The sequence below is a fragment of the Novosphingobium sp. AAP93 genome, assembly GCF_001296055.1.
Classification (GTDB): Bacteria; Pseudomonadota; Alphaproteobacteria; order Sphingomonadales; family Sphingomonadaceae; genus Novosphingobium.
The window spans coordinates 1-57473 of sequence record NZ_LJHZ01000096.1; the positions used below are offsets into that span (position 1 = coordinate 1).

At 65.2% G+C, this 57473-nt stretch carries 52 protein-coding genes (1 of these 52 running past the window's edge); 18 read left to right on the forward strand and 34 right to left on the reverse strand.

Features of this window, described 5'->3' with window-relative positions; all coding sequences use genetic code 11:
* Positions 1–74 precede the first annotated feature (74 nt).
* The 9 genes from IP83_RS14255 to IP83_RS14295 all read right to left on the reverse strand — a co-directional run bounded on the left by IP83_RS14255 (position 75) and on the right by IP83_RS14295 (position 8253).
* Positions 75–845, reverse strand: a complete 771-nt coding sequence (locus tag IP83_RS14255; protein WP_054122897.1) for a helix-turn-helix transcriptional regulator — start codon at positions 843–845, stop codon at positions 75–77.
* 123 nt (positions 846–968) lie between these two features.
* The gene (locus IP83_RS14260) at positions 969–2177 is read right to left on the reverse strand and encodes an acyl-CoA dehydrogenase family protein (protein ID WP_054122898.1); all 1209 of its coding nucleotides are present in this window, start codon (positions 2175–2177) and stop codon (positions 969–971) included.
* 11 nt (positions 2178–2188) lie between these two features.
* Positions 2189–2929: a ThuA domain-containing protein gene (locus IP83_RS14265; protein WP_054122899.1), complete on the reverse strand. Its 741-nt coding sequence runs from the start codon at positions 2927–2929 to the stop codon at positions 2189–2191.
* A gap of 27 nt (positions 2930–2956) precedes the next feature.
* The gene (locus IP83_RS14270) at positions 2957–3988 is read right to left on the reverse strand and encodes an acyl-CoA dehydrogenase family protein (protein ID WP_054122900.1); all 1032 of its coding nucleotides are present in this window, start codon (positions 3986–3988) and stop codon (positions 2957–2959) included.
* On the reverse strand, positions 3985–5220 hold the full coding sequence (locus IP83_RS14275; protein WP_054122901.1) for a cytochrome P450: 1236 nt from the start codon (positions 5218–5220) through the stop codon (positions 3985–3987). Before IP83_RS14275 ends, IP83_RS14270 begins: the two co-directional genes overlap by 4 nt.
* Before the next feature lie 108 nt (positions 5221–5328).
* The gene (locus tag IP83_RS14280; RefSeq protein WP_054122902.1) at positions 5329–6069 is read right to left on the reverse strand and encodes an SDR family NAD(P)-dependent oxidoreductase; all 741 of its coding nucleotides are present in this window, start codon (positions 6067–6069) and stop codon (positions 5329–5331) included.
* Positions 6069–6434 carry a limonene-1,2-epoxide hydrolase family protein gene (locus IP83_RS14285; RefSeq protein ID WP_054122903.1) on the reverse strand — a complete coding sequence of 122 codons (366 nt, stop codon included), beginning with the start codon at positions 6432–6434 and terminating at the stop codon, positions 6069–6071. Before IP83_RS14285 ends, IP83_RS14280 begins: the two co-directional genes overlap by 1 nt.
* A gap of 12 nt (positions 6435–6446) precedes the next feature.
* Positions 6447–7229, reverse strand: coding sequence for a ThuA domain-containing protein (locus IP83_RS14290; RefSeq protein ID WP_054122904.1), 783 nt, complete (start codon positions 7227–7229; stop codon positions 6447–6449).
* A gap of 4 nt (positions 7230–7233) precedes the next feature.
* Complete coding sequence (locus IP83_RS14295) at positions 7234–8253, reverse strand: NADP-dependent oxidoreductase (protein WP_054122905.1); 1020 nt, start codon at positions 8251–8253, stop codon at positions 7234–7236.
* 323 nt (positions 8254–8576) lie between these two features.
* Here IP83_RS14295 and IP83_RS14300 point away from each other — a divergent pair, with 323 nt between their 5' ends.
* Together IP83_RS14300 and IP83_RS14305 are read left to right on the forward strand one after the other, a co-directional pair.
* Positions 8577–10025: a carotenoid oxygenase family protein gene (locus IP83_RS14300; protein WP_054122906.1), complete on the forward strand. Its 1449-nt coding sequence runs from the start codon at positions 8577–8579 to the stop codon at positions 10023–10025.
* A gap of 12 nt (positions 10026–10037) precedes the next feature.
* A complete protein-coding gene (locus IP83_RS14305; protein ID WP_054122907.1) occupies positions 10038–11651 on the forward strand; it encodes an AMP-binding protein in 1614 nt (537 codons plus the stop codon).
* Between the two features lie 125 nt (positions 11652–11776).
* On the opposite strand, the gene IP83_RS14310 is transcribed toward IP83_RS14305, so the two are convergent.
* From IP83_RS14310 to IP83_RS14320, 3 genes are read right to left on the reverse strand one after another with little or no spacing between them, the layout of a single operon-like run.
* A complete protein-coding gene (locus IP83_RS14310; RefSeq protein WP_054122908.1) occupies positions 11777–12583 on the reverse strand; it encodes an SDR family NAD(P)-dependent oxidoreductase in 807 nt (268 codons plus the stop codon).
* Positions 12584–12589: 6 nt separating this feature from the next.
* On the reverse strand, positions 12590–12940 hold the full coding sequence (locus IP83_RS14315; RefSeq protein ID WP_054122909.1) for a putative quinol monooxygenase: 351 nt from the start codon (positions 12938–12940) through the stop codon (positions 12590–12592).
* Positions 12940–13344: a nuclear transport factor 2 family protein gene (locus IP83_RS14320; protein ID WP_054122910.1), complete on the reverse strand. Its 405-nt coding sequence runs from the start codon at positions 13342–13344 to the stop codon at positions 12940–12942. Before IP83_RS14320 ends, IP83_RS14315 begins: the two co-directional genes overlap by 1 nt.
* Positions 13345–13491: 147 nt before the next feature.
* On the opposite strand from IP83_RS14320, the gene IP83_RS14325 reads away from it, so the two are divergent.
* The 8 genes from IP83_RS14325 to IP83_RS14360 all read left to right on the forward strand — a co-directional run bounded on the left by IP83_RS14325 (position 13492) and on the right by IP83_RS14360 (position 21003).
* Entirely contained in the window at positions 13492–14253 is a 762-nt protein-coding gene (locus IP83_RS14325; protein ID WP_054122911.1) for an SDR family NAD(P)-dependent oxidoreductase, read from the forward strand.
* A gap of 16 nt (positions 14254–14269) precedes the next feature.
* On the forward strand, positions 14270–14695 hold the full coding sequence (locus IP83_RS14330) for a nuclear transport factor 2 family protein (RefSeq protein ID WP_054122912.1): 426 nt from the start codon (positions 14270–14272) through the stop codon (positions 14693–14695).
* Between the two features lie 152 nt (positions 14696–14847).
* Complete coding sequence (locus IP83_RS14335) at positions 14848–15639, forward strand: SDR family oxidoreductase (protein WP_054122913.1); 792 nt, start codon at positions 14848–14850, stop codon at positions 15637–15639.
* Between the two features lie 143 nt (positions 15640–15782).
* A complete protein-coding gene (locus IP83_RS14340; protein ID WP_054123011.1) occupies positions 15783–16757 on the forward strand; it encodes a thiamine pyrophosphate-dependent dehydrogenase E1 component subunit alpha in 975 nt (324 codons plus the stop codon).
* 19 nt (positions 16758–16776) lie between these two features.
* Entirely contained in the window at positions 16777–17790 is a 1014-nt protein-coding gene (locus tag IP83_RS14345) for an alpha-ketoacid dehydrogenase subunit beta (protein WP_054122914.1), read from the forward strand.
* A gap of 10 nt (positions 17791–17800) precedes the next feature.
* The gene (locus IP83_RS14350; RefSeq protein ID WP_054122915.1) at positions 17801–19243 is read left to right on the forward strand and encodes a 2-oxo acid dehydrogenase subunit E2; all 1443 of its coding nucleotides are present in this window, start codon (positions 17801–17803) and stop codon (positions 19241–19243) included.
* On the forward strand, positions 19243–19776 hold the full coding sequence (locus tag IP83_RS14355) for a VOC family protein (protein WP_054122916.1): 534 nt from the start codon (positions 19243–19245) through the stop codon (positions 19774–19776). The genes IP83_RS14350 and IP83_RS14355 overlap by 1 nt, the downstream gene beginning before the upstream one ends.
* A gap of 216 nt (positions 19777–19992) precedes the next feature.
* A complete protein-coding gene (locus tag IP83_RS14360) occupies positions 19993–21003 on the forward strand; it encodes an NADP-dependent oxidoreductase (RefSeq protein WP_054122917.1) in 1011 nt (336 codons plus the stop codon).
* Between the two features lie 139 nt (positions 21004–21142).
* Here IP83_RS14360 and IP83_RS14365 read toward each other — a convergent pair whose 3' ends face one another.
* The 13 genes from IP83_RS14365 to IP83_RS14425 all read right to left on the reverse strand — a co-directional run bounded on the left by IP83_RS14365 (position 21143) and on the right by IP83_RS14425 (position 35466).
* Positions 21143–22486 (reverse strand): SRPBCC family protein, encoded by a 1344-nt coding sequence (locus IP83_RS14365; RefSeq protein ID WP_054122918.1) that lies wholly within the window; start codon positions 22484–22486, stop codon positions 21143–21145.
* 15 nt (positions 22487–22501) lie between these two features.
* A complete protein-coding gene (locus IP83_RS14370) occupies positions 22502–23026 on the reverse strand; it encodes a nuclear transport factor 2 family protein (protein ID WP_054122919.1) in 525 nt (174 codons plus the stop codon).
* A gap of 4 nt (positions 23027–23030) precedes the next feature.
* Positions 23031–23540: a nuclear transport factor 2 family protein gene (locus IP83_RS14375; protein ID WP_082364716.1), complete on the reverse strand. Its 510-nt coding sequence runs from the start codon at positions 23538–23540 to the stop codon at positions 23031–23033.
* Positions 23537–24055: a nuclear transport factor 2 family protein gene (locus IP83_RS14380; RefSeq protein ID WP_054122921.1), complete on the reverse strand. Its 519-nt coding sequence runs from the start codon at positions 24053–24055 to the stop codon at positions 23537–23539. Before IP83_RS14380 ends, IP83_RS14375 begins: the two co-directional genes overlap by 4 nt.
* Positions 24055–25437, reverse strand: coding sequence for an SRPBCC family protein (locus IP83_RS14385; protein WP_054122922.1), 1383 nt, complete (start codon positions 25435–25437; stop codon positions 24055–24057). Before IP83_RS14385 ends, IP83_RS14380 begins: the two co-directional genes overlap by 1 nt.
* A 36-nt stretch (positions 25438–25473) precedes the next feature.
* Positions 25474–27978 carry a TonB-dependent receptor gene (locus IP83_RS14390; RefSeq protein WP_082364732.1) on the reverse strand — a complete coding sequence of 835 codons (2505 nt, stop codon included), beginning with the start codon at positions 27976–27978 and terminating at the stop codon, positions 25474–25476.
* A gap of 244 nt (positions 27979–28222) precedes the next feature.
* A complete protein-coding gene (locus IP83_RS14395; protein WP_054122923.1) occupies positions 28223–28903 on the reverse strand; it encodes an SDR family oxidoreductase in 681 nt (226 codons plus the stop codon).
* Positions 28904–28921: 18 nt separating this feature from the next.
* Positions 28922–29920, reverse strand: coding sequence for an NADP-dependent oxidoreductase (locus IP83_RS14400; RefSeq protein ID WP_054122924.1), 999 nt, complete (start codon positions 29918–29920; stop codon positions 28922–28924).
* Positions 29921–30013: 93 nt separating this feature from the next.
* Complete coding sequence (locus tag IP83_RS14405) at positions 30014–30964, reverse strand: SDR family oxidoreductase (protein WP_054122925.1); 951 nt, start codon at positions 30962–30964, stop codon at positions 30014–30016.
* 10 nt (positions 30965–30974) lie between these two features.
* Entirely contained in the window at positions 30975–32591 is a 1617-nt protein-coding gene (locus IP83_RS14410; RefSeq protein ID WP_054122926.1) for an FAD-dependent oxidoreductase, read from the reverse strand.
* A gap of 1 nt (position 32592) precedes the next feature.
* A complete protein-coding gene (locus IP83_RS14415; RefSeq protein WP_054122927.1) occupies positions 32593–33366 on the reverse strand; it encodes an SDR family NAD(P)-dependent oxidoreductase in 774 nt (257 codons plus the stop codon).
* The gene (locus IP83_RS14420) at positions 33363–34667 is read right to left on the reverse strand and encodes an aromatic ring-hydroxylating dioxygenase subunit alpha (protein WP_231625059.1); all 1305 of its coding nucleotides are present in this window, start codon (positions 34665–34667) and stop codon (positions 33363–33365) included. Before IP83_RS14420 ends, IP83_RS14415 begins: the two co-directional genes overlap by 4 nt.
* 28 nt (positions 34668–34695) lie before the next feature.
* Entirely contained in the window at positions 34696–35466 is a 771-nt protein-coding gene (locus tag IP83_RS14425) for an SDR family oxidoreductase (protein WP_054122928.1), read from the reverse strand.
* Between the two features lie 103 nt (positions 35467–35569).
* Here IP83_RS14425 and IP83_RS14430 point away from each other — a divergent pair, with 103 nt between their 5' ends.
* From IP83_RS14430 to IP83_RS14440, 3 genes are all read left to right on the forward strand, one after another.
* A complete protein-coding gene (locus IP83_RS14430) occupies positions 35570–36037 on the forward strand; it encodes a nuclear transport factor 2 family protein (protein ID WP_082364717.1) in 468 nt (155 codons plus the stop codon).
* Between the two features lie 155 nt (positions 36038–36192).
* Positions 36193–36933, forward strand: a complete 741-nt coding sequence (locus IP83_RS14435; RefSeq protein WP_054122930.1) for a glucose 1-dehydrogenase — start codon at positions 36193–36195, stop codon at positions 36931–36933.
* Positions 36933–37724, forward strand: coding sequence for a sugar phosphate isomerase/epimerase (locus IP83_RS14440; protein WP_054122931.1), 792 nt, complete (start codon positions 36933–36935; stop codon positions 37722–37724). Before IP83_RS14435 ends, IP83_RS14440 begins: the two co-directional genes overlap by 1 nt.
* Positions 37725–37839: 115 nt before the next feature.
* Here IP83_RS14440 and IP83_RS14445 read toward each other — a convergent pair whose 3' ends face one another.
* The 5 genes from IP83_RS14445 to IP83_RS14465 form a co-directional block, all read right to left on the reverse strand.
* Positions 37840–39438: a S10 family peptidase gene (locus IP83_RS14445; RefSeq protein WP_054122932.1), complete on the reverse strand. Its 1599-nt coding sequence runs from the start codon at positions 39436–39438 to the stop codon at positions 37840–37842.
* A gap of 190 nt (positions 39439–39628) precedes the next feature.
* The gene (locus IP83_RS14450; protein WP_054122933.1) at positions 39629–40561 is read right to left on the reverse strand and encodes an SDR family oxidoreductase; all 933 of its coding nucleotides are present in this window, start codon (positions 40559–40561) and stop codon (positions 39629–39631) included.
* A 189-nt stretch (positions 40562–40750) separates the two neighbouring features.
* Positions 40751–41521, reverse strand: a complete 771-nt coding sequence (locus IP83_RS14455) for an SDR family NAD(P)-dependent oxidoreductase (protein WP_054122934.1) — start codon at positions 41519–41521, stop codon at positions 40751–40753.
* Positions 41522–41524: 3 nt separating this feature from the next.
* Positions 41525–42673, reverse strand: coding sequence for a thiolase family protein (locus IP83_RS14460; RefSeq protein WP_054122935.1), 1149 nt, complete (start codon positions 42671–42673; stop codon positions 41525–41527).
* The gene (locus tag IP83_RS14465; RefSeq protein ID WP_054122936.1) at positions 42670–43062 is read right to left on the reverse strand and encodes a Zn-ribbon domain-containing OB-fold protein; all 393 of its coding nucleotides are present in this window, start codon (positions 43060–43062) and stop codon (positions 42670–42672) included. Before IP83_RS14465 ends, IP83_RS14460 begins: the two co-directional genes overlap by 4 nt.
* A gap of 147 nt (positions 43063–43209) precedes the next feature.
* On the opposite strand from IP83_RS14465, the gene IP83_RS14470 reads away from it, so the two are divergent.
* From IP83_RS14470 to IP83_RS14480, 3 genes are all read left to right on the forward strand, one after another.
* Complete coding sequence (locus tag IP83_RS14470) at positions 43210–44499, forward strand: MFS transporter (RefSeq protein ID WP_054122937.1); 1290 nt, start codon at positions 43210–43212, stop codon at positions 44497–44499.
* A gap of 32 nt (positions 44500–44531) precedes the next feature.
* A complete protein-coding gene (locus IP83_RS14475) occupies positions 44532–46106 on the forward strand; it encodes an SRPBCC family protein (RefSeq protein ID WP_054122938.1) in 1575 nt (524 codons plus the stop codon).
* 210 nt (positions 46107–46316) lie between these two features.
* Positions 46317–48914, forward strand: coding sequence for a TonB-dependent receptor (locus tag IP83_RS14480; RefSeq protein ID WP_197274384.1), 2598 nt, complete (start codon positions 46317–46319; stop codon positions 48912–48914).
* Positions 48915–49356: 442 nt separating this feature from the next.
* Here the strand turns inward: IP83_RS14480 and IP83_RS14485 are convergent, their stop codons facing one another.
* The gene (locus IP83_RS14485) at positions 49357–51510 is read right to left on the reverse strand and encodes a molybdopterin-dependent oxidoreductase (protein WP_231625060.1); all 2154 of its coding nucleotides are present in this window, start codon (positions 51508–51510) and stop codon (positions 49357–49359) included.
* Between the two features lie 154 nt (positions 51511–51664).
* On the opposite strand from IP83_RS14485, the gene IP83_RS14490 reads away from it, so the two are divergent.
* Positions 51665–52675, forward strand: coding sequence for an NADP-dependent oxidoreductase (locus IP83_RS14490; protein WP_054123015.1), 1011 nt, complete (start codon positions 51665–51667; stop codon positions 52673–52675).
* Positions 52676–52693: 18 nt separating this feature from the next.
* On the opposite strand, the gene IP83_RS14495 is transcribed toward IP83_RS14490, so the two are convergent.
* The 3 genes from IP83_RS14495 to IP83_RS14505 form a co-directional block, all read right to left on the reverse strand.
* On the reverse strand, positions 52694–54121 hold the full coding sequence (locus IP83_RS14495; RefSeq protein WP_054122940.1) for an SRPBCC family protein: 1428 nt from the start codon (positions 54119–54121) through the stop codon (positions 52694–52696).
* Between the two features lie 139 nt (positions 54122–54260).
* On the reverse strand, positions 54261–54683 hold the full coding sequence (locus tag IP83_RS14500) for a GFA family protein (protein WP_054122941.1): 423 nt from the start codon (positions 54681–54683) through the stop codon (positions 54261–54263).
* Positions 54684–54740: 57 nt separating this feature from the next.
* Positions 54741–56498, reverse strand: coding sequence for a class I adenylate-forming enzyme family protein (locus IP83_RS14505; RefSeq protein ID WP_054122942.1), 1758 nt, complete (start codon positions 56496–56498; stop codon positions 54741–54743).
* A 230-nt stretch (positions 56499–56728) separates the two neighbouring features.
* Between IP83_RS14505 and IP83_RS14510 the strand changes: the two genes are divergently transcribed.
* Positions 56729–57473 carry the 5' portion of an acyl-CoA thioesterase II gene (locus IP83_RS14510; RefSeq protein WP_231625061.1) on the forward strand. 89 nt of this gene lie beyond the right edge of the window, so only the first 745 of its 834 coding nucleotides appear in the window; it begins with the start codon at positions 56729–56731; its stop codon lies off the right edge, out of view.

Below are 57473 nucleotides of genomic sequence, written 5' to 3' on the forward strand. Positions count from 1 at the left end.
CGAGCGAAGTCGAGACACCTTGCGCTTGGTGTCTCGACTTCGCTCGACACGAACGGTCAGGGTAAAGGATCAGCCTAAGCAGCTGCCCCCAGATAGCCCAGTTGCCCGGCCTTGAAGACGGCCTGGCTGCGGTTCACCGCGTTCAGCTTCTCGCCCGCGCGCTGGATGTGGTAGCGCACCGTGGCGTGGCTCAGCGCGAGGATCAGGCTGATTTCCTTGTCGGTCTTGCCGATCGCGGCCCAGCGCAGGCATTCGACTTCGCGCTTGGACAGGCGGCAGTCGCTCGGGATCCACTGCTGCGTGCGCATCGTGCTGACGTAGCTGGCGACGAAGCGGCGGGTCAGCGCGCCGAGGAAATCGCCATGCTCGGCAAACACGTCCGACAGGTCATCGAGCGTCTTGTCGACCGGCACGAAGCTCGTCGCGGCGATCTGCCCGAACGAGAGGTGCGAGGGGATCACGATCATCGCCCGCGCCTTGCTGAACTTGTGGAACTCCGAGAAGTTGAGGTCCTCAAGGTAGTTGTTGCGGCTGACGGTGAAGGCGCCGTGGGCGTTGCACCAGAAGGGCTCGCTCTCATATCGCGTGGCGCGCGGGAACGGCGAGGACAGCGCCAGGGTGCCATTCTCCCACCAGCGCTCGCCGTCGGCGGTCCAGCCGAAGATGTCCGCGTTGATGATCTTCCCGTCGGCATCGAGCATCTGCTCCTTCGACGAAATGTCGGGGCAGACGGCAATGCGCAGATCAAGCTGCAAGGCCACATCGCGGATCGCGATTGCGGCGGGCCGCACGTCTTCAACGGCCCGAATCGTCACCTGCTCGAAGGTGGAGTTCGCCCAGTCCATGCTGCATCCTCTCGCCGGTGCCGGTTCGTCCGGCATCCACTGCGATTCGCATGCTAACCTACTGCGTGCCGTAGCGGAAGCCCCATCCGAAACGGTTCGGATATGGGGCTTCCGGGCAACAGGTCAGAGCCCGAGGACCTGTTTGGCGATGATGGTCTTCTGCACTTCGTCCGAACCGCCGAAGATCGTGTAGGCGCGGCCGTTGAGATAGGCAGGCATCGCAAGCTGCGCCGCACGGCTGCCGACGAACTCAGGCGCCTCGTTGCCATAGAGCGGGCGCGTCACCGGCAGCTGCAAGCCATCGTAGCCGAACAGATCCACCGCCAGCTCGTCGATCTGCTGACGCAGGTTGGAGCTTGTCAGCTTGACCAGCGAGGTCTGCGGCCCGGCCGGGCGGCCCTTGGCGAGTTCGGCGAGAATGCGCAGCTCGGTCACTTCGAACGCCTGCGCTTCCAGACGGAGGCGGGCGAGCCGCTGCGAGATGTTGGGATCATGGATCATGCTGCCGTTGGTGCCCGAGGCTTCTTCGCGCGCCCAGCGTTCGATCCGGTCGAGCTTGGCGAGCAGCGCGGGCGCCGCGCAGGAGCCGCCGCGCTCGTTCTCCAGCAGGAACTTGGCGATCGTCCAGCCCTGCCCTTCCTCGCCGATCAGGTTGTCGGCAGGGGTTTCGGCATTGTCAAAGAAGGTTGCGTTGACTTCGTGGTCGTTCGCCATCGTGACGATGGGCGAGACGCTGACGCCAGGCTGCTCCATCGGGATCAGCAGGAAGCTGATGCCGCGCTGCTTCTGCACGCTGGGATCGGTGCGCACGAGCGCGAAGATCCAGTTGGCGTGGTGCGCGTGGGTCGTCCAGATCTTGGAGCCATTGACGATGTACTTGTCGCCCACCCGCTCGGCGCGGGTCTTCACCGCGGCAAGGTCGGACCCTGCGCCCGGCTCGGAATAACCCTGGCACCAGTAATCCTCGCCCGAAATGATGCGCGGCAGGAAACGTGCCTTCTGCTCGGGCGTGCCGAAGTGGCAGATGACGGGGCCGACAAGGCGCAGACCGAGGATCGGCAGCGAAGGCGCGCCGGCAATCGCGCATTCCTTCTCGAAGATGTACTTCTGCGTCGGCGTCCAGCCGGGGCCGCCGTCTTCGACCGGCCACGACGTCGCCAGCCAGCCCTTCTCGGCGAGGATCGCCTGCCATTCGCGGGTAATGTCGGGCTCGGTAAACACGCTCGGCGTATTCGCCGCACCCTCGCGCAGACGGGCGTTGAGCTTGTCGTCGAGGAACGCATGCACTTCCTTCTGGAAGGCGAGGTCCTCGGGGGAGAAATCCATATCCATAGCCGACGTCCTTAGGCAATCTCACTCATGGCCCAGCGAATGCCGCGGCGCAGCGTTTCATAATAAACCGGATAGTTCCAGCCGCAGCGTTCGGGATGTGTCCAGAAGGGCAGCAATTCAATAACATCGAAGTGGCTGCGGCAGTGGCCGAGCGTGTTGTAGAGCACCCCGCCCTTGCCGTGATCGCGCAGGTACAGCACCGGCACGACGACATTGTCGTAGTTCGCCTCGATGAACCCCGTCGCCTCGCCATCGAAGCGCGTCTGCATCAGCACCTTGATCGGCGCCTTCTGCTTCATGATATAAAGCTCGTCGATCACGTCGAAATCTTCGAGGCCCTGCGTCAGCGGGTGAGTCTTGTCGGCCACCTCGACACGGAACGGCCCGATCGGAGGATGCGCCTTGAACTGGGTGCCGAGCACTTCCATCACATCGTCGCGCTCTTCCGGACAATCGACCCCGCCTTCGACGAACTTGAGGATCGAATTGGTGCCGTGGAGCGCCAGCCAGCGCCCGCCGCGGTCAAGGAATTCCTTGATCTTCAGCAGCTCTTCGGGCGTCGGCAGCACGGTGCAGGTGTAAGTCACCAGGAACTGGCACTGGTCCAGCCGGTCGGTGTTGGAGAAATCCATCGCGACCGTGGTGCGGATCTCGGGGTGCTCGGCCAGCAGCTTGAGCACTTCGAGCCGGGCAAAGTCGATATCGTGGTATTTGCCTGCGGCCACGAAGTGGGCGTCGATCCGCTTGGTCATTCCATAAACTCCACAGTCCCGCCGCCCTCAGGCCGCGCGGGCATAATCCAGAATATCGCTGGCGGGATCGCCGAACAGCTTGGACAGCAGCACGATCCGCTTGAGGCCGTGGCCCACGCCCAGTTCGTCGCTCATGCCCATGCCGCCGTGCAGCTGTACCGCCTGATGCGCGACCCAGATCGCATTTTCCGCCACATGCGCCTTGATTGCCGCCATCGGCGCCCCCGGCTGAAGCAGCGCGCGCAGCACCGCCGATTGTACGCTTTCGACGCGGGCATAAGCATCGACCATGCGGTGCTGGAGCACCTGGAACCGCCCGATCGGCTGGCCGAACTGCTCGCGCGTCTTGATGTATTCCAGCGTGTCGGCAAACAGCCGCTGGGCAAGACCGACCATCTCGGCCGCCGCCATAAGCCGCGCCTCGTCGATCACCGCGTGGAGATCGGCGGCAAGCGGGCCTTCCGCCGCCGCATTGTGGAAGGTGACGATGGCCGCCACGCCGCCATCGGCCACCGGATAAGGCCGCACTTCGACTTCCGGCGCCTTGGCATCGACGACATGGAGCGCGGTCTTGCCGTCCTCTTCCGCCGTCACCACGAACAAGTCCGCCGCGCCGCCGCCGAGCACGAATTGCTTGGTGCCCGAAAGCTTGCCGCCTTTCGCCTTGACGCCGCTCGCTTCCAGCACGAACCGGCGGCCCGGCTCGGCAAAGGCGAACGCGGCGATCTTCTCCCCCGAAATCACGCTCTCAAGGTGTGCCGACCCCGCCAGCAGCCGTGCCGGGAGGAACCCGCATTCGAGCCACGGCTCCACCGCCTGCGCATGTCCCAGCGCCTGCGCAACAACAGCCAGATCGCCGTGCGAGCCGCCCATGCCGCCGTCTTCTTCGCCCGCAGCGAGTCCGATCAGCCCCAGCTCCGCCAGTTCCTGCCAGCGCGCCCGGTCGATGCCGCCCGGCAGGGCACGCGCCGCGCGGCGGGCCGCCACGTCCTGCCCCTGGCAGAAGCGCTCGACCGCCGCCTTGAACAGCTCCTGGTTCTCGTCGAGATCGAAGTTCACGCCGCAGCCTTCTTGAAGGTGATGGGGACAGAGATGAACCCGCGCAGCAGCAGGTTGGGCGAGACGCGCAGCTCCGCCCCGTCCTTGATGCGGATATCATCGAGCCGGCGCAGCAGTTCCGTGAAGGCCACGGTCATTTCCTTGCGGCTCAGCATGTTACCCACGCACATGTGGATGCCCTTGCCGAAGGCGAGGTGCGTGCGGGCATTGGTGCGCTCGACATCGAACTTGTCCGGGTCGGGATACTTAGCCGGATCGCGGTTTGCCGCGGCATAGCGCAGCATGACCATTTCGCCCTGCTTGTAGGAGCGCCCGCCGAGCTCGGTATCCTTGGTCACCAGCCGCCACATGCCGGCGGTCGGCGTGTCGAGCCGCAGGACTTCCTCGATCATGTTGCCCACCAGCGCAGGATTGGCGCGGACCTTGGCCTGCTGATCGGGGTTCTGTGCGAGGTGGACGATGCCGCCTGCCAACGCATGGGTGGTCGTCTCGTTGCCCGCCACCATCAGCTGCTGCGCAATCGAGAGGATTTCCGCGTCATTGAGCGGGGTTTCACCATCGAGCCGCGCATTGACGACATCGGACAGCAGATCGTCGGTCGGTTGCTCGCGCCGCGCGTCGATCTTCACCTTCAGCTTGCGCTGGAAGTCGACGATCTCGTGCGCGCACTCGATCTCGCGCTCGCGCGGGATCATGTGGCCGAGTCGGTCGGCAAAGGCATCGGACCAGCGCTTCACGTCGGCACGCTCGGCTTCGGAAAAGCCCAGCTGCTCGCAGATCACCTGCACCGGCAGGCCGACGCTGAACTCCGTCACGAAGTCGCATTCACCCTTGTCGATGAAGCCGTCGATCAGCTTGGTCACCTTGTCGCGGATGCCTGCTTCCAGCGCGTTCACGCGGGGCATCGAGAAGGCGAGGTTGACCAGCTTGCGGAAGCGGGTGTGGACCGGCGGATCGGCGGTCAGCAGCGTGTTCATCTGCGGCCAGCCTTCGGCGAGGATCGCGCTCACTTCCGGGTCCTCGGCCAGCGCGCCCGAAAGCACCCCGCTGAAGTCGTTCGAGAAGTCTTCCGGGCGGCCGGCCGCTTCCGAGCACATCTCGTAGCTCATCACGATCTTCATGCCCGTCTCGGGCAGCTCGATCACCGGCGCATTGGCGTGGGCCCACTGGTACAGCGGAAACGGGTTCTGCATCACCTCGGGATCGAGCAGGCTCTTGGTCATCTCATTCATGGCGATCCCCGAAATTTGCCCCAGTCTGTTCGACTTGGATGTGGCACCGTCAAATACCCACTGCCACGCGCGAAAATGCTAGGTGGACTTGCCTTGCAGGGCATGTGTTCACGAGTGGACCATGACCCCGCCGTCGACCATGATGCCTTGGCCCGTGATGAAGCGCGCATCATCGGTCGCGAGGAACACCATCACGTCCGCCACGTCCTCCGGCTGGCCGACACGGCCGAGCGCGGAGCGGCCCGCGTAGTAGTCCTTGGCCCCCGGTACGTCCTCAAACAGGCTGCGCGTCATGCCCGTCGCGATGGCGCCCGGCTGAACGCAGTTCACGGTAATCCCTTGCGGCCCCAGCTCCATCGCCAGCGCGCGCGTCAGGCCCAGCACCGCGTGCTTCGAGGTCGTGTAGGCCACCAGCCCGGCATCGCCGAAGCTCGACATGATCGAGCCGACATTGACCACGCGCCCGCGCCCGGAGGCGGCAAGCTGCGGCACCAGCGCGCGAGTCAGCTTCATCACCGCCGTCACGTTGATGCCAAGCGCGGAATTCCATGCCTCCTCGGTCATTTCCGCAAAGGGACCATTGGGACAGACACCGGCATTGTTGATCAGGATATCGCAGCCGCCGAGCAGGCTCTCCGCCGCCCCGGCAATCGCGGCGACGGCATCGGTATCGCTGACATCGGTCACCAAGGTGTGCGTCCCGACGATGCCCTCGCCCACCCGGTCCACGCCGAGCACCAGCGCCCCTTCCGCCATGAGCCGCGCCGCTGCTGCCGCGCCCATGCCCGAAGCCGCGCCGGTAACCACCGCTCGCCGCCCGGTCAGATCCTTGCCGCGAGCAATCGTCATCAGGCAAACTCCCGCTGGAATTCGGCCATGTCGAAATAGTCGCGCCACTTGGCGACCTTGCCGTCTTCGTTGATCTCGAACGTCCCCGAGACGCGGATCGCCCGCCAGCGCCCGCCGACAAGGAACTTGTCGGTCCGCTCGGTGAGCACGACATTGCCATTGGCCGCAATGTGATGCGTGATCCACTCCGTGCCCTCGATGGGCGGGAACTGCGCCATAAGCGCCTGCACGCCGGCAAGGCCGACGGCGGGCTCCATCGGGATGTTATGCCAGACGATGTCCTCGGCCATCATGGCAAAGGCGGCGGGGGCGTCGCCCCGGTTCCATGCAGCGATGAAGGCTTCGACCACTTCCTGCGGGCTCATGCGGCTCTCCTGCTAGCGCGAGGTCCATTCCAGCGCATTGGCGATGATCTGGCGGACGACCGGGTTGGCATACGTGTGCGGGCCATCGCCGAACTGGCAGTAGATGACTTGCGCTGCATGCACCTGTTTGATCCACGCCACCAGGTTGCTGCCCGGCGGATGCGGCCAGTCCGAATTGTCAAACATGCGGCCCGCGACAGCATGGGCGGCGGAGTAGAAGTTCTCGGCCACATAGTCATGCCGCGCCCGGATCAGCGGCCTGACGTCGTCCTCGAAAACTTCGCAAAGATAAAGCTCGTCGTTCACTTCAAACGTGCGCGGGATATCGTCCAGCACCGGATGATCGGAGACGAGTTCCGCGGTGTAATCCACGTCATGCCGATAGCCGGAATCGAGCTTCGCCTCCCCGCGCACCATTCCGGGCTGGTAGAGGAAGCGCCCGCCGACCCATTCGCTCCACTGCGGCCATTCGGCCCAGCCCGCGATGGCGTGGTGCATCATCACGGCCCCATGACCGCTCAGGAAGCGCGATTCCAGGGCCGCCTTGAACGCGTCCGAGGGCGCCGCCGTCTTCACAGTCCCATCGGCGAAAGTGTAGCCGGGCATATCGTAGAACAGCACGGCATCGGCGCTCTTCGCTGCCCCTGCCGCCACGCGCTCCTCGGCCTCCGGATGGACATAGTGGACCACCTGCCAGTCCCCGGGCAGCAGCCCCGCCACCGCATCGAGGAACTCGGCGAACGGCCCTTCCTCGTAGGGATGGCCGCCGGAGAGGACGAGAAGCGTCTGCGCCATCGCCTCAGCTCAGCTTCAGGATCATCTTGCCGTCGTTCGAGCCGCTGAACAGCCGCAGGAACGCCGGCAGGGCATTGTCGATGCCGTCGTCGACATGCTCGTCGAACACCAGCTTGCCTTGCGTGATCCAGCCCGCCATCGCGGCAATGCCCTCGCCGAAGCGCGGCACGTAGTCTGCCACGAGCAGGCCGGTCATCGAGGCGCGCTTGACGATCAGCTGCCAGATATTGCGCGCGCCCGTCTTCTCGCCCGCGTTGTTGTATTCGCTGATCAGCCCGCACACGCCGATGCGCGCATACATCGCGAGGTTGTTGAGCCCCGCATCGAGGATGTCCCCGCCGACGTTCTCGAAGATCACGTTGACGCCCTGCGGCGCGGCTTCTGCGATCTCCGCCGAAAGCTGGTCGACGCTCTTGCCGCGATAGTCGATGGCGACATCGAAGCCGTAGCGTTCGACGAGACGCTTGCACTTCTCAGGCCCGCCCGCGATGCCGATCACCTTGCTGGCGCCCTTGATTTTCGCAATCTGGCCGACGAGCGAGCCCACCGCTCCGGCAGCGCCCGTGACCAGCACGACATCGCCGGGCTGCGGGCGGCAGACCTCAAGATAGCCGAAATAGGCCGTCATCCCGACCGCGCCGAGCACCGAGAGGAAGTTCGTCGGCGAAGGGACAATAGTGGGATCGATCGGCGCGCTGAAACCGCCCGCCTGCGAGACCGAGTATTCCTCGATTGCATTGAGGCCCGAAACCCACTGGCCGACCGGGAAGCCGTCCGCCTTGCTCGCCACCACTTCGCCCACGGTCGAAGCGCGCACCGGCGTGCCCAGCGGGATCGGCGGCATGTAGCTCGGCGCATCATCCATCCAGCCGCGCATGGCGGGATCGAGCGAGGCGTAGCGATTGCGGATCAGGAACTGTCCCTCCGCCAGCTCGGGCAGGGGTTCGGAAACGAGGCTGAAATCCTCGGCCACCGGCGCGCCATTGGGGCGGCGGACGAGAAGGAAACGGCGGTTCTCGGTCACTTGCAACGCTCCTTGATAAAATAGGGACAGTCCCCTTTTTATGCGGCACTATCCATCGGCGGAGTCACCTCTTCGGTCATAAAAAGGGGACTGTCCCTATTTTATCGGGCACCGCCTTGCCCAGTTGATCAGCAACGCGCGAACCTAACCCGCGCCCGCGCCAAGACGACTCTCATTTTTGCCCATTCGAGCGGGGGTCACTCCCCATTTTGGCCACTCCCCATTTTAGGAGGTGAATGCGCCCCCTATCCCACCCACATTGCGGCGCAGGCCGTCATCCAGCGCGGCGGCGCGTTCAGGACATTTTGGGGGACTCCAGAGCCATGGCAGAACCGTTCTTCGATCACCCCTATCTCAGCGGCCACCACGCGCCGATCCGCTTCGAAGCCGATGCGCCCGACCTCATCGTCGAGGGCAAGCTGCCCGACGACCTCGCCGGCATCTTCTATCGCAACGGCCCGGACCCGCTCTACCCGCCACGCGAGGGCGACTACCACTGGTTCGACGGCGACGGCATGGTCTTCGCCTTCGAGTTTGCGGACGGCCGCGTCTCGATGCGCAACCGCTGGGTGAAGACGGAAAAGTTCGAGCTGGAGAAGGCAGCCGGGCGCCGCCTGTTTGGCATTTTCGGCAATCCGATGACGAGCGACCCCAGTGTGCAGGGCAAGCGTTACAACACGGGCAATACGAACATCATCCTCCATGGCGGGCAGCTGCTCGCCCTTATGGAAGGCGCGCCGCCGGTGGCACTCGATCCCCGCAAGCTCGATACCTTGCATGAGGAGACTTATGGCGGACTCGTCACCTCCAGCTTCTCGGCGCATCCCAAGATCGACTACGCTACGCGCGAGATGATCAACACCGGCGCGGCAATCCACGGTTTCATGGGCCCGGCGGAAATGCGCTACGACGTGGTCGCAGCGGACGGGACAATCCGCAAGACCGAGATCATCCCCATGCCGCACTTCAGCCTGATGCACACTTTTCTGCTGACGGAAAACTGGGCGATCTTCCCGTTCATTCCCATCGACACCGACCTCAAGCGCTTCGCCGCTGGTGGTCCGATGACGGCATGGGTCAACGATCGCCCGACCAAGTTCGCCGTCATGCCGCGCGAGGGGACAGCGGACCAGATCAAGTGGTTCGAGTTCGAACCGCGCCACATGTTCCACGAACTCAACGTGTGGGAAGAGGACGGCAAGATCCTCGCCGACGTCGCCGCCGCCAACGGCACCGCGCTGTTCCCCGACGAGACCGGCGCGCGCCGCACGCACCTCGATACGCAGCAGAGCCTGCGCCGCTGGACCATCGACCCCACCGGGAACACCGGCTGGATCAAGGAAGACGTGCTCAACGGGCGCGACATCCAGTTCCCCCGCCCCGACGACCGCCTGATGACGCGCAAGAGCCGCCACAGCTTCGCCAACATCAACCTCAAATCGCGCGACGGCCGCGTCGAGGGCATGGACGCGGTGCTGCGCTACGATACCCAGACCGGCGAGGAGGATATCTGGCACTTCGGCGCGGGCGCAGCGGCAGGTGAGCTCGTGTTCGCCCCGCGCCTCGGCAGCACCGACGAGGCGGACGGCTACGCGATGACGCTGGTCCACCCGGCGAACAGCGGCACCAGTGAACTTGCCATCTTCGCGGCCAAGGACATCGCCGCTGGCCCCATCGCCCGCGTGATGATCCCCTTCCGCGTCCCCAGCGGCTTCCATTGCAACTTCTACGCCGAGGACAACCCGCTCTACCGGCAGACCCTGGCGAATTGACGAAAGCCCCCCATGACCACGATCCCCGCGCACCTCGCGCAGTATGCCGCCGACGGCAGCTGGACCAACATGACCATCGGCGATTACGCACGCCGCTGGGCCGAAACCGATCCCGACAAGATCGTCTATCTGGGCGATCCCGCCGCCCCGACTTACGCCAGCCTGCTGGCGGACGGCGAAGCGCTGGCCCGCGCGCTGCGTGATCTCGGCCTCAAGACCGGCGACGTTATCGGCTTCCAGGTGCCCAACTGGGTCGAAGCCTCGGTGATCAACCTTGCCGCCAATCTCGGCGGCTTCGTGATCGCGCCGATCGTGCCGATCTACCGCGATGCCGAGGTGATCCAGATGCTCGGCGATTGCGGGGCTAAGGCCTATTTCGTGGCGGAAAGCTTCCGGGGCTACGACTTTGCGGGGATGATGGACAGGGTGCGCCCGCACCTGCCGGAGCTGAAGCATGTCATCTACGTGCGGCCGACGGAGCGCACGCCCGACTATGCGGCACTTGTGGCGCATGGCCGGGGCCTCAATACCCCGCTCGAGAAGGTCGACCCGAACGCGCTGAAGCTCGTGCTCTATACCTCGGGCACCACGGGCCGGGCCAAGGCCGTGCTCCATTCGCACAACACGCTCGACCGCGTCGCCCAGTTCGGCCGCAAGTACAGCGGCATTCCGAACGACGTGACGCTGATGCCTTCGCCGGTCACGCATATCAGCGGCTTTTCGGGCGGCCTCGAAAAGCCTTTTGCATCCGGCTCGCAGGTCGTCCTCATGGAAGTGTGGAAGGCGAGGGATGCGGTCGAGCTGATCGACCGCTACGGCGTCACCTCGACGGTTGCCGCCACGCCGTTTCTGCAGGAACTGTGCGACGCGGCAGAGGCTGCCGGTTCCTCGCTTCCCACCTTCCGCCGCTTTGCCTGCGGCGGTGCGGCAATCCCGTCGGAGCTGGTCTACACCGCCAACAAGCGCCTCGCCCACGCCTGCGCCTACCGCGTCTATGGCAGCTCCGAAGTGCCGCTGGCGACACCCGGCGTCCTGCCCGAAGAGAGCCTTGAACTCGCCGCCGAGACCGACGGACGGCCGCTCGATTACCAGTTGCGCCTCGTCGATGACGACGGCAACGAAGTGCCGCACGGCGTGGACGGCGAAATCCTCGTGCGCGGACCCGCCATGTTCCTGGGCTATGCGGACGAAGCGCAGACCCGCGAAGCGCTGACCGCAGACGGCTTCTTCAAGACCGGCGACATCGGCCGCATCACGCACTCCGGCTCGCTTGTCATCACCGGGCGCAAGAAGGACCTCATCATCCGCGGCGGCGAGAACATCAGCGCCAAGGAAATCGAGGACGTGCTGCACCTCCACCCGGCGATCAAGGAAGCTGCCGTCGTCTCGATGCCGCACGCGCGCCTCGGCGAAGGTATCTGCGCCTATCTGATCCCCGAAGGCGCAGACCAGCCGGACCTTCAGGCGCTGTCTGCCTTCGTCAGCGAGTCGGGCCTCGCCAAGCAGAAGTGCCCCGAACGCATCGAATGGGTCGACACCTTCCCGCGCACCGCATCGGGCAAGATCCGCAAGGATGTGCTGCGCACGATGATCAAGGAAAAGATCGCGGCGGAGCAGGCGGGGTAAGGGCCGCCCCGCTCCTCCATTTCGTCATTGCGGGAGTGGCGAAGCAATCCAGAGCGTATGTGCTCGACCGCTCTGGATTGCTTCGTCGCTGCGCTCCTCGCAATGACGAATGTTGAAAGTGTGGCTCAGTTCCCCGCCGCCTGCATCGCCGCCATCGCCGCGCCGACCGCCGCCTGGATCTCGTGCGGACGCGGATTGCGGCGCAGGGTGAGGCCGCCGTTGATCTGCAGGTTCTGGCCGGACATGAAGCAATCGTCGCTCACCACCCACAGCGCGGCCTTGGCGATGTCCTCCGAAGTGCCGACCCGGCCCAGCGGATATTCCTTCACGAAAGCATCGGCGAGCCCCGGCACCGCGAACGACTGCTCGGTCATCGGGCTATACGTGAAGCCCGGCGAAAGCACGTTGGCGCGGATGCCCTGCGGCCCGTACTGGTTGGCGACGCAGCGGATCAGCGCCTCCGAACCCGCCTTGGTCGCGATATAGGCCGCGTGGTCGTCGATCACGCATTGCGTGGTGGCCGAAGATATCTGGATCAGCGACCCCCCGTGCGGCATGGCGCGGACGAAGGCGCTGAGGAAGTAGTGCACGCCCTTGAGCTGCAGCGCGATGATCTGGTCGAGTTCTTCCTCGGTGATCTCGTGCAGCCCCTTGAGCAGGCCCCAGCCGGTCGCGTTGATCGCGATATCGACCTTGCCGTGGCGTTCGAGCACGGTAGTCGCGAGCGCCTCGACATCGGCCTTCTTCGATAGATCGCACAGCGCCCAATCACCCGCGATGGCGCCGGCGATGGCCTTGAGCGGCTCGGCCTTGCGCCCCGCGACAACGACCTTTGCGCCCGCATCGGCCAGCGTGCGGGCGATATGCTGGCCCATGTTGTTCTCGCCCGCCGCGCCGATGACGACGGCAACCTTGCCCAAGAGATTGGTCATGACCTGTCAGTCCTGTGCCGTGAGGAACTTCGCGGTGGCAACGCCGTCCGGCCCGTAGACCGGCTCCGACAAGTCGCAGCGATACTTGCGGGTATTGGCGCCGAGGATGGTGAAGCCCGCCAGATGCGCGCCCATCTTGAAATAGGATTCGGCCAGCAGATGCTCGGCGAGGTCCTCGGCGGTCTCCCACTCCTCGAACACGTGGATGCGGCCCGGATTGTGCGGATCGAGGCTCCACGCGTAGTGGCGGCAGCCCTTTTCGGCGAGCGCCATCTCGATCAGCGGCAGCGCGTCCTTGAGCACCTCGTCGCGGACTTCCGGCGCGAAATCGATTTCCCCTGCGACAACGACGATCATCACGAATACCCCTTCAGGACTGAAAAGCTGCGGCTCTGGTAGAGCCAGGTGCCGCCGCGCTTGACGTAAGTGTCCTCGTAGCGGCCAATGCTGCGGCGCAGGTTGCCTTCGAGGTCCTCGAGCGTCTCGTTGGTGTAGACGCGGCCCGTTGCGATATCGCCGTCGATCTGGATCGCGGCGGTCTGTTGGAAGAACCCGACGAAGGCGAAGGTGCCCATCGCGCCCTGCCACAGGCCGACGATGGAGTCCTTGCCGTTGACAGTAGTGCCAGCCAGATCCCAGACGGCATCGTCCGCCCAGAGCGCGCCCCAGTCCCCGGCGTCGCGCCGGAACACGGCGTCGGCGTAATTGTCGTGCAGCGCGCGGATCGCGAGCTGGTCCTCGATGGGTCCGGTGATAGCCATGGTCTCTCCCGATTTTTGAGGAAGCCTAAGGCGATTCCGGAGGCTCAGAAACTATCATTTCCGCGCGCTGTCAGGCCCCTCGTTTTGGCTATTCTGCGTCCGCAAAGGCCCGGATCTGCCGGGCGCAAATCATGGATGGAGCGTGCGATGGATCTGGGTCTCAAGGGCAAGAAAGTCATCATGAACGGCGGGGCCCGCGGCATCGGCCTCGAGATCCTCAAGATCCTCACCAGCGAAGGCGCCGATGTCGCGTTCTTCTCGCGCGATCAGGCCAAGATCGATGCCGCGCTGGCCGAACTCGCTGGCAATGAAGGCAAGGCCCACGGCGAGGCCTTCGACATGACCGGCAACCTCGACGGCTACGTCGCCTGGCTGAACGGCGCGGTGGAAAAGCTCGGCGGCTGCGACATCTTCATCAATATGGCGAGCGTTTCGGGCGCGGGCGCCACGCAGGATTGGCAGAAGTGCCTCGACGTCGACATCATGGCCGCGGTCAAGGGCATCGAGACGCTGACCCCCGCGCTCGAAGCCTCGGGCGCAGGCTCGATCATCGTGATGTCGTCGACCGCAGCGGTCGAGACCTTCATCATGCCGCAGGCCTACAACGCGATCAAAGCCGCGCTGATCACCTATGCCTCGCAGCTCAGCCAGGCGCTCGCGCCCAAGGGCATCCGCGTCAACACCGTCTCGCCCGGCCCGATCGAGTTCAAGGGCGGCAGCTGGGACATGATCCAGGGCGCAATGCCGGACTTCTACAAGAGCATCCAGGCGCAGATGCCGATGGGCCGCCTCGGCGCGCCGGACGAAGTGGCGCGCTCGGTCGTGTTCCTCGCCAGCCCCGCGTCCTGCTACACCACCGGCGTCAATCTGATCATCGACGGCGGCTTCACCAAGCGCGTGCAGTTCTGAAGCCCGGGATTCAGATATGACGAAAACCCCGCGCGAACTCGCCGAGACCATGCTCGGCTGCATCGACAAGGGCGACTGGGCCGGCGTCATGGCGATCACCTCGCCCGATTACGTCGTCCACGAGCCGCCGGAGCTACCCTTCGGCGGCGACTGGAAGGGGCAGGACGCGCTGATCCGCCTGTTCCCGCACGTGTGGAGCTACTGGGACGATGTCGTGGTCGACCGGCTCGGCATCCTCACGGACGAGAACTACTTCTGCCTGCAGCTGCGCATGACGATGACTTCGAAGCTCACCGGCAACCGCATCAGCACCTCGCTGGCCGAGACGACCCGCTGCGTCGATGGACTGATGGTGGAATACACGATCCACTACCACGATTGTGCGCTCGTCGCCCGCGAAGCCGGCCCGCCGCGCCCCGGTGCGGTGAAGCTGGAGGGGTGAGGCTACCGCCCCTCGCCCCCTCGTTCCGCCCTATCGTCATTGCGAGGAGCGAAGCGACGAAGCAATCCAGAGCGGCTGCGCTCATGCGCTCTGGATTGCTTCGCTCCGCTCGCAATGACGAAGTTGTTGTTACGCAGAATGGATAAGCTGAAATGGACCGTCTGAAAGGCAAAGTCGCCATCATCACCGGCGCGGCCAAGGGCCTCGGCGCCGCCGATGCGCGGTTGTTCGTGGCCGAAGGTGCCCGCGTCATCCTCACCGATGTCGATGATGCCGCAGGCAGCGCCCTCGCCGCCGAACTCGGCGCCAGTGCCGAATACCAGCACCTCGACGTCACCAGCGAAGCCGCATGGGAAGCGCTCGTTGCCGATGTCGTGGCGCGCCATGGCCGGCTCGACATCCTCGTCAACAACGCCGGCGTCGTCGAATTCGGCGATCCCGAAACGCTGACCGAGGCCAACTACCGCAAGATCATGGCGGTCAGCATCGACGGTGTCGTCTTCGGCACCAAGCACGCGATCCCCGCCATGGCCGCGAACGGCGGCGGCTCGATCGTCAACATGGCCTCCATCGCCGCGATCCAGGGCGAGCCGACTTTCGCCGCCTACAGCGCGGCCAAGGGCGCGATCGATGCCTATACCCGCGCCACCGCCGCCTATTCGATCAAGAACGGGCGCGGCGTGCGCGCGAATTCGGTGCTCCCCGCCGGGATCGACACGCCGATGGTGCGCAGCCTTGGCGGCAAGCTGGCCGATCTGGGCGATGCGGCGCCGGTGCACGACAACGCCACCGCGATGAACCGCCTCGGCGAGCCGGTCGATGTCGCCAATCTCGTCCTGTTCCTCGCCTCCGACGAGAGCCGCTTCATCAACGGGCAGAGCCACGTGATCGACGACGGTGCCTCGATCATCGCCGGGACGACGGTGCCCCGCACCGACAGGTAACCAGGGGCAGGTGACGGCGCGGAAATCCGCGCATGCCTATCACTTTTATGGCTTCTCAACCCATGCGCTGGGTGGCCATGTCATTCGCATGTTCCGCGCGGGGCGCCGACCGCCTGCGCTGGCCAGCTACCGGGAGATTGAAGGTGCAGCTCAGCCGCGACCAATTGCTCAAGGCCTATCGCCAGATGAAGGTGATCCGCGAGTTCGAGGAACGCCTCCATATCGATATCCAGACCGGCGAGATCGCCGGCTTCACCCATCTCTACTGCGGGCAGGAAGCCGTCGCGGTCGGCGTGTGCGAGCACCTCTCGGATGACGACAAGATCGTCTCCACCCACCGCGGCCACGGCCACTGCCTCGCCAAGGGCTGCGACGTGAACGGCATGATGGCCGAGATCTGGGGCAGCCGCGACGGCCTGTGCAAGGGCAAGGGCGGCTCGATGCACATCGCCGATGTCGACAAGGGCATGCTCGGCGCCAACGGCATCGTCGGCGCGGGCGCGCCCATCGCGGTGGGCGCGGGGATCGCCGCCAAGATCGACGGCAAGGGCCACGTCGCCATCACTTTCTCGGGCGACGGCGCGTGCAACCAGGGCACCACGTTCGAGGCGATGAACATGGCGGTCGTCACCAAGGCGGCCTGCATCTTCGTCTTTGAGAACAACCACTATTCCGAACACACCGGCTTCGAATATGCGGTCGGCACGCAGAAGGACATCGCCAGCCGCGCAGAGGCCTTCGGCATGAAGGTGTGGCGCGGCGACGGCACCGATTTCTTCTCGGTCTATGAAACGATGCGCGAAGTGCTCGATTACGTGCGCGTCCCCGGCAATGGCCCGGCGGCAGTCGAGTTCGATACCGAGCGTTTCTTCGGCCACTTCGAAGGCGATCCGCAGCGCTATCGCGGTCCGGGCGAGCTCGAGCGCATCCGCGAGACGCGCGATTGCATCAAGAAGTTTCGCGCCAGCGTGACGGGGGCAGGCCTGCTCACCGATGCCGACATCGATGCGGTCGATGCCGACGTGATGGAGGCAATTGAAACCGCTGTCGCCAAAGCCAAGGCCGCCCCGCGGCCGACCCCCGAAGACGTCCTCGAAGACGTTTACATCTCGTACTGACCCCCGAGGAGCGCGACCAATGGCAAGAATGATGTATCGCGAGGCGGTCCTCACCACGATCGCCGAGGAAATGGAGCGCGACCCGAACGTCGTCGTGCTGGGCGAGGACGTGGTGGGCGGCAATGGCACCGCTGGCGGCCCCGAAGCGATCGGCGGTATCTGGTCGACCTCGACCGGCCTCTACGGCAAGTTCGGCGGTGACCGCGTGATCGACACCCCGATCTCGGAGAGCGCCATTGTCGGCGCGGCAGCCGGTCTCGCTCTCTCGGGCAAGCGCCCGGTGGCCGAGCTGATGTTCGCCGACTTCATCGGCGTCTCGCTCGACCAGATCTGGAACCAGATCGCCAAGTTCCGCTACATGTTCGGCGGCAAGACCAAGTGCCCTGCGGTGATCCGCATGGCCTGGGGCGCTGGCTACAACGCCGCTGCGCAGCACAGCCAGGCCGCGCACCAGATCCTGACCGGCATGCCCGGCCTCAAGGTCGTGATGCCGAGCACTCCGGCTGACGTTAAGGGCCTGCTGCGCACCGCGATCCGCGACGACGATCCGGTGATCTTCCTCGAGCACAAGGCGCTTTACGGCGTGAAGGGCGAAGTGCCCGACGACAAGGACTTCATGATCCCGTTCGGCCACGCACGCCTCAGCCGCGCGGGCAACGATGTTACCATCGTCTCCACAGGCCTGCTGCTCGGGTTCTGCGAGGCGGTGGCCGACAAGCTCGCCGCCGAAGGGATCGGCTGCGATGTGATCGACCTGCGCACCACCAGCCCGCTCGACGAGGAAGCGATCCTCGATTCGGTCGAAGTGACGGGCCGCCTTGTCGTGGTCGACGAAGCCCCGCCGCGCTGCAGCCTGGCGAACGACATCTGCGCGCTGGTCGCCGAAAAGGCCTTCGCCAGCCTCAAGGCGCCGCCGCTCGGCGTCAATCCGCCGCACACGCCCGTCCCGTTCGCGCGCGAGCTGGAAACCGCGTACCTGCCCTCGATCCCCAAGATCGAAGCGGCGGTGCGCAAGGTCCTCTCCTACCGCTAAGGAAGCCGTCATGGCCGATATCCGCCCGTTCTGCATGCCCAAGTGGGGCATCGAAATGACCGAGGGCACGGTTGCCGAATGGATGGTCAAGGAAGGCGAGGCCTTCTCGCGCGGTCAGGTGATCTGCCTGATCGAGACCGACAAGATCACCAACGAAGTCGAAGCCGAGTTCGACGCCGTGCTGAAGCGCGTGCTCGTCCCCGCCAGCGACCAGCCCCAGCCGGTCGGCGCGCTGCTTGGCGTGTTCACCGATGCCACCGCGACCGAGGCCGAAGTCGATGCCTTCGTGGCGTCGTTCAAGCCGGCTGAAACCGCCGTCGCCGCCAAGGCCGGTGCCGAAGCTGCGTCCGCCGCTGCCGCGCCTGCGCCCGCTTCCGCCGCTGCGCCGGAGCCCAAGAAGATCGTCACCAACCGCCCGATCAGCCCGGAAGCCTTGAAGCTCGCCGAAGCCAATGGCGTCGATATCGAGCCGATCCAGGGTTCGGGCCGCGGCGGCCGCATCACCTATCAGGACGTGGTGCAAGCCATGCGCCCCGAGCACGCGCTGAACCCGGTCGGCCCTGCCGAACTCCCGGCTGAGAACCGCGCGGTCTTCGCCTCGCCGCTCGCCGCGCGCCTTGCCGCGCAGTATGGCATCGACCTTTCGACCCTCAAGGGCACCGGTCCCCGCGGCCGCATCTCGAAGGCCGACGTGCTGGGCGCTGTGAAGCCTGCCGTGCCCGAAGCTGCCCCCGCGCCCGCGTTCGGCGCGCCGTTCGTGGCCGTGGCCAACACGCCGACGATCCAGCCGTTCGACAAGGTGCGCAAGGTCGTCGCCCGCCGCCTCACCGAGGCGAAGCAGACGATCCCGCACTTCTACCTGCGCGTCTCGGCGCGGGTCGATGAACTTGTCGCACTGCGCAAGACGGCGAACGTCGTGATGGGCACGAAGGCCTCGATCAACGACTACCTCGTCAAGGCCGTCGCCATGGCGCTGGTCCGGCATCCGGATGTCAACGTGCAAGTCGCCGCCGATGCGGTGCATAGCTTCCCCCATGCCGATGTCGCCATCGCGGTCGCGAGCCCCAAGGGCCTTGTCACACCGATCGTGCGGCAGGCCGACCGGATGCATATCGCGCAAATCGCCGCGACCACCCGCGCGCTGATCGACAAGGCGCAGGCCGGCCGCCTCAGCTTCGAGGACATGGACGGCGGCACTTTCAGCGTCTCCAATCTCGGCATGTTCGGGATCGAGGAGTTCGACGCGATCATCAATCCGCCGCAGGGTGCGATCCTTGCGGTTGGCGGCATCAACCGCGTCGCGACCGAAACGGCGGATGGAGACATCGCGTTCGAAAGCCAGATCAGGCTTTCGCTCTCGGTCGACCACCGCGCGATTGACGGTGCGGCGGGCGCGGCCTTCCTGCAGACGCTCAAGGCCCTGATCGAAGCGCCGGAATCGCTGTTCAGCTGATGCGCCACCTGCCCATCCGGCAGGTCGCGTACTTCTGCGCCGATGTGCGCGCGGCCGCCCGCGCGCACCACGCGGCCTATGGCTCCGGCCCGTTCTTCGTGGCGGACAACATCCCGGTGGCGCGCTGCGTCCATCGCGGCGTCGAGCGGCTCCACGATCACTCCTCGGCCTACGGGCAATGGGGCGAGGTGATGGTGGAGTTCGTCCAGCAGAACAATCCCGGCCCCTCGCCCTTTCACGACATGTACCCGGAAGGATCGAGTCGCTTTGGCCTGCACCATGTCGCGGTGTTCGTCGATGATGTGGATGCCGCCCTCGCCGAGTTCGACGCCCAGGGCTCCCCCACCGCCATGCGCGCCGAAATGGCCGACGGCTTCGTCTATGCCTTCGCCGATACCAGCGCCGCGCTGGGCCACATGACCGAGCTTTACAGGCCCCGCCCCAGCCTGCTCGGCTTCTACGCGATGGTCGCCGATGCCGCCAAGGAAGGCGCCCCACCGCGCGATCTCATCACCACCATCCGCCTGCGCTGATGGACCAGGTCCACACAGCCCCCAACACCAAACCCGTCACCCTGAACTTGTTTCAGGGTCCATCCCTCGGTTTGCCCAGAGGCTTCCGGTTTTGCCCCCTACCCCGCAGCGCAGTTCGCTCCAGCAACAGCTGTGTTTGCGGCACGATGGACCCTGAAACAAGTTCAGGGTGACGGTATGTGTTGACGTATTGCTGAGTTGCAAAGGCCCCTCCCCATGAACAAGAACCGCTTCTGGCAGCTCGATGCCCACCCCAAGGGCGACGACTTCGCCAGTGCCCTCTCCTTCCGCGAAGAAGCGCTCCAGCCGCTTGCCGAGGGGCAGGTCCGCATCGCCGCCCAGTGGCTCTCGATGGACGCGGGCACGCGCATGTGGATGGGCCCGCGCACCGATGGCTACCAGCCGCCGCTGCCGCTCGGCGTCAAGATGTCCGGCCTCGTCATCGGCCGCGTGGTCGAAACCCGCGATCCTGCCTTCCCCGCAGGCACCCTCGTGCGCGGGTTCGGGCAGTGGGCGGACTACTCCGTCGTCACCCCGGCCGAGGCCGGCCTGATGGCACTCGACGAAAGCCTGCCGGACCTGCGCGAACACTTCGGCGCGCTCGGCATGAACGGCTGGACCGCGCTCCTCGGCGTGCGCGACACCGCGCGCATCCAGCCCGGCCAGTGGATCGCCGTTTCCGCCGCCGCGGGAGCCACCGGCAGCCTTGCCGTGCAAGTCGCCCGCAATCTCGGCGCGCATGTCGTCGGCATCGCGGGCGGCCCCGCCAAGTGCGCCTACCTCACCGAGGAACTCGGCGCGGACATCGCCATCGACTACAAGGCGGACGATATCGCCGCCCGCCTCGCGGCCGAAGTGCCCGGCGGACTCAACGCCTATTTCGACAATGTCGGCGGCCCGATCCTGGATGCGATCCTGCCCAACATGGCCCTCTTCGGCTGCGTCGCGGTCTGCGGACTCGTTGCCGCCTACGATGCGGACAAGCCGCTCCCCGGCCCCGCGCGCTATGATCAGGTGCTGATGAAGCGCCTGCGCATCGAAGGTTTCTTCGTCCCCGACCACTTCCACCGCGCCGAGGAATTCATCCCCCCGCTGCGCCAGTGGCATGATGAAGGCCGCCTCGTCTCCCGCTTCGATGAAACGCCGGGCCTCGAAAACACGCTCGCCGCCTATGCAAAGATGCTGGGCGGCGGCGCGATCGGCAAAGTGCTGGTGAAAGTGGCTTAGCGCAGACCAGGCTCGCCAGGACTCGTCGGCCCGGACTTGATCCGGGCCTTGGCTTTTCTTTTCAGCGCTGCACCAAAAGAACAGCCCAACCCCGTGTCAAGCACGGGGTGACGAGTCCGGATCAATTCAAGGTCGGCGCTCAATCCGCCATCCACTTTTCCAGATTCTGGTGGAAATACCGCACCCGGCGCTCCTGCCAGGCAAGGTAATCGCGCTTGTACCCGCGTGAGTGCAGCCCGCGCTGCTGCGCTTCCCACACCGAAACGTCCTGATCGATGCCCGGCCCGGCCGAAACCTCGCCCCACTTGCCCTGCACGTGCGGCGCAGGGACCGAGACGTCGACCCATTCGGACATCGATTGCGAATAGTACCGCGTCGTCCCCGCCGGGAAGAGCGTCATGTACCACATGTCGAAGTAGCACTTCTCCGGATCGCTCTCGTGCGGCCGCGCGCGCAGCCAGATGTTGCCGTCGGGCTTGAGGCTGAACGAGAGGTTCGGGAAGATCGTGTAGTGCCAGTGGTCGGTCAGCTGGTCGTCGTGATAGGTCGAGAAATCGAAGCCTTTCGACGCGCCCTTCTCGCGCTTCGCCTTCTGCAGCGCCTTGCGGATCTCGCCCGTCTTGCCGCCCCGGAACTGCTCGGGATCAAGCTCCCAGAATTCCAGCTCCTCGCGCAGCATTTCCAGCGTCTCCGCCTCGCCGCCGCGCAGCTGCTTGGTCGGCCCCGCGCCCGGCATGAACATGCGCGCATGGCCTTCGGGGTAGAGATCGAACTGGCAGTAGCTGTGCGCATACTCCATCACGAACTTCGTCTGCGGATGGACGAAGGGCACGTGATAGCTCTCGTTGAAGTTGTCCTGCACCAGCTTCCAGTTGAAGTTGCCCTCGATCGTCACCCAGTGCGTGCGGACCATCGCGTCCATCGGATAGGTATCGATCTGGTCGGCGATCGGCCCCATAAACTGGCGCAGCGGCGCGGCCTCCGGGTCCATGTTGATCCACACGAAGCCGGCCCAGGTCTCGCACTTCACCTCGACGAGGTTGAGCTTGCCGCAAGGCGAACCCTGCACGAAGTCCGCTTCGTCGGGCACGACCTTGAGCTTGCCGGTGAGGTCGTAGGACCAGCCGTGATAGGGGCAGACGAGCCGCTTGGAGTTACCCTGCTCGCCCGACACCACCGGCATCGCACGGTGCTGGCACACGTTGTAGAACGCGCGCACCGCACCGTCGTCGCCGCGCACGCAGACGATGGTTTCCGGGCCGAAGTCCGCTGTCAGCCAGTCGCCGGTGTTGGGAATCTGCGCCAGTGTCCCAGCAATCTGCCAGGTCCTGGTCCAGATCTTGTCCCACTCGCGATCCGCCCATTCCTTCGAGAAATAGCGGTCCGGCGTGATCGGCGCATTGCCCAGCGGCGGATCGGCGAGCGGCGAGATATCGGCCAGCGAAGTGGCGCGGGCGCGGGCGAGTTCGGCTTGCGTTGTCATGTCATGGTCTCCTTTTCAGGCACCGGCGAAGTGGTTGTAGGAAGGATCGGCGTGCCCCCGCTCGCCAAAGGCGTAACCCGGCATGTTCGCGCGGTCCCACATATCGGTCGAAGCGGCGACTGTGCTCCAGTCGTAGACGGCGTGGCGGTGCGAAATCTTCCACGCCCCGTCCCGCCGCTCGAACCGGTCGAGATAGCGCCCGGCCGCGACCATGAAATTGTCGCCGCTTTCGCCGGGAATGTGGTGGTGCGCGATGAAATAGGCTTCGCCCTTGGCCTTGTCGCCGTCGACTTCAACGAGGACGTTACCGATCACATGCTGCGTGCGGCGCATGCCGGCGAGAACTTCCATCACCCACGGCACGAAGTCCGCCGCCGTGCCCTGATACATGCCGTGGTCATCGGTCGCATCGGGATGGAACACCGCGCGCACCAGATCGGCGTCGCAGCGGTCGATCCCGCGCGCAAGACGGTGGACCAGCTCGGTGCAGGCCATCTTGTCGAGCAGCAGCGCCACGCGGGGATCGAGTTCAGCGGCCATCAGTTCAGTCTCCGGTATACAGGGGATCATCGGGCATGCGCTGGCCGCGGCGCGTCAGCGTGCCATAGAGCGGCCCGTCCCACTGCGCGGTCGAGGGGCCATTCCGGCTCCAGTCGAGCACATAGCGGCGGTGAAGCAAGCGCCAGTCGCCGCCCCGTTTCTCCAGCCGGTCGAGATAGCGCCCGCCGACCTGCATATCGTAGGGGCCATCGGGCGAATCGACCTCGTGATAGGCGCGGCAATACGTCTCGGCCGTCGCACTCATGCCGTCGATGTCGATCAGCATGTTGCCAAGAAAATGCTGCGTCCGGCGCATCGCTGCCAGCGCGGGGACGACCCCGTCCGACCACGCCAGCGCGTCGATCTCGCCGGTGCCGTAGTCCGCCTTGGCTTCAGGCCACCACACGCTGCGTAGCACCTCCAGATCGCAGCGGTCGATCCCGCGCGCATAGCGATTGAGCAAATCCATGATCGCCAGCCGGTCGGCAACCTCGTCAGGGCGCACCATGCTCATCGTGTCCGCATCTCCTCCCGTCGGCAGCTGAGATCGTGAGGGCTGCGCGCGCCCCACGGAAACATCGTCTCACCCCCGGGCAGATCGGCAGCGGGCTCGTCGCGCACCCAGTCGACCAGTTCGCTGCGGTGCGCGATCTTCCACACGCCATCGCGCCGCTCGTACCTGTCGACGTAGCGTCCGGCGACGAACATGTCCCGCTCGCCGCCATCCTCTCCGACCACGCGGTGGTGCGCCTGGAAATAGACCTCGCCGAACGCCAGATCGCCACTCTCGAAATCGATACGGACCTGCCCGATCATGTGGTGATTGGCCTTGTGCGGCGTGAGCACCTTCTGCGCGAAGGCCACGAAGCCCGGCGCATCGCCTTTCCAGCCCGCGCCATAGTCGGTCGTCGCATCGTCATGGAACACCGAGATGTGCAGTGCCGGATCGAGCCGGTCCTGCGCGCGCATGTAGTCGCAGCAAAGGTCGTAGATGGCCTGCCAAGATGTGAGGCGATCGAGCGCGTCCATCAGTCCCTCGCCAGATAGTTGTCGAGCGTCTGGTGAAACTGTCGGATGCGCGCTTCCTGATAGTTCCCCAAGGTCTGCCCGCGCTTCGCCGAGCCGAGAAAGCCCTGATACTGCAGCGCGAGGTTGTCGGTATCCTGATCGTAGACGCCCCCCAGCCCCGGGTTCATCCCAGGCGCCTCGGCATAGGACTGCTCGACCGAAAGCCGCACCGGCTCGGGCGGATGCTCCACCGGCGTGCCCGGCGGCACCAGCTTCAGGAACATGAGATCGAACAGCGAGCGCGAGGGATCGTTGCCGATGGGCCGGAAGCGGTAGATCATCGGGAGAGAGACGCCCGGGAACAGGCACATGTTCGGAAACAGGTGATACTCGATGGAATCGAGCATCTCGCTGTCCGAATACTGATCGAGCGGCACACCCAGATCGGCCGACATCTGTTTGCGCAGCATTTCTGCAGCATAGGACCGCGCTGTGCGCCCTTCCGGTAGCGTCCCCCCGCCGACACGCAGCCGGTCGAACAGCTCCTGCTCGGTCTGCTCACCCGTAAAGTGCGGGCTCGGCTTGCCGATCACGTGGACAAACCGCGTCACGTGGTCGCTGAAAATGTCATACTGCGCATTGGCATCGCCCGCCGTCGGCAGCGCCTGCGAATGCGTCTCGTAGACATGGTAGGCCTCGAGGAAGGCTTCCTGCGCGGCTTTCCAGTTGGTCGGCAGTTCCTTTTGAAGGTGCAGCGCGATCCGCCGGTCGGCCAGGTCCCAGCGCCCCGAGAAATGCTCGGCGAGCGGCCCCAGCTGCTCCTTCAGCGGGCGCGCATCAGGATCGAGGTTGATGAACACGAACCCGCCCCAGGTCTCCATCCGCACCTGCGGCAGGCTGAATTCCTCGTCCTTCACATGCGGGAAATCCCACCGGCACGGCAGATGCGAAAGCTCCCCCTCCAGCGACCAGCGCCAGCCATGGAACGGGCAGCGCAGCTCCATCGCATTGCCGCTGGTGTCGGACCGCTTGAGCTGCGTGCCCCGGTGCAGGCAGGCATTGCGATAGGCGCGGATTTCCATGTCATCGCCGCGCACGATGAGGATCGACCACGGGCCGATGTCGTAGGTGATATAGTCGCCCGCTTCCGGAATATGCTCCTCGCGCGCGGCCCATTGCCAAGTGCGCGCCCACAAATGGGTGAACTCGCGCGCCATGAAATCAGGCGAGGTGTAGCGGTCGTAATCGATGTCCGCGTCGCCCGCGAAGGCATAGGCCTCGGCGATCAGCGCGGGCGGCACATCCTGCCCGTCGGCGATGATGATATCCCGCGTGCTCGGGCCCGGGCAGCGCGCGGCGCCCGGCTCGTCGGCAGGGAGAGGCAGGCTGGTTTCAAGGTTCATCCCTCAAGCTCCTTCATGCCCCTCGCCTCCATGCGATCAATACCGCACGGTCACCTGCATCCGCACCGTGCGCGGCATCGAGCCATAGCCGATGATGTCGCCCCGCGTCGCGGCGTTGGTGCCCGTACCCGCGCCGGTCAGCGGCGCAGTGCCGCCACCGATGAAGTAGAACCTGTTGGTCAGGTTCTTGCCGATCACCGCCAGCTGCCAGCGGTCGTTCTGTGCGCCGATGCGAATGCCCGCGTCGATCACGGCATAGGCGTCCTGCCGGGTGAACGGATCGCCGAAGCTCGAACCGAGGTACGAGCTCGATGTGCGCGTATCAATGTTGCCGCCGATCTTCAGGTTCCTGCCAATCTCGGTCTCATAGGAGACGCCCGCGGTCGCGGTCCATTCCGGCGCCGCCGAAGTCGGCGTGCCCGAGAGGTCCTGCTGCTCGATGCCGTTCACCCGGAGCGAACAGCCCGCTGCGATGCTCTGGCCCGACCAGCACGGCGCGATGAAGTCGATATAGCGTGCCCGGTTGTAGTTGAGCGTGCCATGGAGCGAGAGCCCCGGAACCGCGCGCGGCGCGTATTCGAGCTCCAGTTCCGCACCCTTTGAGCGGGCCGCACCGGCGTTGTAGGTCACATAGGCAAAGACCTGCGAGTTGAAGAAATCGATCTGCAGATCGGTGTATTTGTAGCTGTAGAGCGTCAGGTTCGCGCGCAGCTGGCGATCGAACAGCGTTGTCTTGATCCCCGCCTCGAAGCCGCGGCCGCGTTCCGGATTGAAGGTGAAGTCGCCCACGGGGTTGACGGTCACCAGCGAGGAGTTGATCGCGCTGTTGGAGAAACCGCCCGACTTGTAGGCCGTCTTGTAGGCACCATAGACCAGGATATCGCTGGTCGGCTTCCAGCTCAGCGTCACATCCGGCGACCAGTCGTTGAAGGTCTGATCCGCCGTCAGCACGCCGTTCGCCGCCGCGCTCTGCGGACGGAAGATGCCGGTGAGCGCCGGGTTCACGTAAGGCTGCGTGAAGAAGCTGCTCTTGGTTTCATGCGTATAGCGCGCGCCGCCGGTCGCCTCGAGCGTGGGAAGGATCTTCCAGATGAGCTGGCCATAGGCCGACCAGGTCTCGCCGTCCGTTGCCGAGTCCTTGGCATAGGCGACATAGCGCATGCCGGAGGGCGCGGCCGAGTTCTCCAGCCCGGCAAACAGCACCGTCTGGAAGAACGTGCGCTTGGTCTTCTGATAGAGCCCGCCGAACATCACGTTGACCGGTCCATCAAACTTCGTCAGCGCGCGCAGTTCCTGGCTGAACGCATGGTAGCTGGCGTTCTCGGTCGCCCAGACCGGGCCGCCGAGGAAGTCGCAGTCGCAGCCGAACTTGTTGTTGTTCCAGTTGTAGTTGGTGACCGAGTTGAGGGTCAGGTTCTGCATGTCGTAGTTGACCGTGCCGGTGACCTGCCACGACTTGTAGGTGTTGTAGAGGTCGCCATTCTCGCGCGCGAATGGGGTTGCCTTGGCGATATCGACCGGAAAATTGTTCTGGTAGAGTTTGAAGCCGCCGTCGCACTTGTAGGCCGGGTTGAGCGCGGTGGAGCCGGTCGGGCAGCGTATCGCCGAATAGTTCCAGCCGTTGCCGATCGTGTCGTTCCACGAACCGGAGGCCTTGATCGTCGCGGTAAGCCCGCTGCCGCCGTCATACTTCAGCGTGGCGCGGCCGATCACTTCGCGTTCCTGCGGCTGGTCGGCCGCAGCCGGGGCGGCCGGGTGATTGGTCGGGGCAAAGCCGTTGGCAACGTCGACCGTGGTGTAGGTCTGCGGGCCCGCCGCATTGCGATACCAGCCGCCGAACATCCGCGAGCCGCGCACCGCAAGGCGAAGGCCCCAGTTGTCGCCCAGCGGAGTGGAGTAGACCGCCTCTCCGTAGAGCTGCCGCGCATTCGCTTCGTAGCCGATGCGGGCCATGATCTCGCGGTCCCGGCCAGGGTCGGCAGTGGTCAGGCTGATCACGCCGGCGGTCGCGTTCTTGCCGAAGAACAGTGCCTGCGGGCCCTTGAGGATTTCCACGCGGGCCAGATCGAAGAAGCCCTCGTTGATGACGCGGCCCTGCCCGTAATAGACGTTGTCGACTACGATCGCGACCGACTGCTCGATACCGATCGAGGTCGCGTTCGAACCGATGCCGCGCATGGTGAGCTGCGCACCCGCGCCGTTCGAAGCGCGCGCGACGGTGAACTGCGGCGTCGCTGCAGCAATTTTCTCGAGGCTGGTGAGGTCGCGCGCCTGAACCGTGGCGGCGCTGATCGCCTGCACCGCGACCGGGATGCTCTGCACGCTTTCATTGCGGCGGCGGGCGGTGACGATGATGTCCTCGACACCGGTCGATGCCGTGCTTTCCGCACTGGCGCCGGACTGCGGCGGCGCTGCGGCTTCATCGGCGGCAAGAGCCGGGCTTGCCGCAAGCAGCGCGCCGGGAACCATCGCCGCAAGCAGGGCAGCGCGTGCCGTGCCCGAAAGGAATTCCAGTCGCACCGAATCAGTCTGCCGCCCCATGTGCTGCATCTCGCCTCTCGCACTTCGCTTGCCTCGCCGCCCGGATTCTTCCGGGTCGGCAAACTGGAGCAAGCGTATCAATCTTGCCCACCGGCTCAACCGTTTATCCGCCAACTGACCACTTTTGATAGGGAAACCGGCAGTGCTGCCGGACCACTCCGAACGCACCCGGCAACAGAAAAGCCGGCCCTTTGCGGGGGCCGGCTTTCCGGTTGCAGTCTTGTCGGAATGGCCCGCAGGCATCCTACCACTCGTGCGTCTCGCCGTTCCACTTGAGGAAGGCGCCCGTATCCTCAAGCGTCCATTCGGCCCCCAGCTTGCGAATGCCCGAGGCGCTTTCTTCCGGGGTGATCTGGGCGTGCGGCCCGCCCATGTCGGTCTGCACCCAGCCCGGATGGATCAGGCCGATCACGATGCCCTTGGGCTTGAGGTCGATCGCCACCGACCGCATCAGCCGGTTGAGCGCCGCCTTGGCCGAGGCGTAGCAATACATCCCGCCCATGGGCCAGGCCATCGCGCCCAGCTGGCTGGTGATGTTCATCACCTTCGATCCCTCGCCAAGGCGCGGCAGGAACGCCTGCAGCACACGCAGCGGACCCTGCACCATGATCGCGAACGTTTCGTTCCACGCCTCCCAGTCGGCGCCTTCCAGCTCGCCGCCCATCGGGCCGGTCACCCCGGCGACGTTGTAGAGCACGTCGATCGGGGCATCCCCACTGGCAGCGGCCGCCGCGCGCACAGAGGCATCGCTCGCCACGTCGCAGGGCACGATAGTCAGCCTGCCGTTCGACGACGCGGCGAGGTCTTCCAGCGCTGCGCTCGCCTTGCGCGGCAGGGCGATGACGGTATCGCCTGCCGCAACATGCTGCGCAGCAAGCTCAAGCCCGATGCCGCGCGCGGCTCCGGTAATCGCGACGGTTGCCATCGATTTCTCTCCTTCAGATCACAGCTTGAGCAGCTGCTTGCCCTTGTTCGAGCCCGAGAACAACCGCTGCAAGGTGGCAGGCGCATTCTCGAAGCCGTGCTGCACGTCTTCGCGGTAGGCCAACCGTCCCTCGTTCACCCACTTGACCAGGCGGCGGCGGATATCGGGGAACTCGCTGGCCCAGTCGAGCACGATAAAGCCCTGCATCCGCGCGCGGCGGAACACGAGGTTGAAGTAGTTTTCCGGCCCAGCAGGGAGGTTCCCGGTCTCGTAGCGGCTGATCCCGCCGCAGATCACCACGCGCGCATTGGTGGCGATCAGCGCCAGCATGTCGTTGAGGATCTTGCCGCCGACATTGTCGAAGATCACGTTGATGCCGTGTGGCGCCAGTTCCTTCAGCTGCGCGCGGATCGGCCCCGCCTTGTAGTCGATGGCGTGGTCGTAGCCCGCTTCCTTGACGAGCCATTCGCACTTCTCCGGCCCGCCCGCGATGCCGATCACGGTGCAGCCCGCGATCTTGGCCAGCTGGCCGACGATGGACCCCGTCGCGCCCGCCGCGCCCGAGACGACGACGACGTCGCCCGCGACCGGCTCGCCCACCTTGAACAGGCCGCAATAGGCCGTCACGCCCGTCGTCCCGAGGATCGAGAGCATCGCTGTCGGCGGCAGTTCTGGCATGCAAGGGATCAGCCCCTCGCCGTCGTGGATCAGGTACTCGCTCCACACGATCGAACCCGAAAGCATCGTGCCGACCGGGAACTTGCCGCCATTGCTGGCGACGACTTCCGTGATGCCCGAACCACGCATCACGTCGCCGATCGCCATCGGCGCGACGTAGTCGGCGATGTTCTCCATCCAGCCCTTCTGCGCCGGATCGAAGCCGAGGTAATGGGTCTTGAGCAGCATCTGGCCCGGCCCCGGCTCGGGCAGCGTGGTGGTTACCAGCTTGAGGTCGTCATCGTTGATCGGGCGGCCGCGGGGATGTCCGTTGAGCAGCCATTGGCGGGTTTCGGTCACGCGGATTCTCCCCTCAAAAGATTGTCTTGGCACCGAGACTAGCGCCGCCGTCGCGCATACGGACCTACCGAATTGAATGAGCCCCAAAGGGCATCACCCCGCCATGCCCGCCAGCCGCGTCTGCAGCGCCGGATCGCGCGGGTCGTTCCAGTCCTGCCGCGCCGCCCATTCGGCAAGGCTCGCGGGCTTGTGCCTGAAATGCCGCGCCATTTCCTCAGGCGTCACCACCAAGGGAGAGACCGGCTGGGCATTGTACCAGCGGTAGAACTGCGCCATCCCGTCATAGATCGAAGCGGGCTTCACGTCTGGCGAGCCGGTCACCAGCAGACTCATGGCCGAGGCGAAGTCGTCCGGCGTCAGGCTCTTGAACACGATCTGCTTGCCCGAAACCTTGCTGAGCGTCGCCGCCACTTCGTCACCCACCAGCGCTTCAGGGCCGCCGACCTTGTAGCGCCCGCTCGGGAGATCAGGATTGGTCAGCGCCTCGACCATGAAGGCCGCAACGTCATCGAGGCAAATCCAGGAGATCCTGAGGTCGGGCTTGGCCGGGTAGGCAAACACGCCACTGTTGACGATTCCGGGCTTGTTCCAGCTGCGGATCATGTTGTCCATGAACACGCGCGATTCGATGATCGCCCATTCGCAGCCGCTCCCTGCAATCGCCTTGATGATGTCGCGCCGGCCATCCATCGCCGGGCTGCCGATGTCCTCGTCGGCGATATGGCAGCTGGTGTGGAAGACGATGCGCTTGATCCCGTTCGCCTTGCCAGCAGCCGCGATGCTGGCGCCCATCTTCTTCGCGAGATCGCGGTCGAACACGAAGGGGAGGTGCGCGGCAATCGCGTCCATGCCCTTGGCCGCCGCGATCATCGAAGCCTCATCGTAGATATCCGCCGCCACGGTCTCGACATGCGCGAACTCGGTACCCGCGAGCGCTTGTGGGTTACGCAGCGCCGCCAGCGGCGTCAGCCCCGCCGCGATCAGCCGGGTCAGCAGCGGATGCCCCTGGTCGCCTGTCGCGCCCAGCACCAGAATGCGCTTCATGCGTGTTTCCTTACTGATTGGCCAACCGGGCAGCCGTCCGCCCGGCGATACATCCGAAAGTAAGCGCCGGGCCCAATGTGCCACCCGCACCCGCGTAAACGCTCCCCGTGGGGCAAGCGATCACATTGCCCGCGCCATAGAGCCCCGGGATAGGCTCACCCTCCACGTCCAGAACTTGCGCCGCCGCATTGGTCCGCGCCCCGCCATTGGTCCCCAGCGCGCCCAGCTTCAGCTGCACCGCATGGAACGGCCCCTGCACAAGAGGCCCGAGAGTCGCCGCCGCACCGGGCCGCGAACGGTCGCCGTAGAAGCGATCGTACTGGCTTACACCCCGCCCGAAATCGGGGTCTTCGGCATTTGCAGCATTGGCGTTGAACCGCGCCACCGTCTGCACAAAAGCCGCAGCATCAACGCCGATCTCCGCCGCCAGTTCCTCCAGCGTATCGGCCACGAAAACCCACTCCGGCAGCGCATCGAACGGCATAACCGTGCCCAAGGGATAGCGCGCCCGGTATTGCGCATCGAACACCAGCCACGCCGGATTGTTGGGATAATCATAGGTCGCCGGATCGAAGAGATGAAATGCCCCCGCCAGCGAGGAATAATTGTTCGCCTCGTTGCAAAACCGCTTCCCCGCCCGGTTGACCAGCAGGCTATGCGGCAGGGTCCGCTCGATCAGCACCGGCGCGGCGCGCTGCTCGCCGCCTGGCCAATGCGCACCTTCGGGCGAAAGCGTCGGCACCCACCAAGCGGAGGTCATGTTGCCCAGCCCCGCACCGACCGCCATCGCCAACTTCAGCCCATCCCCGGTATTGCCCGGCGGCGAGGCCGGCATATCGAGCGGCCCGCGCAGGAAGGTCTTCTTGAGGCTCTCATTCCACTCGAACCCGCCGGTCGCAAGGATCACGCCGCGTTCGGCGCGAATGCTGCGGCCACCGGCAAAGTCCACGCCCACCACGCGGCCCGCCTCCACGATCAGCCGCTCGGCCTTCATGCCCAACTGCGGCTCGATCCCGCGCGCCAGACACGCCGCCAGCAGCCGCCCGACCATCGCCTGCCCGAACCCGCGCAAGTCCGCATCCGCGCGGCGCTTCAGCTCCGCCGGATCGACGAACCCGCTGCTGCCGCCGAGCGGTGTTTCGCGCAGCATCATCCGCTGGATCACGCCGTCGCTGAACACTTTCTCCGCCCACGGCCCCAGCGTGGTGAAGTCGAACAGTTCGTTGTCCAGCGCCCGCCCGCCTTCGGGCTTCGCACCGGGCCGGTCGAGGTAATAGTCGGGATAGCCGGGCAGGATGCTGACCTCGAGCGCGCCCGCCTCCTCCAGAAAAGCCAGAGCACCCGGTGCCTCGCGCACGAAAGCGCCCAGCACTTCGGCATCCATTTCGCCGTGATCGAGGCTGCCGAAATAGGCGAGCGCGTCTTCCTCGCTGTCGGCCATGCCTGCCGCCTGCATGCGCGGATTGTTCGCCGCCCAGATGATCCCGCCCGATACTGCCGCAGTGCCGCCCAGCCGGTCGCCCTTCTCGACCAGCGTGACCACCGCACCCGCCGCGTGGGCTGACAGCGCCGCAGCCATGCCCGCCGCGCCCGCACCGACGATCAGGACATCGGTCGTCTCGCTCACCTCACAGCCCTCCGTCGATGTAGAGGCACTGCCCCGTCACCCAGCCCGAGGCTGGCGAACACAGATAGACTGCGGCTGCCGCGATGTCCTCCTCGCGGCCATACCGCTGGAGCGGAATGCGCATCATCTCCCGCAGCGCCTCGCGCGCAGCTTCATCCCCGGTGCGCATGCACTCGTTGAAGTTCTGCGTGGGGATCGGCCCCGGCCCGACTGCATTCACGCGGATCTTCGGTGCCAGTTCGCGCGAGAGCGTCCTGGTGAGGCTGTTCACGCCCGCCTTCGCCGCAGCATAAGGCCCGTTCTTCGCCTGCGGTCCGAACGCCGCGCGCGAGGAGGTGTTGAGGATCACGCCCCCCGCTTCACCCATCGCCTTGGCCGCAACCACCGCGCCCATCCAGACAGCCTTGAGGTTGAGATCGACTTGCGCGTCCCAGCTCGCTTCCGTCGTCTTGGTCAGATAACGCGGATTGCCGTCGGGGATGCCGCCCGCATTGCTCACCCAAATGCTGACGGAACCGAGATCCGCCGCAGCGCGGGCCGCGAGGTTCTCCAGCGCCTCCATCGAGGTCGCATCGGTCGGCACGGCAATCGCCCGCCGACCGCGCGAACGGATTTCCTCCGCCACTGCCTCTATGTCCGCCGCCGTCCGCGCCCCGAGCGCCACATCCGCCCCCGCTTCGGCCAGCGCGATGGCAATCGCGCGCCCGATCCCCTTGCCCGCACCGGTGACAACCGCCACCCGCCCATCGATGCGAAAGCTGTCGAGGATGCTCATGCCGGTTCGGCCTCACGCTCCATCAGGGCAACGCGCGGATCGTTCGGCCAGACCCAGTCCTTGCCGATGACCTGCTCCACGGCGAGGTGCGGCGGCACCCGGTCCAGCCCGATCATCTTGTCGCAGGTCTGGTGGAAGCTGTAGATGCGCGCTTCCTGATAGCTCAGCGGCACGGACTTGAACCCGTCGCTTTCCATCGACTTCTGGATCGCCTCGCCGAACTGGGTGTCTTCCTGGATGATCGCGTTCATCCTGCGACCGCCCCCACCTTCAATTGAGTGGTCAGGCTCTGTCCACAGGTCTGGCGTGGGGCCATCACCCCAGTCGAGCGCCATGGTGATCAGCTCGAGCCGGGTTGTGTTCAGCGAGGTTGGCCAAAAGATCAGCGGCGGAATGAAGAAGTTCGAGAGCGGCGAGACCCAGTTGGGGAACATCGTGTAGCTCTGTGTGGTGGTCCGCCCCAGCTCGCCCACCGTCTCGACCGATTGCCATTCCGGCGGATTGTCGATCGCGCGCACGTGCGCCCGGTTGGTATTCTTCGGCGGCGGCGCGATCATCCGCGCGTGGCCGCCGGGGAAGATCGTGTTCACGTTGCGCTTGTGATCGACCAGCGGCGCCACGGTCTGGGCATGGATGAAGGGCACATGGTAGACTTCCATGTTGGCCTCCATCGCCACTTTCCAGTTGCACTTGAGATCGAACGACTGGCGTGATGCAAGGCGCATCCGGTCGAAGGCGAACTCCTCCCACTCGTCCCACAGCGGCCCCATCCACTCACGCAGGCCAATCGCGTTTTCATCGAGGTTGACGAAGATCAGCTTGCCATACATCTCGCAGCGCACGCTGATCAGGCTGCGGCACGACTTGTCGAAGGCACGCCCGAAATCCTGCGATTCCGGCACGCCGACGAGCTCGCCGTCGGTCTTGTAGGTCCAGTTGTGATAGCCGCACATCAGGCGGGGGCTGCGCCCGCGCTGCACAGTGACGACCGGCGCGCCGCGATGTCGGCAGGTGTTGTAGAACGCGCGGACCACGCCATCCATGCCGTGGACGATGATCAGCGGCTGGCCCGCATTATCCCACTGCATGAAGCTGCCCGGCTCCGGCACTTCATCGAGGTGCGCCGCGAACAGCCAACTCTTCTTCCAGATGTACCGCTGCTCGAGGTCGTAGTATTCTTGGCTGGTATATCGACCGGCAGGCATGTCCGGCAGCGACGGGAAGCCCTCGGGCGGCGCGCTGCGCCCCGCTTCCCATTCCATCAGCCGCTTGATCGTCTCGACCGTCTGCTGATCCATCATTGGCCGTACTCCATTGGGGGCTGAAATCTCAGGGATTTCCCGCAATCACCGATCTTGCATCATCGACGCGGATCGCCGCGCCGTTGATGAACTTGCTTTCGTCCGAGGCGAGGAACGTCACCGTGTAGGCAATGTCGTCCGGCTCGCCGAGCTTGACCAGCGGCCCTGCGTTGAGCGCTTCTTCCGCGCCGCGCATCAGCGCCGCCTGCCGGCCCACTTCCATCACCATCGGCGTAAGGATGCCCGCCGGGTGGATCGAATTGCAGCGGATGTTGTAGCCGGCCCTCGCACAATGCACCGCGACCGCCCGCGTCAGCCCCTCGACCGCGCCTTTTGCTGCGCAATATGCTGCAACCGCGCTTTCGCCCTGGACCGAGGCGATCGAGGCCATGTTGATGATCGAGCCGCCACCTGTTTCCTTCATCACGCGCACCGCGTGCTGGCAGCCGAACCAGGTGCCGTCCGCGCTGACCGCCATGATGAAGCGATAGTCCTTCTCGGTCTGCGTCTCGATATCGCCCAGCTCGACCACGCCAGCATTGTTGACGAGGATATCCAGCTTGCCGTGCCGCGCGACCACATCATCGACCAGCACGCGCCATTCGGCATCGTGCCGCACGTCGAGATGACGATACTCGGCCATCTCGCCGAGTTCGGCAGCGACGCGTTCGCCATTCGCGCTGTCCACATCGGTCAGCACCACCCGCGCCCCTTCGCGCACGAACATGCGCGCATCCGCCTCGCCGAGGCCCTTGGCCGCGCCGGTGATGATCGCAACTTTTCCCGAAAGCCTGCCCATACGCGGCGTTCCTCTCATTATTGCCAAGTTCCCACCAATTCACCCCGGATGCTAGGCCCAAGAGCAGGGGTGGGCGTTACTAGCAAAAGAGAGGGGTGAGGCCGTGGCACTGACATTGGACGAGCTCTCGGCACGCGAAGAGATCCGCGACCTGCTCCACCGCTATTGCAAGGGAATCGACCGGAAAGACTGGGCTTTGGTCCGCTCCTGCTTCGCCGACGACCACGTCCACCGCCACTCCACCTTCGTCGGTTCGCCCGACGAGTTTATCGGTTTTGCCAGTGCCGTGCTGAGCACGATCCCCGCGACGCACCACACCATCGGCAATGTCCACTTCGCATTTGCGGCTGACGGCCTGAGCGTGGAGACCGAAGCCAACTTCGTCGCCTACCACTTCATCGAAGCCGGCCACACCGAAGGCACCCCGGTGCCGACCCATGGCAAGGCCACCGACTGGATCGTGGCCGGGCGCTATTGCGACCGCATGGAAAAGCGGGACGGGCGCTGGCTGATCGTGGCGCGGCAGGCGTACCACGACTGGGAGCGCGTCGATCCGGCGAATGTGCAATAGAACATAGGACATTCCCCCAACCCCGCTCACCCTGAGCGCATCCTGAGCTTGTCGAAGGACGAAGGGTGCTGCCACAACCGTCGGGTTTGATGCTTCGACAAGCTCAGCATGAGCGGTTTTTGCTTTGAAACAGAATCTGGGAGAGGACAAAAATCATGCGATTGAACGGCAAGACCGCGCTCATCACCGGCGGCTCCTCGGGCCTCGGCGCCGCCATGTCGCGGCGCTTCGTGGCGGAGGGCGCCAGCGTCGTGATCGCTGACATCGATGACGCAGGCGGCGAAGCCCTCGCAGCAGAACTCGGCGCCAAGGCCCGCTACGTCCATCTCGACGTGACGCGGGAGGCCGATTGGGCCGCCGCCTTCGCCGGCCTCGACACCGTCGATTGCGTGATCAACAACGCCGGCATCACCACCGCCGGGAACATCGAGCAAGTCACGCTCGAGCAGTTCCGCCACGAGTTCGAGATCGACGTCGTCGGCGTGTTCCTCGGCTGCAAGTATGCCGTGGCGGCCATGAAAGAGCGCGGCGGCTCGATCATCAACATGTCCTCGCTCGCGGGCATTCGCGCCAATGCCGATCTCGTCGCCTACAACGGCGCCAAGGCCGCCGTCGCGCACATGACCAAGTCGATCGCCGCGCATTGTGGCAAGAGCGGCTACGGCATCCGCTGCAACTCGATCCATCCGGGCGTGATCCGCACCCCGATCCTCGACAAGGTGCTGGCGCAAGTGCCCAACCCGGACGAAGTCTATGCCGGCTGGGTCGCGGTCCACCCCATCGGCCGCATCGGCACCCCTGAGGAAATCGCCGCCATCGCAGTCTACCTCGCCTCCGACGAATCCGGCTTCACCACCGGCGCCGAATTCCGCATCGACGGCGGCAGTTCCATCTGATGAACCCGATCAGCCTCGCCTCGGGCGTCGTCCCCGAATTCGGCCCTGTCGAGACGATCCGCGCCGCGCAGTTCGGCGGGTTCGACGCGGTCGGGTTGTGGGTCGATCCCGAGACGTGGACGGACAGCACGACACGCGAGGCCCGCACCGCGCTCGCGGATACGGGGCTCCCTCTGCTCGATGTCGAAGTGATCTGGATCCAGCCCGGCAGCGACATGGCCCTCCACAAGAAGGTCATCGATGTCGGAGCCGAACTTGGCGCGCAGAACGTGCTCTGCGTCTCCTCCGAACCCGACATGGACAAGACCGCCGCGCGCCTCCGCGAGCTCTGCGTCCACGCCGAAGGAACCGGCCTGCGTGTCGCGCTGGAATTCGGCATCTTCACCGGAGTGAAGAACCTCACCATGGCCCTCGGCGTGCTCGATCAGGTCGCCCACCCGCTGCGCGCCCTCCTGATCGATCCGATCCACGTCGACCGCTCGCAAAGCAGCATCGCCGATATCGCCCGCATCCCGCGCGAACTGCTCCCCTACGCGCAATTCTGCGACGCGCCCGCCAAGCGCCCCGATCCGGCGAATTTCCCAGCCATCATCGAGGACGCCATCGACCTTCGCGAACAATGCGGCGAAGGCGCGCTGGCCCTCGTGGATATCTACAAAGGCCTCCCGCCCGGCATCCCGCTCAGCATCGAACTGCGCTCCAAGGCCCTGCGCGACGGCTTCCCCGATCCAGGCGAGCGGGCCAAGGCGGTGGCGGAAGCCACGCGCCGCTGGCTGGCGGCGAACGCCTGATCCACCCACGGCCTCGTCATTGCGAGGAGCGTAGCGACGAAGCAATCCAGAGCGGCGCAGAACAACTTCTGGATTGCTTCGCTCCGCGCGCAATGACGACAAGAGGAAACTGCGTTCAACGCCCCCTCACAAACGCCGCCACATCCTCGCGCAGCGCCTTCAGCGAGTCCTCGTGCGCATAGACCATGTGGCCTGACGGGTAGTATTTGTACGAGATGTTCGCGCGCAGGTTCTCCGGCACGGGCAGGTGCCGCATCTGGAAGCGCCCCTCGAAATAGGGCGTCGCGGTGTCATAGTACCCGCCCAGCACCAGCACCCGCAGCGTCGGGTTGGTCTTCATCGTGAAGGCAAGGTCCGGCAGCAGGTTCGCCGCACCTTCCACCGGACTACCGGCGCCCGGCGGCGTGTGCTTGAGGTCCCATTCACTTATGCTGGCAAACAGCTTGAACGCCTTGCCCGCGCCGTATCCCAGCTTGCCCCGCGCATAATCGTTGAACGCCGAGACATAGGCCGAACTGATCGCGGTCGACTGCGGATCATAGTCCGCTTCCTTGCTCAGCACGTCGAGGCTCGGCCCGGCAAAGCGCGTGTCGAGCCGGCCCACGGTCTGCCCGGTCTCATCCATCAGGTTGCGGTTGAACTGGCCGAGATTGACCCTGAGGTTCGAGCGCAGGATGTAGGCCGGGGTGAGCCCCGTATAGCGCGCCAGCTTCTCGGCCACCGCATGCTTGCGATCCGCCGGAAGGTCATTCCCCTCGATCAGCGCGGCAGCATAGTCGCCGGTTGCGAACTTTTCGGCTTCGGCGAGGAACGGCTCCAGCGCGGCAGGGCGCCCACCCGGCACGCGGTTGTGATACCACGCCGTCGCCGCATAGGTCGGCAGCACCGCGATATAGGGCAGGTCGTTGCCGGGGTTCCACTGCGGCGCATCGGCCCAGAAATCGAACGCCAGCGTCGTCGAAAGCAGCATGATCCCGTTGAAATCGACCGCATCCGTCCCCTGCAGCCGCGCCGCCAGCGCCACCGCGCGCGGCGTGCCATAGCTTTCCCCGAAGAGGTAGCGCGGCGAATTCCAGCGCTGGTACTTGCCAAGGAACTGCTTGATGAAATCGGCAAAGGCATAGACGTCCTGATCGATCCCGTAGAACGCCTTCTCCTTGTCCTTCCCCGCGATCCGGCTGAACCCCGCCCCCGGCGCATCGATGAAGACGAGATCCGCGACATCGAGCGGGCTCTCGCCATTATCGACCACCTTGTAAGGCGCAGGCGGCGTGTGGCTGCCGTCCGCCGTCACCACCCGGCGCGGCCCGAAGGCGCCCATGTGCAGCCACACGGTGGAGGAACCCGGCCCGCCATTGAACACGAACAGGATCGGGCGATCGGCAGCAGGGGCGCCCTTCTTGAAATAGGCGGTGTAGAACATCGATGCTTCGGCCGGCGCCTCGTCGCTGGAGGCCTCCGCCTTGGGCTTCGCCGCATCGTCCCAGCCCTTGGGATGGATCACCAGCGTGCCCGCCACCGCCTTGTAGTCGATCTTCGCACCGCGCACGGTGACCGAACCTTCGCTCGCGACTTCCTCCGGCTGGAACAGCCCTGCCGGCGCCGCCTTGGCCGCCTCGGCAGGCTTTGCCGCGTCAGCCGGCTTGTCCGCCGCCAGCGCCGCGGTGCTGAGTCCCAATGCCAGAGCCAGCGCCGAAATCCCGAGAAGCCGCATGAAATGTCTCATCCACAAACAGAAAACCGGCGCGGTTGGTCGCACCGCGCCGGTTTCTTGTCCATACCCTGCAAGGTGGGATTTCCCACCCCCGACCGCTCATGCTGAGCTTGTCGAAGCATCAACCGCAACGGAAGCACCAGCACCCTTCGACAAGCTCAGGGTGAGCGGGGCTAGAAGTTGCGCGGATCTACCCCGCCGAAGGCCGGTGCGCCGTGTCGGACCAGTCCTGCCGCGCCACCCACTGCGCCAGCGTTTCCAGCTCGATCCCCGGCAGGCGTTCCATCATCGCCTCGACATTCACCTCGAAGGGCTTGGTCGGCGCATTGTTGTTGTAGTTGTAGAACGCCGCGATGCCTGCCGAGAAGGGCCCCCGCTCTTCCTCGGCCATCGAATCCCCCAGCGCGCCGACGAGGAGGTCGCCGAACTCTTCCGGCGTGCAGGGATCATACTTGATCGTGTGGCCGAAGTGGTCCGAGAGGATCTGCGCGACCTGCGGCGGCAGCAGCCGCTCCGGCCCGCCGATGTTCATCCACGTGCCTTCCATGTCCGGCCGGTCCATCGCGTGGATCATGATCTTGGCGACATCGTCGAGACTGATCCAGTTCGCGCCCAGCGTTGGCTTGTGCGGATAGACGTAGCGGCTCTCGTGGACGATGAACGGCCGCGCCCAGTTGGTCAGCAGGTTGTCCATGAACAGCACCGAGCCGAACACCGTGGCCGGCACACCCGAACGGAACAGCGCGTTGATGCCCGCGGTGTTGCCGGCATACGTGAAGGCATCGCCGGGCTTGTCCGGGATCCAGCTCGAGGTGTTCCAGACGAAACGCTTGGCGTCGACTTCCTTCGCCGCCGCGCCGATCCAGCCGGCGAGTTCGGCGCGGGAATCGCGCAGTTGCAGCGGATGGTTGTAGAACACCGCGTCCGAACCCTCGAGCGCCTTGGTGTAGGTCTTGCGATCATAGAGATCGATCACCCGCGTCTCGATGTCCGCATTGGTCGGCCCCAGATCGGGCTTTTCATTGCGCGAAAGGGCGCGGACCTGATGCCCCGCGGCAACAAGCTGGCGCACTTGAGCCAGCCCCTGCCGGCCGGTTGCGCCCACGACGGATACCAGTGCCATCTTGCATCTCTCCTTCGTTATGCCGGCTGTCATGCGCAGCCCTTGTTTTTACGCCGTTCGTCCCGAGCGAAGTCGAGGGACCCGTTCGAGCGAAGCCGAGAACCAACTCCGCACAAGACCTCGGCTACGCTCGGCCAAAACTCCCTCGACTTCGCTCGGGACGAACGGACGAGGGGTAGGAATTCCCTCTCAACTCCTGATCGCGCTCGCCCCGTCGACATTGAGGTCGGTGCCACTCGTGAAGCTCGAATCCTCGCAAGACAGAAACAGGATCGCCCGCGCCACTTCGTCGGGCTCGCCCACGCGCCCCATCGGATGCGCGGAGGCCATCACCGCCTCGATCTGCTCCGGCGTCGCCCCGCCTGCATTGAGATAGCGGTTGTACATCGGCGTGCGGATCGCGCCCGGATGCACCGTGTTGGCGCGGATCTTCAGTCCCCGCTCGGCGCAATCGAGCGCCACCGTCTTGGTCAGATGCGTCACCCCCGCCTTGGAGGCGCAATAGGCCGCCATATTGCCCGAAGCACGCTGCGCCAGCATCGAGCCGACATTCACGATGGTCGCAGGTTCACCCGAAGCCGCCAGCGCCGGGATCGCGGCACGGCAGCCATAGAAGCTCCCCGTCAGATTGATGTCGATATGGCGGTGCCAGCTGTCGAGATCGACGTCGACGGTGTTCCCCGGCTCGGAAATGCCCGCGATGTTGCACAAGGTCGTCAGCTTGCCGAAGCGCGCCAATGTCGCCGCCACTGCCGCTTCCCACTGCTCAAGGCTGCGCACATCAAGCTGCACCGCATCGGCATTCGGCCCCAGCTTCGCGGCATGGGCCTTGGCCTTCTCAAGCTGCAAGTCGCCCAGCATCACGCTGCCGCCTTCGGCCACGAACAGCTCGGCCACCGTGCCGCCGATGCCTTCAGCCCCGCCCGAAATCAGCGCGACCTTGCCGGTCATCTTGCCCATCAATCAGCGCTCCAGAATGCACACGCCGGAAAGACCCGGTGCACCATAGACGTGGCTGTAGGCCGCCTTGGGCTTGCCCGGCACCTGCCGCCCGCCGCCGCGTCCGCGCAGCTGCACGGTGTTTTCGTAGACTTGCCGCAGGCCCGATGCGCCGATCGGTTCGCCGCAGGCAAGGCAGCCGCCGTCGGTATTGACCGGGAGCTTGCCGGTGATCTCGGTCCGGCCCTCGCGCAGCCACTGCTCCTGCTCGCCGTCCTTGCAGAAACCGTTCTCGGCCATGTGCATGATCTCGGCGCCGGACTCGGTGTCCTGCAACTGCGCGACCGAAATGTCCTCCGGCCCGATCCCGGCCTGCTCGAACGCGGCTTTGGAAGCGAGCACCGTCGGCTTGCCGCCATTCTCGATATCGACCGAGGGCGCAAACACCTCGAACGAGCCCGGCGGGCGCGTGCGGACGGCGACACTGGCGATCTTCACCGCATCGGCGCCGAGTTCGCGCACCTTCTTGCCGCTCGCGAGGATCAGCGCCACCGCACCTTCGGCGGGCGCGCAGAACATGTACTTGGTCAGCGGATCGTTCACCATCGGCGAGTTGAGGATCGTCTCCAGATCGACCGGCGAACGCCGCCACGCGTGATCGGCATGCACGCCGTTGCGGAAGGCCTTCTCTGCTACCCGCCCCAGCGTCTCGCGGCTGATCCCGTAAAGCTGCATGTAGCGCTGGATCTTGAGCGCGAAGAATTGCGTCGTCAGCATCATCCCGGTCTGGCCATACCATTCGGGAAGGCCATATTCGCGGGGCTTGGCGTTGAACGCGCCGCGCGGGTGCTTGTCGAAGCCGACCGCCAGCGCCACATCGAACTCGCCCGCCGCGATGGCATTGCGCGCCGAGGCAAGCGCCGAGCCGCCCGTCGCGCAGCCGTTGGCCACGTTGATGAACGGCAGGCCGGTAAGGCCCAGTTCGTTGACCATGATGTCCGCGCTGCCTGCGGCGGCCGAGCCGCCATAGGCGCAGCCCACGTCGGTCCACTCGATCCCGGCATCGGCCATCGCCTGCCGCACCGCGTAGACACCTTGATCGCGGCCCGAGCGGCCATCAGTGCGGCCGAAGGGGTGGATGCCCGCCCCGATGATATAGACGTCTTCCATCACGCTTTCTCCGGACGAAACGCATAAGTCGAACGGGTCGCATCAAATGGCGCGACCACGAATTCCATCGGCATGCCGAGCCTCAGATCCTCGAGCACGCAATCGACGATGCGCGTCTCGACGATCACTTCGCCGGGCAGCTCGACATAGCCGAGGAGGTAGGGCTTGAACGGCTCAGGCCCCTCGTAGGGTTCCTTGGGCTGGAAGTCCTGCCGGGTCCACGACCACAGCGTGCCCTTGCGCGACAGGCGCCAGGGCTCGACGCCCTCCGCCGCATCGCCGCTCGGATAGGGAAACACAATCTTGCCGCTGGGCAGCCGCCCGCCGATCAGCGCCGGCTCGGCTTCATTGGTCCACAGGTTCTCTGCAATCGGCGTCAGCACCTCAGCCATACCTTTCCCGCTGGGTCGGGCCGAATGCTGCGGCCCCATTGTTGCCATCATGGTGACACCAAAGCCGGGGGTCTACGATCATTGAATTTGCTAGGCGCAGCCCCCGCCGCGAAGGCCTAGCCCTAGCGAAAAGAAGGAGCGGGCGTCTTGGGAGAGCATCGCCACTACCGCCAGTTCGTGCTCGGCGTGATCACTTTCGGCGGCATGCTGAACATCACCGACCGGCTGATCCTCTCGATCATGATCGAGGACATCAAGCACGCCTTCGCGCTCAGCGACACGCAGATCGGCCTGATCACCGGCTTTGCCTTCACCGTGCTCTACGTCGTCTGCGGCCTGCCGCTGGCCTGGCTGGCCGACCGCATGAGCCGTCCGCTGATCATTTCGCTCTCGATCGCCTCGTGGAGCCTGATGACCGCATGCTGCGGCCTCGCCACCGGCTTCTGGACCTTCTTCCTCGCGCGGATGGGCGTCGGCATTGGCGAATCGGGCAGCGGCCCCGCCGGGACTTCGCTGCTCACCCAGACGTTCAAGGGCCACGAGCTTGGCCGTGCGATGGGGATCTACTTCCTCGGCCCCACGCTCGGCACCGCGGCCGGGCTGATCCTCGGCGGCGTGCTCGCCCATGCGGTCGGCTGGCGCATGACCTTCCTGCTGCTGGGCCTGCCCGGCATGGCCTTTGCGCTCTTCTTCTACCTGACGGTGAAGGAGCCGGGAGGCCGACCCGTCCCGCCCAAGGTCAGCCTCGCCGAGGGCCTCACCGCGTGGTTCACCGGCGTGCGCGCGCTATTCGCAAACCGCGTGTTCCTTGCCGCCTCCTGCGCGTTCGGCTGCATGATCGTCACCGGCTACGTCTTCGCCACCTGGCTCGCCGCGATCATGCTGCGCAATTTCCCGGTCACGACCGCCGATGTCGGCTTCTACCTCGGCCTCGCCTTTGTCCTCGGCGGCATTCCCGGCCCGCTGCTCGGCGGCTACCTCACCGACTGGCTGGTGCAGCGCGACGCACGCTGGCGCGCCTGGCTCCCCGCCATCGCCACGCTCGCCTGCCTGCCGATCTACCTGATGGCGCTCCAGAGCACGCATTTCTGGACCTTCCTCGGCCTGTTCTCCTGCGGCTATCTCGTCTTTCTCACCGCGCAGGCGCCCACCGTCTCGCTCATCCAGCTCGCGGTACGCCCCGACGAGCGGGCGATGGCGATGGCCGTCGCGATGATCTTCAACAACCTCATCGGGCAGGCGCTCGGCCTCTTCCTCGTCGGCTTTGCCAGCACCAGCCTCACCCCCCTCTTCGGCACCAAGGCGCTGACATGGGCGGTGATCGGCGTCAGCGCCGCCTTCGCCGTCCCGGCTGCGCTGTTCTACCTCTACGCCGCCGGCGGCATGGCGCGCGGTCCCCTCAAAATGATGAATGGCCCCGGTTCTTCGCAGGCGTAGACTGCCCGATAAGTCCAAGGGAGAGCGGACAAATGGTGGAAACCAAGACCGGGCACGACCGCACAGCAGGCGTGACCTACCTCGATGTGATCAGGGCCGACAAGGTTGCCCCGCCGCCGGTCTATCTGGAGGAATCGCCCTATCCCGGCGGCGTCACCAAGGTCGCCACCCACCGCTATTGGAGCAAGGAAGAGCACGAGCGCGAGGTCGAGCGGCTGTGGAAGCGCGTGTGGCAGATGGCCTGCCATGAAGACGACATTCCCAATGTCGGCGACACCCATGTCTACGAGATCGCCGGTCTCTCCTACATCCTCGTGCGCAATGCCTCGGGCGACGGCCCCGGCGCGGTCAAGGCCTTCCCCAACGCCTGCCTCCACCGCGGCCGGCAATTGTGCGAGGCCCACAAAAAGGGCCTCAAGGCCCTGCGCTGCCCGTTCCACGGCTGGTCGTGGCACCTCGATGGCCGCCTCAAGGAAGTGCCCAGCCACTGGGATTTCCCCACCGTCACCGAAGAGGAATACTCGCTCCCCGCCATTTCGGTCGGCCACTGGGGCGGTTTCGTGTTCATCAATCCCGACCCGAATGCCGAGCCGCTTGCCGATTTTCTCGGCGATATCGACCGCCATTTCTCGCTGCCGTTCAAGCGCCGCTACAAGGCCGCGCACATGGTGAAGCGCCTGCCGTGCAACTGGAAAGTGGCGCAGGAAGCCTTCATGGAATCCTACCACGTTGTCGGCACGCACCCCGAGCTGCTGCCGATGTTCCTCGATACCGGCTCCAAGTACGACGTCTGGCCGAACATCAGCCGCGCCATGTCGGCCTCGGGCCCGCCGAGCGCGCACACCGATCTCGATGCGCCCGATCCATCCGCTTTCCCCGAAGGCCAGGCCTTCACCAGCTTCCGCCATCCGCTGAGCGGCCACGTCTACCGCCGGATCGAGGAGAACCGCGTCGAGGTGACCCGTCCCGATGGCAAGACCGGGATCTTCGACATGACCGGCGCGCACGTGGAAGGCGAAGTCGTCAGCGCCGACGCGCACATGTGCAACTGGATCGGCGGCAAGATCGCACCGGGTGAGGAGAACATGCCCACCCGCTTTGCCAGTGCCTCAACCGAGGATTTCCGCGCCGATGCTGCGCGCGACCGGCGCGAGCTCATGCGCCCGCAGTGGGGCGACAAGATCGACCAGTTCAGCGACGCCGACATGATCGACGCGATCTTCTACTCGGTGTTCCCCAACCTGCACCCCTGGGCGGATTTCAATCCAATCTTCTACCGCTTCCGGCCCGACGGGGACAATCCGGAGCAGTCGCTCCACGAGGTCATGTACATGGTGCAGGTGCCCGAAGGCGCAGAGCGCCCGGCGCCAGCCAAGTGCACCTTCCTCGATCTGGAGGACGACTATACCAAGGCGACCGAATTCGGCAGCTATCTCAACAAGATCTTCAACCAGGACGGGCTCAATCACGCCGCCGTCCAGAAGGGCCTGCACAATCATCCCAAGGGCGAGGTGATCTTCGCGAGCTATCAGGAAAGCAAGATCCGCGATTTTCACAACAAGCTGAACCGCTGGCTGGAGAGCGAGACCCCGCCCAGGAGTCGGTGACGGCACGCAGCAGTTACATTCAGATCGGACCGTACGGAATCCGTGCGTTTTTGCAGCAACACCGCGCACAAAAACCCGCTGCCTGTCCCTATTTCTGATAGTTGCTGTTCGCCCCCCGCACCCTAGCTTAGTACACGGGATTGTAGGCGGAAAATCTAGCAATTACAGCAAGATATTCGCCAACACAAAGTTGGGAGGATTGCTATGGGGATGAGGACACTCGTGTCGCCGTTTCGCGCCGCGCTTTTTGCTGGTGCTGCTGCCACTTCACTGATGCTGCCGGGGCTGGCTCATGCTGCCGATGCTGCGGCTCCGGCGGAAGGTGCCGCCGCCAGTGACGCGCCGGCGACGACCGAGGAAATCACCGTGTTCGCCCGTCGCGACGCGGAATCGCTGCAGAACGTGCCGCTGACGATCACCGCGATCAGCGCGAACACGCTCACCAAATACAACGTCACCAAGCCGGCTGACATCGTCAGCCGCATCCCAACGCTCAACGTCCAGGTCGGCGGTTCGGGCGCAGGTGCGCAGATCAGCTTGCGCGGTGTCGGCTCGTCCAACATTTCCGCCGCGTTCGACAGCGCCGTGGCGATCGATTTCGACGGCGTGCAGGTTTCCACCAGCCGCCTCCTGCAGGCGGGCTTTGCCGATCCGGCGCAGATCGACGTGCTCAAGGGCCCGCAGTCGCTCTACTTCGGCAAGAGCGCCTCGGCCGGCGTCATCCAGATCCGCACCGCCGATCCGACCAAGACCTGGCAGTACGGCGGCAGCGCTTCCTATGAGTTCGAAGAGAAGGGCTATCTCGTCAGCGGCTACGTCTCGGGCCCGCTCACCGATACGCTGGGCATCCGCGTCGCCGGCCAGTACAACGACGTCAAGGAATACGTGAAGATCAACCCGACGACCCCGGCCAAGCTGCGCAACCGCGGCCTCACCGATTTCGTCGGCCGCGTCACCCTGCAGTGGGAACCGTCGAGCGACTTCACCGCCAACCTCAAGGCCACCTACACGCGCAACACGAACGACGGCGCGATCGGTACCGCCGACGTTTCCTGCGGCAAGAACGGCCGTGCGGACGAGGTCGTGCTGTTCAGCTTCCTCGGGCCTGCCGCGATCGCGATCCCCTCGAACGCGGATTGCAAGCCGCTCGACAAGTACGTCACCACGTCCGATCCCTCGCCGGCGCTGGTCCGCAAGTTCCCCGATGGCAGCGGCGCTGCGGGCGGCCGCTATCCGGGCCATCCCTTCGGCCAGACGGACGTGTTCTTCACCCGCCTGAAGATGGACGCCAAGCTCGGCGACAACCTCAAGCTGGTCTCGACCACGGGCTACCTCAACCTCAAGGCGCTCGACTTCGATTCCTACAGCTATCTCGGTGTCGGCCCGGCTTTCCGTCCGAACGGGCTTCCGCTCGATCTCTCGCCGCTGGCGGGCGTTCTGCCGCCGGCCCTGCTGGCGTTCTCAGCCCCCGCGCTGGCAGCGGTCAACGCCCCCGGTTCGCCGCAGGGTGTCGGCGGCAGCGACCCTGTCAACAAGACCGCCCAGTTCACCCAGGAACTGCGCCTTGTCAGCAGCTATGATGGTCCGATCAATTTCCAGCTCGGCGCCTTCTACGAAAGCCGCGTGATCAAGTTCGATACGTCGCAGCAGGCGTTCAATGCCTCGCTGCTGTTCCCCGATCCGGTGACCGGCAATACGTTCGACTACTTCAAGAAGCACCGCACGAAGACCAACACCTATTCGCTCTTCGGCAGCGCGACCTATGACATCACCGACAAGCTCGAGCTGACTGGCGGCGTCCGCTACACCAAGGAAGACAAGGTCAACACGATCGAAATTCCCTACATGCACACCTTCCTGTCGACGGTGTTCGGCTTCGTGCCGAGCGGCTTCAAGACACCGCCGATCAAGTTCAATGACAGCAACTGGTCGCCGGAAGTCACGCTGCGCTACAAGGTCAACCCGGACTTCAACGTCTATGCCGCGTTCAAGACCGGCTACAAGTCGGGCGGCATCGACAACAGTGCGCTGCCCTCGAGCAACCTCGCCAACTTCCTGATTCCCGACAAGTTCCAGGCCGCAGCCAACGGGCTGATCTTCAAGTCGGAAACCAGCAAGGGCGGCGAAATCGGCTTCAAGTCGCAGCTGGCCAACCGCACGATCACGTTCAACGCCACGGCGTACTACTACGTGTTCAACAACCTGCAGGTGCAGAACTTCAACGCGACGACGATCCAGTTCGTCACCACCAATGCCGGTCAGCTCAGCACCAAGGGCATCGACGTCGATTTCAGCTGGCGCCCGCCGGTCGATGGCCTGCGCCTGTTCGGCTCGCTCGCCTATACCAATGCGAAGTTCACGCGGGACTTCTTCACCGGCACCGGCCCGGATGGCGTGCTCGGCACGGCTGACGATCCCAACATCCGCGGCCGCCGCGCCGCGCGTGCGCCGGAATTCGCCGGCAATATCGCGTTCGACTACACCGCACCGCTCAGCGATGCGCTGGAACTCGGCCTCTCGGGCAACGTCGCCTACAGCGGCAAGTACTATACCCGGCAGGAAAACTTCACGGACTACCAGCAGCCCGCCTATGCCACCATCGACGCCTCGATCTCGGTCGGCGCGCCCGATGGCAAGTGGAGGCTGGCGCTGGTCGGCAACAACATCACCGACAAGATCTTCGTCAACACCTCGGGCGGTCGTCCGTTCCTCGCTGGCCCGACCAATGGCCTTCCGATCGGTGACGACGAAGTCTTCACCATCAACCGCGGCCGCCAGATCTTTATCCAGGGCAGCTTCAAGTTCTGAGATCCCGGCGGCAACTCCACGCCGGATGAAGGGGCCGCCTCGGGAAACCGGGGCGGCCTTTTTCGTTCGGGTGCAGGGGTTTTGGAGCGGGACTCAGCGCATGTCCGCTCTGGATTCCCGCCTTCGCGGGAATGACGAGATGTGTATCAGTTGCAGCGGTTCACCCCCCGCTCCTAGTTCGTCCTCCCCGCCCCTCCCCTTCTTCGTCATCCCCGCGCAGGCGGGGATCCAGAGCCGCCACAAGCCCCGCTCGGTTACCCCTTTCCTACACCCACCCGGTCTGTCAGACTCCACACGCTCTTTGAAATGGTCGGTTCAGGCGCACACACGCAATATGTGTCACCTTGTCGCTTTCAGGCGCACAAGCCTTTGTCAATAAACAGGAAAACAGCATCACCCAAAAGCGACACGGTGTCGCTTTTGTCGCTTTTGCCCCCCGCTTTCAGGCCGCGATCACCCGCACCGGGATCGCGCTCTGCAGCGGCAGGCCGGTGATCGGGTCCATGTCCTGAATGTCGTCGATCAGGCGGTTGGTCGAAGCGCCGATGCCCATCACGTCGTCCTTGCCGGCATCGTCGTTGCCCCAGGCGTGGCTCATCGAGATCACCCCGCGCCGCACCTTGTCGCTGGCGCTGGCAACGGCATGGATCGAGGCGACGCGCGAGGCGATCTCGATCACCGCGCCGTCTTCCACGCCCAGCGCCGCGAGGTCCTCCGGATTGATGTAGGCCGGATTGGTCGGCATCTTCTTCTTGAGGAACTCGGAGATGTGCCCGTTGCTGTTGTAGCGGTGCTTCGAACGGCGCGAGATCAGCTTGAAATCGAACCCGTCCGCCTCGGGCCGCCGCGCCGCATAGCCCGCGAACGCCGACGGCATGTCGCCCGCGCCAAGCTGGAACTTGTTCGTGGCGTCAGGGTCCGCCGGCGCGATCGTCGCATGGACTTCGGGATAGAACATCGCCCCGCCCGGCGTTGCACTTGCCTGTGAATCCGCCCGCGCCTTGCTCGGCGCGACGAGGCAACCGTGCGAGATGAGATCGAGCATCGTCATCTTGTCGGGCACGCTCTCCATCGAGCACGGCCCGCCCGGCAGCTGCAGTTGCAGCCCGAGGTGCTTGGCGATCCACCAAAGCATCTCGTACTCGTCCATCGTGTCGCCCGGCGCAGGCACCATCGCCTCGGCATAATGGGCGTAAGGCTCCTCGCAGAAGGGCTGCGAGACGTTGTTGATGTCCTCGCGCTCGAGGCACATCGAAGGGGCAAGGATCACGTCCGCCCGCTTGGCGCTGGCGGACATGTAGGGATCGACCTGCACGAACATTTCCAGCGTTTCCAAGGCTTTCCTAACCTTGCGCTGGTTGGGGAAGGCGATCTCCGGATTGCCGCCGATCGAGATGAGCACTTTGACCTGGCCCTCGCCGGGTGTGAGGATCTCGTCCGCCAGCACCGGGCAGGGCATTTCGGTGCCGAGCTTGCCGATCCCCCGGATGCGAGATTGCGCGAAGCCTTCGCCGAACATCGGCATCGGCGGCGCGACCTGCGCCTTCTTCGGCCCGGCGGCAAAGGGCATGAACACCATCGGGTTCGCCACCTTGTCCCCCGCCTGGTTGAACCGCGCGCAGACAATGTTGAGCGCGGTCACGAGGTATTCGGTGAGCACGCCGCGGCCCGCCATTTCCGGTCCCGTCCCGGTCACCACCCGGCCCTTGGCAGCGCGGGCGAACATGCGGGCGGCAGCGACGATCTGTTCGGCGGGAAGACCGGCGCGCTCCCCGGCGAGCTCCGGCGTGAAGTCCTTCACCGCGTCCGCCAGCGCATCGAAGCCATCGACATGCGCCGCCACGAAATTGCGGTCGTAAAGCCCTTCCTTGATGATCACATGCAGCATCCCGCCCAGCAGCGCCGGGTCCTCGCCCGGCTTCACCTGCAGGTAGAGGTCCGCCAGATTGCCGGTATCGCTCTGGCGCGGGTCCGCCACGATCACCTTCATCCCCCGCGCCTTGGCATCGCGCAGGCGCCGCGAGGGCGAGAACGGCGGTACACCCCCGCTCGGCGTGTAGTGCGAGACGAGCGGATTGTTGCCGACGAACATGACGACGTCGGATTCCTCGAAGTTGTTCGGCCCGCCCATCCACTGGCCGTAGCGCGCGGTGGTGAAGACCTTGGCCGGCTGGTCCACCGTCACGCTGGTATAGTAGTTGCGCGTGCCGATCGCCTCGGCCAGCGCGTAGGATGTGCCCAGCACCGCGCTGTTCTGGAAGGCATTGGTGCCGCAATAGAGCGCCACCGCATGCGGCCCATGCTCGGCGATCACCGCCTTGATCTTGTCCGCCACCAGCTTGAGCGCCTCGGCCGTCGAAGTCTCGACGAACTCTGCGCCCTTCACCCCGCCCTTGCGCACCAGCGGGCGCAGGTGCCGCTCGGGCAGGTTGTGCATCTCGGGCATCTGGCGGCCCTTCACGCAGGTATAGCCGTGGAACAGCTCGTTCTCGGGATCGCCCCGCACCGCCGTCACCTTGTCGCCCTCGACATCGACCAGCATCGCGCAGCTGGCGTGGCAGAAGCGGCAGAACGTCCGCAGGGTCTTATCGGCCAAGGTACATCTCCCCAGTATTTTGAATAGGGAAGCTATCGGCAATCGGGGGCTGGGCACACTGATGAAAGAGAGGGTGGGCCGCTCAATTCCGCCAGTGGCATTGCCGGGCGATCCCGGGCTTGATGGAGGCTGCACCGATACCGGAGGACAAACCTTGAGCACCGAAAATCGCCACTGGCTCCTCGCCCGGCGCCCCGTCGGCAATGCTTACGCCGAAGCCTTCGAACTCAGGACCGAAGCACTCCCGCAGCTGGCCGATGGCCAGATCCTCGTGCGCAACAAGGTGCTCTCGATGGACAGCGGCACCCGCATGTACATGACCGACCGCGAGGACAGCTACCAGCCCGGCACGCCGCTAGGCGCCAAGCTGATCGGCACCGTGCTCGGCGTGGTGGAGGAAAGCCGCCACCCGGCCTACACAACAGGCGACCGTGTGCGCTGCTACGGCCAGTGGGCGGATTTCTCGGTCGTGGAGCCGGATGCAACCTATTGCACCAAGCTCGACGATGCTCATGCCGATCTCAAGCAATACGTCGGCATCTACGGTGCCAACGGCTGGACCGCATGGGTCGGCGTGGTCGAAACCGGCGCGGCCAAGGTGGGCGAGACGTTCGTCGTCTCCGCCGCCGCAGGCTGCACCGGGCTGATGGCGGGCCAGATCGCCAAGGCGCGAGGCTGTCGCGTGATCGGCATCGCAGGCGGCGCGCGCAAGTGCGACTTGCTGACCGGCGAATACCACTTCGACGGCGCGATCGACTACAAGTCGGCTGATGTCGAAGCCGAACTCGCGCGCCTCTGCCCCGATGGCATCGACGTCTACTTCGACAACGTCGGCGGGCGGGTCCTCGATGCGGCGCTGGGCAACATGGCGCTGTTCGGCCGCGTCGCGGTCTGTGGTCTCATCACCAACTACATCGCGCAGGGGCCAGTACCGGGTCCCTACCGCTTCGATCAGGTGCTGATGAAGCGCCTGCGCATCGAAGGCTTCTTCTCGCCCGATTTCTACGCCCGCGAACCGGCGTTCAATCCCGAGCTCGCGAAGCTCGCAGCCGCCGGCCAGCTGCGCTTACCTTTCGAGGTGAGCACCGGGCTGGAGGAGACCCCGGCCGCCTTCACCAAGCTGTTCACCGGCGCGAACGTGGGCAAGGTGGTGGTGGAGCTCTGACGCCCCACCACCTCGGCATCACGCCGTCTTCGGCAGTTCGCCGGAAATGTACTTGTCCATCGTGCGGTGGAACTGGCGGATGCGCGTTTCCTGATAGTGGCCGAGTTCGAGCCGCTTGTTCTTGCTCGCCTTCATGCCCGCCTGCACATGCGGCAGGTTTTCCATGTCCTGATCGAACACGCCCGCCAGCGCCGCGCCGATGAGGTGCCCGGCATAGGCAAACGGCTGGTCATCCGGGATCATGAACATCTCCGGCCCGCGCGCTGGCTTCTCGCCCTTCTGCGCGCGCATCAGGATGCGCACTTCCATCAGGCAGTGATCGGCATCCTTCCACGGCCGCCAGCGGTAGACGATGTTGGGCACGAAGCCGCCCCACGGCGACCAGTTGGGGAAGATGTTGTAGGTCAGGTTGTCGAGCATCTCGCTGTCCGAGGCCTGCGAGTAGTCATGCCCGTTCATCGCCGCGAAGCCCTCGCGGTTGGCCTGCGCCAGCACCTTGCGCGCCAGCAGCGGATCTTCCGGATCGAAGCCCTTGAGGTCGGTCGGTTCGGCCGCATTGCGCCGTCCGCGCCCGTCGCCCGCGCCGAGGAATTCGGCGAGCTTGTTGATCACATACATCTGGTCCTTGCCCTTGAGGTGGGGCGAAAGGGTGCCGTTGGGCGTGATCGCCCGGTTCATGTGATCGCCGTAGAGGTCATACCGCGTGTTGGCGTCTGCAGTGAACGGCAGGATCTGCGGATGCGTGACGACCGAATGCCAGGCTTCCATGAACGCTTCGGCCACCGCCTTCCAGTTGGCCGGAACGATCCGCGCGACCCATGCGCCGGTGGTGCATTCGTCCAGCCGCCAGTTGTCGTAGTGCTCGACACCCGGGCCAATCCACTCGCGGAACGACGGAAGGTCGTGGTTCTCGGTGATCAGGATGAAGCCTTGCCAGCTTTCGACCCGCGCTTCGGGGAGCGAGAGGTTCTTGTCCTCGAGATGCTTGAAGTCCCACGAGCAGGGGATTTCCTTGAGGCTGCCATCGTTGTTCCAGGTAAAGCCGTGGAACGGGCAGCGCAGATTGATCGCCCGGCCGCCTTCGAGCCGCAGCTTGCGCCCGCGGTGGAGGCACACGTTGTAGAACGCGCGGACGCTGCCGTCCTGCTGGCGGACAAGCAGGAACGACTTGTCATTGATCTCGTAGACCACCGTGTCGCCCGGATCGGGCATGTCCTCTTCCCGCGCGGCGAACTGCCACACGTTGGGCCACATCTTCTCGTCTTCGAGCGCCTTGAACGCGGGGCTGGTATAGCGGTCCGGGTCAAGCGGTTCGTCGCCAAGCTCCTGCGTCGATTCCATCACGAGGTAATCGGGCGCTGGCCGCGTATCGACGGCGAGCATGTCTGTATAGGTGATCCCCGGGCAGCGGTCCGAACGTTCGATCTGGGGGTCAATGTCAGCCATGGCGGGTCCTGATTGTGGGCGGCGCCGGGAAGGCGGAACAGCCCTCGCCAGACGCGCAAGTCTTGCACGGTGAGCATAATGCCACTGCGCCGCCTGCCAACAAGCTGGCGCATTGGATAGGAGCGCGAACTGACGCGGGTTACTGCTTTTCCAGCAGGGTCGCACCTTGTGGCAGCGTCACCCAGTTCTGCTTGCTGTTGGTCCAGAAATGCACGGTAGGCTCAAGCTCGTCGGGATTGTCGAGTGTGCCCGCCTTGATGAAGATCATGCCCTGCGCCATCCCGCTTGGCGTCTCGCTGAACACCGGCGAACCGCATGTGCCGCAGAACTTGCGCATCACCGGATTGCCGGATTCGCTGCCGTCCTCGTAGACCGTCAGCTCGCCTGACCGCTCCAGCGCGGCGAACGGCACGGCGACGAGCACCGAGAACGCGGTGCCTGCCTGCTTCTGGCAATGGCGGCAATGGCAGACGCCCGTCAGCAGCGGCGGCCATGCGGTTTCATAGCGCACCGCTCCGCAGAGGCATCCGCCCGTCCGCCGTTCGCCCGTAGTTTCAGTCATTGCCCCGTCTCCCTCCTGCTTGTCCGTTATATCGCACAGGCTTTGCTGCGCGCCATCTCACGTTTCTGCCAGCCCGGAAGCAGCCAAGAGAGCCTTGAGGTCCTTCTTGAGAATCTTCCCATTGGCGTTGCGCGGCAGCGTCTCGCTGGTGAATGCGATCCGCACCGGCACCTTGAAACCGGCAAGCCGCGCCGCGACGAAGGCCTTGAGTTCCTCCTCGCTCGCTTCGGTTCCGGGTGCGAGATAGACGACCGCCGCCGGTTCCTCGCCCAGCGTGCGGTGCGGAATGCCGACCAGCGCCGCGTCGGTCACCGCCGGATGCTCGTAGAGCACGTTCTCGACCTCGATCGAATAGATGTTCTCGCCGCCGCGGATGATCACGTCCTTGGCGCGGTCGACGATGGTGCAGAAGCCTTCATCATCCAGTCTGGCAAGATCGCCCGTGCGCACCCAGCCATTGACGAAAGTCTGCGCGGTCGCCTCCGGGCGGTTCCAATAGCCGGCAACGATCATCGGACCGCTTGCCCAGAGCTCGCCCACCGTGTTCGGCGGGAGCACCGTCACGCCATCATCGGCGCGGATTTCGAGGCTGGCGACGGGGGCTGCCGGGCCGCAGCTGGAGGGCCGGTTGAGGTAGTCCTCGGCCATATGGTGCGTCACCGTGGCGCTGGTCTCGGTCATGCCCCAGCCATTGCCGGGGAGCGCGCCGAAGGTCTGCCAGATGGCCTGAACCAGCTCGGGTGCAGAGGGGGCTCCGCCGTAGGACACGGCTTCGAGGCTGGAAAGATCGTACTTGTGCCGGTCAGGGTGTTCGATCAGCTGCCACGCGATGAACGGCACGCCGCCGGTCATCGAAACGCGCTCCTTCTCGATCAGGCGCATGGCCTCGAGCGTATCCCACTTGTGGAGCAGCACGAGGCAGCTTCCGCCAGCCAGCGTGCCCATCAGCGTTGCCGAATAGGCGGTTGCGTGAAACAGCGGAACGGCCAGCAGGATGACGCGGCGCTTCGCCTCGGGCAGCCCCTCGCCGCGCCGCCGGGCGGTCTGCGCGCCGCTCCACGCGCTGGTCATGATATTGGTGACGAGGTTGCGATGCGTGCCGAGCGCGCCCTTGGGGCGGCCGGTGGTGCCACTGGTATAGAAGATGCCGGCGGGATCATCGCTGTCGATTGCGGCTGGCGGGAGTTCCGCATCAGGCAGCAGATCCCAGGTCGGCGGCGTGCCGATGATATCTTCCAGCGCCTCCGCCCCGGCCGAGCCGCCGCGCGAAACGATCACATTCTTGAGCGGCAGGCCTTCAGTATGCGGTGCGATCCGGCTCCAGCGGTCGGCATCGGCGACAAGCAGCTTCGCGCCGCTGTCCTCGAGCGCAAACGCCAGTTCCTCGCCCGTCCACCACGCATTGAGCGGCACGATGATTGCGCCGAGCGCGGCAGCCGCTATGAACACGACCGGCCATTCCGGCAAGTTGCGCATCGCGAGCGCGACCCGGTCACCCTTGCCCACGCCGCGCACCTGCAGAGCGCCCATCAACGCCGCCACGGCGCGGTGGAACGCATCGAAGGTCACCCGTTCCTCGCCATAAACGACAAAGTCAGCCGCCCCATGCGTCCGCGCGACCGCCATCACGCCGCGCAAGTTGGGCAAGGCGTTCTTCCACACGCGCGTCGGCACGCCGCGAATGGTGACCGTTTCCATCTCGAAGGGCATGCCCGGCGCGCAGAGTTCTGCCCGGATTTCGGCCAGAGTATGCACGGGCCAGCCGGCGGGAATCGTGGGAAGCGCTCCTTGCGCGATTGGGCTCTGTTCGGTCATGACATCCTCGCGGGCGCTGCTCGTTCTGGCAGTGCCTCTTTGACGCGGAGACTAGTGCCGCCCCCGCCTCGCAGCAAGGGGTCCGAAAGCCTCGCTTGCCGTAGCGGAAGGCAGCGAACCCGGCGGAATTGCGTGATTTTTTCGGCCTTTCGCGCTGCGCAGACGCTTCCCTGATCCCTTCCGATGACCTAATCCGGGCGCATAAGAAGATTCGTGGGAAGGATGCCGATTTGCCGGAAGCCGAGCAGCCGGACGCCGCCAGCAATGCATCCGCCGAGGCCGAAATGGGCTTCGGCGCACTCGCCGCGCAGCTGGAACCGCTGGGCAAGGGGCGCTTCAAGCTCGACGGGGCGGCAGGCTGGATGCAAGGCCGCACGATGTATGGCGGGACGGCGGCGTTCATCGCTTATTCCGCCGCCAAGCTTGCCTTCCCCGATCTGCCTCCCTTGCGCGCCGCACAGGTCGGCTTCGTGGCCCCGGTGGGCGAACATCTCGAAGTCGAGGTTACCATGCTCCGGCAGGGCCGCAGCGTGGCGCAAGTCGAGACATCGCTGCTGTGCGACGGCGCAGTTGCGCAGCGCACGCTTTGGCTATTCGGCGCGGGCCGGGAAAGCAACGGAACCGTCGCCGCCGCCGTGTTGCCGAACGTGATCCAGCCCGAGGACTCGCCCCGCCTCACCGCGAACGACATGGCCCCCGCCTTCACCGCGCGAATGGACATGCGCCGCGCCGATCCGCCGGAAGGCTCGCCTCCGGGTACGATCCGCCGCTGGGTGCGCCTCAAGGACCGCTCCGGCCTCGATCCCGTCGGCGAGCTTGTCGGCATCGGCGATGCCCTGCCGCCGGGGTCTGCGCGCGCGATGCAGCGCATGGGGCCGATCAGTTCGATCACCTGGGCGCTAACGATCCTCGGCGAGGTGCCGCCTACGCGCGATGGCTGGTGGCTCCTGGAGACCAGATCCAACCACATGGCCA

Bases quoted from the DNA above. Each gene is read 5' to 3' on its own strand.
- IP83_RS14255 (WP_054122897.1), bottom strand. From the start codon at position 845: ATGGACTGGGCGAACTCCACCTTCGAGCAGGTGACGATTCGGGCCGTT.
- IP83_RS14260 (WP_054122898.1), bottom strand. From the start codon at position 2,177: ATGGATATGGATTTCTCCCCCGAGGACCTCGCCTTCCAGAAGGAAGTG.
- IP83_RS14265 (WP_054122899.1), bottom strand. From the start codon at position 2,929: ATGACCAAGCGGATCGACGCCCACTTCGTGGCCGCAGGCAAATACCAC.
- IP83_RS14275 (WP_054122901.1), bottom strand. From the start codon at position 5,220: ATGAATGAGATGACCAAGAGCCTGCTCGATCCCGAGGTGATGCAGAAC.
- IP83_RS14280 (WP_054122902.1), bottom strand. From the start codon at position 6,069: ATGACGATTGCTCGCGGCAAGGATCTGACCGGGCGGCGAGCGGTGGTT.
- IP83_RS14285 (WP_054122903.1), bottom strand. From the start codon at position 6,434: ATGAGCCCGCAGGAAGTGGTCGAAGCCTTCATCGCTGCATGGAACCGG.
- IP83_RS14290 (WP_054122904.1), bottom strand. From the start codon at position 7,229: ATGGCGCAGACGCTTCTCGTCCTCTCCGGCGGCCATCCCTACGAGGAA.
- IP83_RS14300 (WP_054122906.1), top strand. From the start codon at position 8,577: ATGGCAGAACCGTTCTTCGATCACCCCTATCTCAGCGGCCACCACGCG.
- IP83_RS14305 (WP_054122907.1), top strand. From the start codon at position 10,038: ATGACCACGATCCCCGCGCACCTCGCGCAGTATGCCGCCGACGGCAGC.
- IP83_RS14310 (WP_054122908.1), bottom strand. From the start codon at position 12,583: ATGACCAATCTCTTGGGCAAGGTTGCCGTCGTCATCGGCGCGGCGGGC.
- IP83_RS14315 (WP_054122909.1), bottom strand. From the start codon at position 12,940: ATGATCGTCGTTGTCGCAGGGGAAATCGATTTCGCGCCGGAAGTCCGC.
- IP83_RS14320 (WP_054122910.1), bottom strand. From the start codon at position 13,344: ATGGCTATCACCGGACCCATCGAGGACCAGCTCGCGATCCGCGCGCTG.
- IP83_RS14325 (WP_054122911.1), top strand. From the start codon at position 13,492: ATGGATCTGGGTCTCAAGGGCAAGAAAGTCATCATGAACGGCGGGGCC.
- IP83_RS14330 (WP_054122912.1), top strand. From the start codon at position 14,270: ATGACGAAAACCCCGCGCGAACTCGCCGAGACCATGCTCGGCTGCATC.
- IP83_RS14335 (WP_054122913.1), top strand. From the start codon at position 14,848: ATGGACCGTCTGAAAGGCAAAGTCGCCATCATCACCGGCGCGGCCAAG.
- IP83_RS14345 (WP_054122914.1), top strand. From the start codon at position 16,777: ATGGCAAGAATGATGTATCGCGAGGCGGTCCTCACCACGATCGCCGAG.
- IP83_RS14350 (WP_054122915.1), top strand. From the start codon at position 17,801: ATGGCCGATATCCGCCCGTTCTGCATGCCCAAGTGGGGCATCGAAATG.
- IP83_RS14355 (WP_054122916.1), top strand. From the start codon at position 19,243: ATGCGCCACCTGCCCATCCGGCAGGTCGCGTACTTCTGCGCCGATGTG.
- IP83_RS14360 (WP_054122917.1), top strand. From the start codon at position 19,993: ATGAACAAGAACCGCTTCTGGCAGCTCGATGCCCACCCCAAGGGCGAC.
- IP83_RS14365 (WP_054122918.1), bottom strand. From the start codon at position 22,486: ATGACAACGCAAGCCGAACTCGCCCGCGCCCGCGCCACTTCGCTGGCC.
- IP83_RS14370 (WP_054122919.1), bottom strand. From the start codon at position 23,026: ATGGCCGCTGAACTCGATCCCCGCGTGGCGCTGCTGCTCGACAAGATG.
- IP83_RS14375 (WP_082364716.1), bottom strand. From the start codon at position 23,540: ATGAGCATGGTGCGCCCTGACGAGGTTGCCGACCGGCTGGCGATCATG.
- IP83_RS14380 (WP_054122921.1), bottom strand. From the start codon at position 24,055: ATGGACGCGCTCGATCGCCTCACATCTTGGCAGGCCATCTACGACCTT.
- IP83_RS14385 (WP_054122922.1), bottom strand. From the start codon at position 25,437: ATGAACCTTGAAACCAGCCTGCCTCTCCCTGCCGACGAGCCGGGCGCC.
- IP83_RS14390 (WP_082364732.1), bottom strand. From the start codon at position 27,978: ATGGGGCGGCAGACTGATTCGGTGCGACTGGAATTCCTTTCGGGCACG.
- IP83_RS14395 (WP_054122923.1), bottom strand. From the start codon at position 28,903: ATGGCAACCGTCGCGATTACCGGAGCCGCGCGCGGCATCGGGCTTGAG.
- IP83_RS14405 (WP_054122925.1), bottom strand. From the start codon at position 30,964: ATGAAGCGCATTCTGGTGCTGGGCGCGACAGGCGACCAGGGGCATCCG.
- IP83_RS14415 (WP_054122927.1), bottom strand. From the start codon at position 33,366: ATGAGCATCCTCGACAGCTTTCGCATCGATGGGCGGGTGGCGGTTGTC.
- IP83_RS14420 (WP_231625059.1), bottom strand. From the start codon at position 34,667: ATGATGGATCAGCAGACGGTCGAGACGATCAAGCGGCTGATGGAATGG.
- IP83_RS14425 (WP_054122928.1), bottom strand. From the start codon at position 35,466: ATGGGCAGGCTTTCGGGAAAAGTTGCGATCATCACCGGCGCGGCCAAG.
- IP83_RS14435 (WP_054122930.1), top strand. From the start codon at position 36,193: ATGCGATTGAACGGCAAGACCGCGCTCATCACCGGCGGCTCCTCGGGC.
- IP83_RS14440 (WP_054122931.1), top strand. From the start codon at position 36,933: ATGAACCCGATCAGCCTCGCCTCGGGCGTCGTCCCCGAATTCGGCCCT.
- IP83_RS14445 (WP_054122932.1), bottom strand. From the start codon at position 39,438: ATGCGGCTTCTCGGGATTTCGGCGCTGGCTCTGGCATTGGGACTCAGC.
- IP83_RS14450 (WP_054122933.1), bottom strand. From the start codon at position 40,561: ATGGCACTGGTATCCGTCGTGGGCGCAACCGGCCGGCAGGGGCTGGCT.
- IP83_RS14455 (WP_054122934.1), bottom strand. From the start codon at position 41,521: ATGGGCAAGATGACCGGCAAGGTCGCGCTGATTTCGGGCGGGGCTGAA.
- IP83_RS14465 (WP_054122936.1), bottom strand. From the start codon at position 43,062: ATGGCTGAGGTGCTGACGCCGATTGCAGAGAACCTGTGGACCAATGAA.
- IP83_RS14475 (WP_054122938.1), top strand. From the start codon at position 44,532: ATGGTGGAAACCAAGACCGGGCACGACCGCACAGCAGGCGTGACCTAC.
- IP83_RS14480 (WP_197274384.1), top strand. From the start codon at position 46,317: ATGAGGACACTCGTGTCGCCGTTTCGCGCCGCGCTTTTTGCTGGTGCT.
- IP83_RS14495 (WP_054122940.1), bottom strand. From the start codon at position 54,121: ATGGCTGACATTGACCCCCAGATCGAACGTTCGGACCGCTGCCCGGGG.
- IP83_RS14500 (WP_054122941.1), bottom strand. From the start codon at position 54,683: ATGACTGAAACTACGGGCGAACGGCGGACGGGCGGATGCCTCTGCGGA.
- IP83_RS14505 (WP_054122942.1), bottom strand. From the start codon at position 56,498: ATGACCGAACAGAGCCCAATCGCGCAAGGAGCGCTTCCCACGATTCCC.